Source organism: Agrobacterium sp. 10T429, assembly GCF_056393925.1.
In genome coordinates, this window is sequence record NZ_JBFTGV010000012.1 from 115344 (window position 1) to 173014 (window position 57671).

The 57671-nt window shown below is 57.6% G+C and carries 50 protein-coding genes and 1 pseudogene (2 of these 51 cut by a window edge); 14 read left to right on the plus strand and 37 right to left on the minus strand.

Going from position 1 to position 57671, the window contains the following annotated elements:
• The 10 genes from urtC to AC1DCP_RS22785 form a co-directional block, all read right to left on the minus strand.
• On the minus strand, nucleotides 1-895 hold the 5' portion of the coding sequence (gene urtC / locus AC1DCP_RS22740) for an urea ABC transporter permease subunit UrtC (RefSeq protein WP_476774650.1). Its footprint begins 245 nt before the window's first position; only the first 895 of its 1140 coding nucleotides appear in the window; the start codon lies at nucleotides 893-895; its stop codon lies off the left edge, out of view.
• A 1-nt stretch (nucleotide 896) separates the two neighbouring features.
• Nucleotides 897-1790 carry an urea ABC transporter permease subunit UrtB gene (gene urtB / locus AC1DCP_RS22745; RefSeq protein WP_019565873.1) on the minus strand — a complete coding sequence of 298 codons (894 nt, stop codon included), beginning with the start codon at nucleotides 1788-1790 and terminating at the stop codon, nucleotides 897-899.
• A 156-nt stretch (nucleotides 1791-1946) separates the two neighbouring features.
• Nucleotides 1947-3197 carry a transporter substrate-binding domain-containing protein gene (locus AC1DCP_RS22750; RefSeq protein ID WP_112153450.1) on the minus strand — a complete coding sequence of 417 codons (1251 nt, stop codon included), beginning with the start codon at nucleotides 3195-3197 and terminating at the stop codon, nucleotides 1947-1949.
• A gap of 248 nt (nucleotides 3198-3445) precedes the next feature.
• Complete coding sequence (locus AC1DCP_RS22755; RefSeq protein WP_003516987.1) at nucleotides 3446-4054, minus strand: ANTAR domain-containing response regulator; 609 nt, start codon at nucleotides 4052-4054, stop codon at nucleotides 3446-3448.
• 12 nt (nucleotides 4055-4066) lie between these two features.
• Nucleotides 4067-5218, minus strand: coding sequence for a transporter substrate-binding domain-containing protein (locus AC1DCP_RS22760; protein ID WP_013637554.1), 1152 nt, complete (start codon nucleotides 5216-5218; stop codon nucleotides 4067-4069).
• 370 nt (nucleotides 5219-5588) lie between these two features.
• Nucleotides 5589-6062, minus strand: a complete 474-nt coding sequence (locus AC1DCP_RS22765) for a hypothetical protein (RefSeq protein ID WP_013637555.1) — start codon at nucleotides 6060-6062, stop codon at nucleotides 5589-5591.
• A 43-nt stretch (nucleotides 6063-6105) separates the two neighbouring features.
• Nucleotides 6106-6753 carry a MarC family protein gene (locus AC1DCP_RS22770; RefSeq protein WP_003516981.1) on the minus strand — a complete coding sequence of 216 codons (648 nt, stop codon included), beginning with the start codon at nucleotides 6751-6753 and terminating at the stop codon, nucleotides 6106-6108.
• 65 nt (nucleotides 6754-6818) lie between these two features.
• Nucleotides 6819-7250: a hypothetical protein gene (locus tag AC1DCP_RS22775; RefSeq protein WP_013637556.1), complete on the minus strand. Its 432-nt coding sequence runs from the start codon at nucleotides 7248-7250 to the stop codon at nucleotides 6819-6821.
• Between the two features lie 52 nt (nucleotides 7251-7302).
• Nucleotides 7303-9468, minus strand: coding sequence for a mechanosensitive ion channel family protein (locus AC1DCP_RS22780; protein WP_111802819.1), 2166 nt, complete (start codon nucleotides 9466-9468; stop codon nucleotides 7303-7305).
• Nucleotides 9469-9520: 52 nt separating this feature from the next.
• On the minus strand, nucleotides 9521-10780 hold the full coding sequence (locus tag AC1DCP_RS22785; RefSeq protein ID WP_035201433.1) for an alpha/beta hydrolase: 1260 nt from the start codon (nucleotides 10778-10780) through the stop codon (nucleotides 9521-9523).
• A gap of 426 nt (nucleotides 10781-11206) precedes the next feature.
• Here AC1DCP_RS22785 and AC1DCP_RS22790 point away from each other — a divergent pair, with 426 nt between their 5' ends.
• The 3 genes from AC1DCP_RS22790 to AC1DCP_RS22800 are packed head-to-tail and all read left to right on the plus strand — an operon-like array spanning nucleotide 11207 to nucleotide 13649.
• Nucleotides 11207-11491 (plus strand): hypothetical protein, encoded by a 285-nt coding sequence (locus AC1DCP_RS22790; RefSeq protein ID WP_112153449.1) that lies wholly within the window; start codon nucleotides 11207-11209, stop codon nucleotides 11489-11491.
• Between the two features lie 39 nt (nucleotides 11492-11530).
• On the plus strand, nucleotides 11531-12637 hold the full coding sequence (locus AC1DCP_RS22795) for an HlyD family secretion protein (RefSeq protein ID WP_112153448.1): 1107 nt from the start codon (nucleotides 11531-11533) through the stop codon (nucleotides 12635-12637).
• Nucleotides 12627-13649, plus strand: coding sequence for a DUF2955 domain-containing protein (locus AC1DCP_RS22800; protein ID WP_112153447.1), 1023 nt, complete (start codon nucleotides 12627-12629; stop codon nucleotides 13647-13649). Before AC1DCP_RS22795 ends, AC1DCP_RS22800 begins: the two co-directional genes overlap by 11 nt.
• Before the next feature lie 173 nt (nucleotides 13650-13822).
• On the opposite strand, the gene AC1DCP_RS22805 is transcribed toward AC1DCP_RS22800, so the two are convergent.
• Nucleotides 13823-15628 carry an adenylate cyclase gene (locus AC1DCP_RS22805; protein ID WP_112153446.1) on the minus strand — a complete coding sequence of 602 codons (1806 nt, stop codon included), beginning with the start codon at nucleotides 15626-15628 and terminating at the stop codon, nucleotides 13823-13825.
• Between the two features lie 698 nt (nucleotides 15629-16326).
• A complete protein-coding gene (locus AC1DCP_RS22810; protein ID WP_476774651.1) occupies nucleotides 16327-17241 on the minus strand; it encodes an AraC family transcriptional regulator in 915 nt (304 codons plus the stop codon).
• A gap of 156 nt (nucleotides 17242-17397) precedes the next feature.
• Here AC1DCP_RS22810 and AC1DCP_RS22815 point away from each other — a divergent pair, with 156 nt between their 5' ends.
• Complete coding sequence (locus AC1DCP_RS22815; RefSeq protein WP_025591684.1) at nucleotides 17398-17784, plus strand: limonene-1,2-epoxide hydrolase; 387 nt, start codon at nucleotides 17398-17400, stop codon at nucleotides 17782-17784.
• A 146-nt stretch (nucleotides 17785-17930) separates the two neighbouring features.
• Here the strand turns inward: AC1DCP_RS22815 and eutC are convergent, their stop codons facing one another.
• From eutC to AC1DCP_RS22895, 16 genes are all read right to left on the minus strand, one after another.
• Nucleotides 17931-18737, minus strand: coding sequence for an ethanolamine ammonia-lyase subunit EutC (gene eutC, locus AC1DCP_RS22820; RefSeq protein ID WP_003516961.1), 807 nt, complete (start codon nucleotides 18735-18737; stop codon nucleotides 17931-17933).
• A 1-nt stretch (nucleotide 18738) separates the two neighbouring features.
• Nucleotides 18739-20130 (minus strand): ethanolamine ammonia-lyase subunit EutB, encoded by a 1392-nt coding sequence (locus tag AC1DCP_RS22825; RefSeq protein WP_013637566.1) that lies wholly within the window; start codon nucleotides 20128-20130, stop codon nucleotides 18739-18741.
• A gap of 9 nt (nucleotides 20131-20139) precedes the next feature.
• Nucleotides 20140-20928, minus strand: coding sequence for a histidinol-phosphatase (hisN, locus tag AC1DCP_RS22830; RefSeq protein ID WP_065687655.1), 789 nt, complete (start codon nucleotides 20926-20928; stop codon nucleotides 20140-20142).
• Entirely contained in the window at nucleotides 20928-21863 is a 936-nt protein-coding gene (locus AC1DCP_RS22835; RefSeq protein WP_035200787.1) for a choline/ethanolamine kinase family protein, read from the minus strand. The genes hisN and AC1DCP_RS22835 overlap by 1 nt, the downstream gene beginning before the upstream one ends.
• 47 nt (nucleotides 21864-21910) lie before the next feature.
• Nucleotides 21911-22876: a phosphotransferase gene (locus AC1DCP_RS22840; RefSeq protein ID WP_035200785.1), complete on the minus strand. Its 966-nt coding sequence runs from the start codon at nucleotides 22874-22876 to the stop codon at nucleotides 21911-21913.
• A complete protein-coding gene (locus AC1DCP_RS22845) occupies nucleotides 22873-24162 on the minus strand; it encodes a Zn-dependent hydrolase (protein ID WP_019565881.1) in 1290 nt (429 codons plus the stop codon). The genes AC1DCP_RS22840 and AC1DCP_RS22845 overlap by 4 nt, the downstream gene beginning before the upstream one ends.
• Complete coding sequence (locus AC1DCP_RS22850; protein ID WP_013637571.1) at nucleotides 24155-24916, minus strand: DeoR/GlpR family DNA-binding transcription regulator; 762 nt, start codon at nucleotides 24914-24916, stop codon at nucleotides 24155-24157. The genes AC1DCP_RS22845 and AC1DCP_RS22850 overlap by 8 nt, the downstream gene beginning before the upstream one ends.
• Nucleotides 24917-24974: 58 nt before the next feature.
• Nucleotides 24975-26810: a dipeptide ABC transporter ATP-binding protein gene (locus AC1DCP_RS22855; RefSeq protein WP_111802240.1), complete on the minus strand. Its 1836-nt coding sequence runs from the start codon at nucleotides 26808-26810 to the stop codon at nucleotides 24975-24977.
• Entirely contained in the window at nucleotides 26810-27727 is a 918-nt protein-coding gene (locus tag AC1DCP_RS22860) for an ABC transporter permease (protein WP_035200782.1), read from the minus strand. Before AC1DCP_RS22860 ends, AC1DCP_RS22855 begins: the two co-directional genes overlap by 1 nt.
• Complete coding sequence (locus AC1DCP_RS22865) at nucleotides 27727-28707, minus strand: ABC transporter permease (protein ID WP_035200780.1); 981 nt, start codon at nucleotides 28705-28707, stop codon at nucleotides 27727-27729. The genes AC1DCP_RS22860 and AC1DCP_RS22865 overlap by 1 nt, the downstream gene beginning before the upstream one ends.
• 71 nt (nucleotides 28708-28778) lie before the next feature.
• Nucleotides 28779-30362: an ABC transporter substrate-binding protein gene (locus AC1DCP_RS22870; protein ID WP_025591696.1), complete on the minus strand. Its 1584-nt coding sequence runs from the start codon at nucleotides 30360-30362 to the stop codon at nucleotides 28779-28781.
• Nucleotides 30363-31279: 917 nt separating this feature from the next.
• Entirely contained in the window at nucleotides 31280-32329 is a 1050-nt protein-coding gene (locus AC1DCP_RS22875; protein WP_003516945.1) for an ABC transporter ATP-binding protein, read from the minus strand.
• The gene (locus AC1DCP_RS22880; RefSeq protein WP_035200777.1) at nucleotides 32329-33375 is read right to left on the minus strand and encodes an NAD(P)-dependent alcohol dehydrogenase; all 1047 of its coding nucleotides are present in this window, start codon (nucleotides 33373-33375) and stop codon (nucleotides 32329-32331) included. The genes AC1DCP_RS22875 and AC1DCP_RS22880 overlap by 1 nt, the downstream gene beginning before the upstream one ends.
• A 7-nt stretch (nucleotides 33376-33382) precedes the next feature.
• Nucleotides 33383-34201, minus strand: a complete 819-nt coding sequence (locus AC1DCP_RS22885) for a carbohydrate ABC transporter permease (RefSeq protein WP_003516943.1) — start codon at nucleotides 34199-34201, stop codon at nucleotides 33383-33385.
• Nucleotides 34198-35061 (minus strand): carbohydrate ABC transporter permease, encoded by an 864-nt coding sequence (locus AC1DCP_RS22890; RefSeq protein WP_003516941.1) that lies wholly within the window; start codon nucleotides 35059-35061, stop codon nucleotides 34198-34200. The genes AC1DCP_RS22885 and AC1DCP_RS22890 overlap by 4 nt, the downstream gene beginning before the upstream one ends.
• Nucleotides 35062-35128: 67 nt before the next feature.
• Nucleotides 35129-36379: an ABC transporter substrate-binding protein gene (locus AC1DCP_RS22895; protein ID WP_013637578.1), complete on the minus strand. Its 1251-nt coding sequence runs from the start codon at nucleotides 36377-36379 to the stop codon at nucleotides 35129-35131.
• 135 nt (nucleotides 36380-36514) lie between these two features.
• Between AC1DCP_RS22895 and AC1DCP_RS22900 the strand changes: the two genes are divergently transcribed.
• Nucleotides 36515-37453, plus strand: a complete 939-nt coding sequence (locus tag AC1DCP_RS22900; protein ID WP_013637579.1) for an AraC family transcriptional regulator — start codon at nucleotides 36515-36517, stop codon at nucleotides 37451-37453.
• Between the two features lie 342 nt (nucleotides 37454-37795).
• Nucleotides 37796-39079: a RhtX/FptX family siderophore transporter gene (locus tag AC1DCP_RS22905; RefSeq protein WP_019565888.1), complete on the plus strand. Its 1284-nt coding sequence runs from the start codon at nucleotides 37796-37798 to the stop codon at nucleotides 39077-39079.
• Nucleotides 39080-39133: 54 nt separating this feature from the next.
• Here the strand turns inward: AC1DCP_RS22905 and rhrA are convergent, their stop codons facing one another.
• Nucleotides 39134-40093, minus strand: a complete 960-nt coding sequence (gene rhrA / locus AC1DCP_RS22910; protein ID WP_173998653.1) for a rhizobactin biosynthesis transcriptional regulator RhrA — start codon at nucleotides 40091-40093, stop codon at nucleotides 39134-39136.
• Nucleotides 40094-40254: 161 nt separating this feature from the next.
• Here rhrA and rhtA point away from each other — a divergent pair, with 161 nt between their 5' ends.
• From rhtA to htpG, 3 genes are all read left to right on the plus strand, one after another.
• On the plus strand, nucleotides 40255-42507 hold the full coding sequence (gene rhtA / locus AC1DCP_RS22915) for a TonB-dependent siderophore receptor RhtA (RefSeq protein ID WP_476774652.1): 2253 nt from the start codon (nucleotides 40255-40257) through the stop codon (nucleotides 42505-42507).
• A gap of 390 nt (nucleotides 42508-42897) precedes the next feature.
• The gene (locus tag AC1DCP_RS22920) at nucleotides 42898-43086 is read left to right on the plus strand and encodes a DUF4172 domain-containing protein (RefSeq protein ID WP_421608578.1); all 189 of its coding nucleotides are present in this window, start codon (nucleotides 42898-42900) and stop codon (nucleotides 43084-43086) included.
• Nucleotides 43087-43318: 232 nt separating this feature from the next.
• Entirely contained in the window at nucleotides 43319-45211 is a 1893-nt protein-coding gene (gene htpG, locus AC1DCP_RS22925) for a molecular chaperone HtpG (RefSeq protein ID WP_112153490.1), read from the plus strand.
• Between the two features lie 297 nt (nucleotides 45212-45508).
• Here the strand turns inward: htpG and AC1DCP_RS22930 are convergent, their stop codons facing one another.
• The 3 genes from AC1DCP_RS22930 to AC1DCP_RS22940 all read right to left on the minus strand — a co-directional run bounded on the left by AC1DCP_RS22930 (nucleotide 45509) and on the right by AC1DCP_RS22940 (nucleotide 47950).
• Nucleotides 45509-46228 (minus strand): methyltransferase domain-containing protein, encoded by a 720-nt coding sequence (locus tag AC1DCP_RS22930; protein ID WP_112153442.1) that lies wholly within the window; start codon nucleotides 46226-46228, stop codon nucleotides 45509-45511.
• A 29-nt stretch (nucleotides 46229-46257) separates the two neighbouring features.
• Entirely contained in the window at nucleotides 46258-46968 is a 711-nt protein-coding gene (locus AC1DCP_RS22935) for a YbhB/YbcL family Raf kinase inhibitor-like protein (protein ID WP_112153441.1), read from the minus strand.
• 88 nt (nucleotides 46969-47056) lie between these two features.
• Nucleotides 47057-47950 carry a helix-turn-helix domain-containing protein gene (locus AC1DCP_RS22940; protein ID WP_112153440.1) on the minus strand — a complete coding sequence of 298 codons (894 nt, stop codon included), beginning with the start codon at nucleotides 47948-47950 and terminating at the stop codon, nucleotides 47057-47059.
• Between the two features lie 572 nt (nucleotides 47951-48522).
• Here AC1DCP_RS22940 and AC1DCP_RS22945 point away from each other — a divergent pair.
• The gene (locus tag AC1DCP_RS22945) at nucleotides 48523-50376 is read left to right on the plus strand and encodes an ABC transporter ATP-binding protein (RefSeq protein ID WP_111783841.1); all 1854 of its coding nucleotides are present in this window, start codon (nucleotides 48523-48525) and stop codon (nucleotides 50374-50376) included.
• Nucleotides 50377-51259: 883 nt separating this feature from the next.
• On the opposite strand, the pseudogene AC1DCP_RS22950 reads toward AC1DCP_RS22945, so the two are convergent.
• Nucleotides 51260-51604: pseudogene (locus tag AC1DCP_RS22950) on the minus strand (arginase family protein); the annotation flags it as partial.
• Nucleotides 51605-51724: 120 nt separating this feature from the next.
• Between AC1DCP_RS22950 and xth the strand changes: the two are divergent.
• From xth to AC1DCP_RS22965, 3 genes are all read left to right on the plus strand, one after another.
• On the plus strand, nucleotides 51725-52525 hold the full coding sequence (gene xth, locus AC1DCP_RS22955; RefSeq protein ID WP_112153439.1) for an exodeoxyribonuclease III: 801 nt from the start codon (nucleotides 51725-51727) through the stop codon (nucleotides 52523-52525).
• Nucleotides 52522-52731, plus strand: a complete 210-nt coding sequence (locus tag AC1DCP_RS22960) for a hypothetical protein (protein ID WP_035200757.1) — start codon at nucleotides 52522-52524, stop codon at nucleotides 52729-52731. The genes xth and AC1DCP_RS22960 overlap by 4 nt, the downstream gene beginning before the upstream one ends.
• Nucleotides 52732-52943: 212 nt before the next feature.
• Nucleotides 52944-53954 carry a serine protease family protein gene (locus AC1DCP_RS22965; protein WP_112153438.1) on the plus strand — a complete coding sequence of 337 codons (1011 nt, stop codon included), beginning with the start codon at nucleotides 52944-52946 and terminating at the stop codon, nucleotides 53952-53954.
• Between the two features lie 14 nt (nucleotides 53955-53968).
• Here AC1DCP_RS22965 and AC1DCP_RS22970 read toward each other — a convergent pair whose 3' ends face one another.
• Nucleotides 53969-54232 (minus strand): hypothetical protein, encoded by a 264-nt coding sequence (locus AC1DCP_RS22970; RefSeq protein ID WP_111783992.1) that lies wholly within the window; start codon nucleotides 54230-54232, stop codon nucleotides 53969-53971.
• A gap of 230 nt (nucleotides 54233-54462) precedes the next feature.
• On the opposite strand from AC1DCP_RS22970, the gene AC1DCP_RS22975 reads away from it, so the two are divergent.
• Nucleotides 54463-54642, plus strand: coding sequence for a hypothetical protein (locus AC1DCP_RS22975; RefSeq protein ID WP_111791135.1), 180 nt, complete (start codon nucleotides 54463-54465; stop codon nucleotides 54640-54642).
• Nucleotides 54643-55137: 495 nt separating this feature from the next.
• On the opposite strand, the gene AC1DCP_RS22980 is transcribed toward AC1DCP_RS22975, so the two are convergent.
• The 3 genes from AC1DCP_RS22980 to AC1DCP_RS22990 all read right to left on the minus strand — a co-directional run.
• Nucleotides 55138-56550: an ISNCY family transposase gene (locus AC1DCP_RS22980; RefSeq protein WP_112153437.1), complete on the minus strand. Its 1413-nt coding sequence runs from the start codon at nucleotides 56548-56550 to the stop codon at nucleotides 55138-55140.
• A gap of 257 nt (nucleotides 56551-56807) precedes the next feature.
• A complete protein-coding gene (locus AC1DCP_RS22985; protein WP_060641963.1) occupies nucleotides 56808-57107 on the minus strand; it encodes a hypothetical protein in 300 nt (99 codons plus the stop codon).
• A gap of 231 nt (nucleotides 57108-57338) precedes the next feature.
• On the minus strand, nucleotides 57339-57671 hold the end of the coding sequence (locus tag AC1DCP_RS22990) for an HpcH/HpaI aldolase family protein (protein ID WP_060641962.1). Its footprint extends 372 nt past the window's final position; 333 of the gene's 705 nt are visible here — the last part of the coding sequence; its start codon lies off the right edge, out of view; it ends in the stop codon at nucleotides 57339-57341.

Genomic DNA, 57671 nt, shown 5'->3' on the forward strand with positions numbered 1-57671 from the left:
GGCCGCCGACGGCAGCCCAGACGACCATCGTCACCGAGAAAGACAGGTCCATGAAGGTCGGCGAGGCGAACTCCGCGACGACCACATAGAGCATGCCGGCAACGCCGGCGATGCCTGCAGAAATGACAAAGAAGAATACCTGGTAAAGAGAGACGTCGAAGCCAAGATAGCGGGCGCGAAGCTGATCGTCGCGGATCGCCTGTAGGATCATACCTGCACGGGTCTCCACGATGAGACGCGCGCCGATGAGCGTCAGGGACAGGCATGCGGCGCACAGATAATAGGTTGCCCGGCTGTAGGGGTCGAATTCGATGCCGCCGATCGTCAGCCAGCCAAGATCGGTCAGGCCGTTGAAACCGTTCGTCACCGGTTGCGCATCGACCATGACGAGACGCACAAGCAGAACAAGCGCCAGGGTGATGATCGAGACAAAGACACCGGAAATACGCTTGCGGAAAACCAGCATGCCGAGTGCCCCGGCGATCACGACGGGAAGCACGATGCCAAGCACGAGACCCACGGACTGGCTCTGAAACGGAAGCCAGAGGAAGGAGCCCTTGTTGATACAGCAAAGTTCCGTCGGCGCGCCGGGCTCGGCATTCCACAGCATGAAATCCGGAACCGGCCTGTCGGAGCCCTGTTGCAGACTGGTCAGGCTCGACAGTTTCAGCGACATGGCGAGCATGTAGGCGCCCAGGCCAAAAAACAGCCCTTGGCCGAGATTGAGAATGCCGGCATATCCCCATGTGAGCGCAATGGCGACGCCGAGCATGCCGTAGACCAGATATTTCGAAATGCGGTTCAGCCAGAATTCGTCACCGAAAACCGGCGCTGCAAAAATCACCGCGATGAAAAGCACATAGGCGGCGACCTGGAATTTTCGTTCGATGCTCATGTTAGCGCCCCTTGAACGAGAATAGCCCGCTGGGCTTGACGAGAATGACGAGGATGACGACCCCGAAGACGACGGCGCGCGCCAGAATGTCGTTCGTTCCAATCGCCACCAGCGCATTGATTTCGCCCAGAAGCCCTGACGACAGGGCCGTGCCGAAAAGGCTGCCGACCCCGCCGGTCACCACGACCATGAAACCGTCAACGACCATCGTCGTGCCCATGTCGGGGAAAACGGTCTTGAAGCCGGACATCATTACGCCGGCGACGCCCGCAAGGCCGGAACCGAAGGCGAAAGTCAGGGCATTGATGCGTTTCACATCGATGCCGCAAGCGGCGGCCATTTTTGGATTACGGATGATGGCGCGCACCTGCATGCCCGCTGTCGTCCGGTAGAGAATGAACCATGTCGCCAGCGTCAACGCGGCCGTCACCGCGATGATGAAGGTGCGATACGCGTTGATGTCGGCGCCGGCGAACCTGAAGGTGCCCTGCAGATACGAAGGCACGGCGACGTTTTGCAGTCCGGCTCCCAGGCCCTCGATATGAATGCCGAAAAAGCTGAGGCCGAATTCGAGCCTTACGGCCTGCTGCAAAAGGATGGCAATGCCCCAGGTGGCAAGAAGCGTGTCGAGCAGGCGGCCGTAAAGCCTGCGCACCACCACCCGCTCGATCACCAGGCCGAGCAGGGCGGTCACGACAAAAGCCAGGGGAATTGCGAACAGAAGGCCTGTTTTCAGCCAGATGCCCGAGAGGACGGCGACGTAGGCACCGATCATGACCATTTCGCCGTGGGCCATGTTGATGACGCCCATGGCGCCGTAGGTGATGGCAAGACCGAGTGCCACCAGAAGAAGGATTGAGCCGAGACTGAGGCCGATAAAGAGAATGTCGAGCATAACGCCACCGTTCGTGAGAAGGGCGGATCAGACTTTGTCCTGCTCCTTGCCTGCCCCAAAATCGGGTTGGCACCGAGCAGAGGAAAAAACGCAGATCCGCCTTGCCGAGACATGATCCCGCCAGGCATGGCTGGCGGGAGGACGCGGAAAGAGGGGTCAGCCCTTGAGCTTTGCTGCGTCGAGACCGTTGCTGGTGCAGAAAAGATTGCTTTCCGTCTCGCCATAGGCCGAATAGGGCAGCGGCTTGATCGGTGACGGGTAGGCGTTCACGACCTTGCTTTGTCCATCCGGCTGCCATTGGCCGATACGCGGCGTCAGCCAGCAATGCAGGTTGTCGGGGTCGGTGGTCACCTTGCCGCCGGGCGCGTCATAGGTCTGGCCACGAATGCCGGCCCGGATAGCATCGGCGGACAGATCGCCGGATTTCTCCACTGCCTGCTTCCACAGGAATACCTGGAAATAGGCGGCCTCGAGCGAATGGTATGTCACTGCCTTCGGATCGTTGACGAAGGTCCTGAAGCGTTCGATGAAGCTCTTGTTGGCCGGCGTTTCGATCGACATAAAATATGGAAATGATGTGTAGCTGCCCGCCGCATATTCGGCGCCCATGGCGGCGATCTCGATTTCGGAGGTCACTGTCGCGCAGATCGGGATGACCTCCTGCGAGAGGCCCTGGTTCTTGAACTCGCGGTAGAAGGCGATGATCGAGTCGCCAACCACGTTGGAAAGAACCACGTCGGCGCCCGATTCCTTGATCTTGCTGACCATGACAGCCCATTCGGAGTGTCCAAGTTCCAGATATTCGTCCGCCACCCATTCTGCGCCCGCCGCCTCGATCAGTTTCTTGGAAACCTTGGCCATCTCGCGCGGATAGACATAGTTGGAGCCAACGATGAAGAACTTCTTCTTGCCCAGTTTCTCGACAATCCAGGGAATGTAGTTGGAGAGCTGCTGGTTTGGAACGGCGCCGGAATAGACGACGTTGCGCGAGCACTCAAAGCCCTCATAGTGCGTCTGGTAGAACAGCATCGCGCCGCGCCGTTCGAAGATCGGCAGCACGGCCTTGCGGCTGGCAGAGGTGTGGCAGCCGAAGATGGTGGAAATCTTGTCCTTGAGGATCAGTTTCGATGCTTTTTCGCTGAAGGTCTTCGGATCGGAAGCGCCGTCTTCGACGACGACTTCCACCTGGCGGCCAAGAACGCCGCCGGCTGCGTTGATTTCGGCCACGGCCATCATGACACCGTTGGCGAGAAGCTTCTCGGCGACAGAAAGCCCGCCCGTCTGGGAGTAGAGCGCACCGACCTTTATAGCATCGGCTGCAAAGGCCCGGCCGCCCAGCGTCGGCAAGGCGAGTGCGGCGGAAGCGGTGGCTGCGGTTTTCAGAAAGTCACGTCTGTTGAACACCATCTTGGTTCCCCTTTTTTGATTGGCGCACGCGACGGCACTGCCCGGCTCTACGGCGAGGCTTTCATGCCGAAAAAATACTGGAAGGCCGACTTCACTGTCAGCAGATAACAAAAAACCCGCGAGGCTTTTCACAGCCTGCGGGCACCCTTGCCATCATCGCATCACGGCTGCGCCGCGTGCAACAGCGGCACATGGCTTCGCGAAACGAAGGGATGTGCCGGAGGTGTTCATCTGGAACACATCAAAAACTAATCATGTTTTTGGGAAGGGCGCAAGAGCTGTTCGGCGTTGATAATCGAATTGGCGATTTCATCGATTGGGACCCGCCGAGCCATCGCTTGCTCGCGCATTTCACGATACGCCTCATTCTCGCTCGTGCCGCGATTGGCCATGAGAATGGCCTTTGCCCGGGCAAGCTTCTGGTCTCCCAAGACCTTGCGCTTATATTTACGGGCTTCCTTGACGAGCCTTTGGCGCTCAAGCCAGAGACTGCGCGCTATGGCGAGATTTGTCAGCAGGCCGAACGGTTTGATCGGTCTCTCGACAATGGCAAGCGCGCCGCTTTCCAGAACGATCTGCAATGTGGAGGGATTTTCGTAACCGACGATGGCGAGCATGGTCGGAGCGGGATTAGGGAGGCACTTCAGCAGGCGTTCGATTTCCGGTCGCGCCTCGTCTTCCATGGCAAGAAAGACGACATCCGTGCCGTGTGGCAACTCGGCAGGGACCGGCCAGAGGCAACTGACCGTACAACCGATACGGCGCAGGTGATCAACGAGAAACTCTCCTTCGGATGTCCGGGGATGAATCACCAGAACCTTGAGGTCCCGCAAATCTCTAAGAAGGGCGAAAGACATCGTCGCTCCTTCTCAGACCTGAACACGATGTGGGAACGGCTGCGTCAGATCCGGGCGATATTCTCGCATGAAGGGATCTGGCGCCACGCGCAGCGACGGGTCATGGACTATGTCATAGCTGCCTTGCGCATTTACTTTTGCAACCCTTGGCCACAGATGGGTGTGGTTCGTCAGCCGGTCTATCTTCACAGCGCCCTGCGGAGCGTCGTACTCGACCTCGTAAAGGGCTGGAAGAAGCTGCTCCAGCCCGTCGCCACCGGCCCGCTGCAAAGCTCCCGCATAGAGATAGACCTGGAAATAGGCCGCTTCGGCCGGCGCGGTCGGCAGCATCTGCTGGCCGTATCGCTGTTGGTAAGCCAAGACGAAGGCACGCGCGCGAGGCGTATCCAGGGAGGCGAAAAACGGGGCCGCGGTGATATGCCCCTCGGCCACTTCCGGCCGCATCCGGATCACGTCGGCCTCGCTTGTCGACTGACTGGCGATTGGCATCGTCGCTGAATCAAAACCCGCCTCTTTGAACGCCGTGTAGAAGGGAATGATACCGTCGCCGACGATTGTCGAGTAGATGACATCCGGCCGTGCCGCGCGAATATGCCGGATGATTTTGGCGACATCTTCGGGTTTTAGGTTGAGAGGAACATATATTTCGTCCAGCACCTGACCGCCCAGCTGAAGAAAGAGATCGCTGATCGTCCGGTTGGATTCGTAAGGGTAGACGTAGTTCGAACCCACAAGGAAAACCCGCTTTCCATAATGCTTGGTGAGGAAGTCGACCAGCTGCACGGAGTTTTGGTTGGGTGCGGCCCCGGTGTAGATGCAGTGCCGAGAGTATTCAAACCCCTCATACAGTGTCGGATAGAATAGCAGGGCATCTCGAGCTTCGATGACGGGCAGTACGGCTTTGCGGGTGCTAGACATATGGCAACCGAAAACGACCCGGACCCGATCCTCGTCGCAAAGCTTGACCGCAAGTTCCTTATAGAGATTGGGCGTCGATTTAGGGTCATAGGCGACAGGCTCGATCATCCGGCCAAGGACGCCGCCAGCCGCATTGATTTCGTCAATCGCCAGCAAGGTCGCGAACCTCTGGGTTTTTTCGACGGCTCCGGTCACACCCGTCTCGGAGAACAGCACACCGACCCGCCAGCTTTCTGAATGCATCATCGCCCACCAAAAAATAAAAAAGCTCCCGCCCGTTTCCGGTCGAGAGCTACCCTGCTCATGGAATATCAGCGGCCCGTTGAAGCCTGCAAAACGATGATGTCAGTTTCCTTGTCCGGTGGCAACATAGAGGAGAGCTGAAAACACTCGCAAATCTAAAATCATGGGATCAAAATTCTTCCGCGTGTTCGCCTGAGCATCGAGAATACGCACACACCCTCTTTGCTCCACCGAGCGATGTCTAACTACCCTTCATCCGCGCGGCGCTATTCGGTAGCCTGGATGGAACGCGATATGGACATCGGTTCCACCGCCAAGTCGGCTTCGACAGCGGCGGCCAACACCACATTGCTGAGCTGTAACCGGAGGCAATTTATGTCTCAGCTGGATCTTCGATCGCCTTCGCAAGGCGTTCAAGTTCGACGGAGTAGCAAAAAAAACTGAACAGTACCAACAGGATCAAAGCCCCCTGCAGAACCGTGTGACCAAGCGGAGGCAGCGTGTTGGATTCCGGCAAGTGTCGAAAGAAGATCGTTGAGAACAGGACGCCTCCGAACAGGAAGGCCAGGCGTGCGGCAAACGATAAGAGGTGAGATACGAATATGGAGTGGAACGGTGCGCGGACCTCGACCCAACGCATTCTTGTCCAGTAGCTTGCCTGTAAAAGCAGCGCAACCGCAAGGATTGTGAGCAATGTCGACACGGGCACTTGTTGGCGTTCGCCAAGATGGGTGACGACGGCGTAAAAGATCGGGAAGATAACCCGGAGCAGGAATGCGACCGCCAGGGACTGGAGCACGATGAGTGATCCGTAAGCGAGAGCATTTTTCCTTCGATCAGTCATCATGCGCATTCCCTTCGAGCCGCCTGGAGAGGCTGCGCCCTATGGGTCAATGGCCCACCGCCGGCGCAATGATCCCTAGACGCCCTAGCCCACTGACAATCAGCTGGACTGCGACAGCGGTCAGCAAAATCCCGAACACGACCTCTGAGACGACCATGCTCGCTGGCTTCATGTGTTTGGACAGCTTGTCGGTATTGGTAAAAACGACATAGTCGAAAGCAGCGACAATCAGGATCAGAACAGCGACAACTACCGCGCTGGCGACTGAGACAACTTCGCCAGACGCCAGGATTATGACGGTTATGCCGACGGGGTTGAGCAAATAGGGAACCGCAAGCGGGAACACTGCGAGTTTGTCCGGATCGATCGGATCGGCAAGCTCGTCATGCGGCTTTTCCGTCGGTCCGGATGCCATCTTGATCGCTATGAGCGCAAGGATGATGCCACCTGCCACAGCGACGGCGCCGCCGGTTATGTGGAGAAGTCGCATCAGAAGCGCGCCGGTCGCAAAGAGGATCAGTGCTGTGACGAGTGCTGTCAGTACCATCTGGCGGCCGATGCGCACTTTGGTCGCGGTGTCGAAACTATGGGTTTTCTCAAGAAACGGCACGAGGGCAATTTTTGGACCCATGCCGATCAAAAGCAAAAGAAGAAGCTTTCCGACAAGCGTGGCGTCGATGGTGTTGAAGTCCATGGAAGATCCCCTTCGTTGATGATCTGCGCGTGCGCGAGCAGCATGATTGTCCCAGCCAAGCAGTTTCAGTGCGGGCAAACGTCCCAGAAGCCGGTCGTTTTGGCCGGAGACGTGTAATACCAGCACTGGCCGGGCTGCGGCGGTGTACCAGCCAGTGCGACAGCTGCTGCACCGGTGACGACGCCAATGGCTGCGCCTGCAGCTATCGCGGCGCCCGGCCGCCAGTAGCGGCGGGGAGCAACAACGACAACGCCGCGCCGCGCTGGCCGGTAGGCCGGGGCCGCAGGCCGATGGGCAGGGCGATATGCGGGTGCATGACGACGTCCGGCAGCAGCGCAACCGCGCGGTCCGCACGCCGCCACACCGCAGCCTCGGGGGCCGCAGGCTGCAGCCCCACGACGGGCTTCAGCGGTCGAGGGTAAAAGAACCGGTATGCTGATCAGCATCAGCACGGCGATCAGGCTGAGTAGGTGTGATACGATTTTTGAGGTTTTCATTTCATATCCTCCTTGTGATCTTTGATGGCGTTTCGCCTGGTTCACTTCGTGATCAAGCTGGCCCGGGCACGGTCACGGCGTTGTGTTTTGCCAGCGCCTGTTGGGCAGCGGCAGCAAGACCCTCTTCCTTTCCGCCTGCGACTTGCACGGTCGGAACGGCGATCTTGATGCCTTGGGCGTTGAATGCTTCCCGCAGCATTGCATAAGCTCTGCGACGGATGGCCGATTGCAGTTGGGTAGGTTTCAACGTCATCCCAAAGCTCAATTTTATTCCAATGTCTGTGATCTCTTCGACGCCTTTCATTTTGAGGTTCTCAATAATGAACGGCTGGAATTCGGGGTCATCGTACAGGGCTTTGCCCACGGCTTTGGTGATTGCCTTGACCTGGGCGACGTCGGATTCGTAGGACACGGACAGCAGGAATTTGACCACTGACCAGTCGCGGCTCATGTTCTGGACGGCACCCAGTTCACTGAATGGGACGATGAATATCGGGCCCCTGTGGTGCCTAAGCTTGACCGAGCGGAGACTGAACGCCTCGACGGTTCCTTTGTAACTGCCGCTCTGAATGTATTCACCAATCCGGAATGCATCGTCGAGTAGATAGAACATGCCGCTGATGATGTCCTTGACGACGGTCTGCGCACCAAAGCCAATGGCGACGCCTACGACGCCAGCACCGGCGATCAATGGTCCGATCTCGATTCCGAGTGAAGACAGGGCCATCATGATCGCAATCGCTGCAAAAAGGATCATGACGAAGTTGCGCAGGATCGGTAGAAGAGTTCTCAAACGGGTACGCCGCCGCTCCCGCTCGCTTCCAATCTCAAGCGCGGCTTCCGTGTCTCCCATTTTCCGATCGATCAGCACTTTAACGACATTCCATGCCAGATCGACGACGAGGAGAATGATGCCGGCGCTTAGCACTCCACGTAAGAGCCGTAGCGCGGGTGAATCCTGCATCGTCATCTCGGTCAGTCGAACGTCCATGACATCGGCGAGGAAGAGGATGGCTGCAACGATCAGGGCTGCCCTTATCCCACGCTCGACGACAACCGAAACCACTGTGACACGTTTATGACCATCCTCTTCAGCGCCGGAGCGGCGCAGAATGTTGTTTATAGATGCTTTGGTAAGAACGATCGCGCCTGGCAATGCGGCGCAGACGACCATAATCCAGAAAAGCGTCGTCGCGCCCGCCACCCAGAGCAACCAGATACCGGTTAAATAGGCAGTCCAAAGCCAGTTGCGACCATTCAATCCAATCCGGCTGCCCTGTAACGTGGAGGAATGAGGCGGGCGTCGCCATATGGCCTCGATAGCAATGCCGAGAAGAATGAAACCCAGGAAGTAGGCCGCGAGCTGCCGCGCCGGGATCGATAGGCCAAGCGTACCGAGAAGCCGAATGGTCACCCAGCCAAAGGCGTACCAACCCACGAGATAGCTCAGTCGTTTTGCCCAGTGACCTGCCGTCTCGTCAGAGATCGGAACCACGCGGAAATGGCCTTTCTCGTTCGAGCGTGGCGCCAAAAACACATCCAGTACTGCGCTGGCGAGGCGGTAAATGACGACAGCGAACAGGAAGCCGACGACGATTTCCCTAACGATCGGTGGCCACTCAAAAAGCAGGAAGAAACCGATGCTGCCCAGCCCGAACGACAGCACGTAAAAAGCCGCCCAGAGCAGCCGGGCGGTTATGGCAATAATCCTGTGCCAAACGGTCGTGAACGAGGCTTCCGCCATCCATGACCGCCAGCCAGCACTGATCCACCAAAATACCCATTGAGCGGCAAGTCCTGCGACAACAAACGCGACCACCAGCACGATGGGCCGGGTCCCGCCAATCGTCTTGATGTCCTGCTCAAGTAAAGCGGCGCCACGCATTGCTTCGGACGGAAAAGAATGTGCAGCGTCGACCATTGCGGCGGCATGGGCGCGGAAACGCATTGTCGATGCGGCAAACGAGGGACCCGCCTCTGCGCTGGTCGAAGGCGGCGCTTCAGGATTCGCTCCACGAGCAACGTGCTGCAACCATTTCTGAACATCGGGATCCGACATTAGGGTGATGAAGTGCTGGACATTGGGTGGTTGTTCCGCCGGAGCGGGCGCGCCAGGCATTTGCGCTGCTACGGCTGAGATGCCAACGAAAAGGATGAGCATCGCCGCAATAGACGTGCGAGATATTTTCATCAGCAAAAATTTCAGGCGCATTACCATTGTCTGTCCCTGTTGTGGTACCTCGGCGCCCTTCCGAAGGACGCTCGACCCGCTAGTGATGACATGCTTCAGTCGAAGTGTTCGGTGTGTTGCAGTGCGATGATTTCCGTGTCGTGCCACCTGAACCAAGAAGGGACTGAACGCCCCCGGCATAATTGTCTCTGGTGTCGGCATCGACGACGGCAACCGGAGCGGCAAGGATCAGCCCTGCGGTACTGCCCACTGCCGCTGCCGTGCCGGTTGTTGCTGCAAGGATCGTATCTCCAAGGCCAATCTTGCTGTCCGTCAAAGTCTGTCCATCAGAAATCCGGGCTCCAATCAGCCGGACGATCTCTGGCGACTCCGCGAACTTCCCGTGGTTGAGGCTGTCCCCGGCTTTGATCATGGTGAGGTCGATTACCGAGATCTGGCTTTCGGCCAATTCACTCTTGTAGGGAGGCTGCTCAGGGTCGATAGCGCCAAGCCTCGCGACGTTGCCCCACACTCGGCGGGACACGGCCAATGCCCGATCATCCCGGGAGACAAATAAAGTGAATTTCGGATGCTTTTTGCCCATGTCGGCGATCTGTTGCCGGAAGACGTCGACGTCGACGTCGGGAGATGCGAGCATCACATTCTTGAACTTGGCCGGAAGGCTTCCATTGCGAATGGCCATTTGACGAAGCGCCTCGAGCGCGAGCCAGTTACCCATGGAATGAGCAAGGATCGAAACTTCCTTCACCTGCTTATCCCTGGCCAGATATTGAAAAAGCAACTCCAGGGCATTGCGCGTATAGTTGGTGCTCTCGCGGTCGTAGCCGTACGCAAGCAGGCTTCCGCGCGACGGCCAGGTGACCAGTACGGGAGCGCTCGCTACGCCGGAATCCTGGACGATTTGGGCAAAGCGATAGACCGAGTCTTCAAATCGATTGTTGAAGCCGTGAATGAAGACCAGCACGCTGCCGTCACGGCTCTTTCTGACGGAAGCGCTCAGCCATTTCCGAGCATCGTCGCGGCTGATTTCCTGTGCCTTTAACGTCGCAAAATCAGTGGCTGGATTGGGAGGAATCCTTTTCGGCCAGGCAACATTACCAATCTTGCGGACATTTCCCGGAGGGATGGACACGGTGATCTCCGCGAAGGCCGCATCCCTTGCGCGTTCACCCGTAAACATCTCGCCTTTGTTCGCGGAGCGACTACGCGTTGTTGTGATCAGCATGTCCACCTTGGTGGATGTGGGGGCGCTATCGGCAACAGGGACAAGAACGTTTTTCGCGTGGCCGCCGCAACCAACGAGAGCTGCGAACATCACACAAAAAGGGAGCCTTCCCATTCGATATGGAAAGCGTCCGTTACGGAGGTCCCTTGTATCGTTGCCGTTCACCAGATCGCCCGCCGCCATATGTCACAGCTTTGTCCTCGCCACGTCGGCGCACAAAAAACCTATGCGAATGACGGGCTGTTTTCCCGTAACATCGGGTATGTTACGGGCATCCGGCGGACGATGCCGTCATCTGAATGCGTGAAAGTGTGGAAGTTGCCAGAGACAATCACACGCGGCCCCGTAACCGTCGTCTTTCTCGCCCGCTCGCTAGCGTGTTAAAACATGCGAGACCTTGACGGTGCTGCAATCCAACCTCGGTAAGCTGACCGCACCAGCGTATATTACGGTAACATACTGCACGAGCCGCGCTTCATCAAAGAATATGCCATCGAGACATTCGGCGTCGCCGTGACGCTGTGAGGGTGGGAGAGGACAATGGATGAAGGTGTGGCTGCGGTCAGGCTGCGGTTTCCCACAAGAGTTCAGGCCATCAACGAGCTTTCGTCGCGCGACGTCATATTCTGTGAAATCTGCCAGGATTTTGCCGAAGCCCAGACGGAGTTGGCAAGATGGGAGGCGGCTTCTTCCGATCCGGTCCGAGATGACCGTGTGGCCGAATACAGGGAATTGTTGGCGGCCCTTGGCAGAGAGATTGAAGATGCTCTCGCCCGAGCCACCGTTGTCTCTCTTCATCGCTCACCCGGTCCGCGCCCGGTGTAATTCCGCCGGATGGGCAGTTAACTTCGAAGGAACGAGATCGTGGCTTCCGAGATATCACACGAGCCTGTAGCTACCCCGCCACCCCGCAATCCCCTGCGGAGGATCGCTTTCGCTGTCGTTTGTCTGGCGCTGGTCCTGTTCGTGCTGTCAGTCTTCATGGAGCGGCGGACACCATCAACATCTCAAGCGCAGGTCCAGGCGTATGTCGTTGGCATAGCGCCTGAAGTCACAGGTCGCGTCGTGGAAGTGGGCGTTAACGACAATACGCGGGTGGAGGCCGACCAGATCCTGTTCCGAATTGATCCCCAGCGCTACCAACTCGCCGTGAACGAGGCGGAGGCCGGTCTGGCCAGTGTCGGACAGTCAATCGGCGCATCGACCGCTGCGGTGGATGCCGCCCAAGCAAAGCTTGTCCAGATCCGTGCCGACAGGGACAACCTTCGCGACCAATATGCCAGGGCCTCCGAACTCCTCAAAAACGGCGTGTTTTCAAAAGCCCGTTTCGACGCCGCCAAATCTGCCTTCGATCAGGCAGAGGCCTCGGTTTCCGGTGCGCAGGCTGATCTCACCAAGGCCCGCGAGCAGCTCGGCCCTTCCGGAAACGACAATCCGCAACTGCGCGCAGCTCTTGCTGGATTGGAGAAGGCCAGGCTGGACCTGATGCATACCACAGTGCGGGCGCCTTCGTCCGGGGTCGTGACAAACCTTCAGCTCACCAGTGGCAAGGTCTTGCCAGCCGGCCAACCGGCCATGACCTTTATCGATGTGGGCACCATCTGGATCAATGCCGCGTTCAAGGAGAACAGCCTCGAAAATGTCGTCGTCGGCAACAGGGCGGAAATCCTTTTTGATGCCCTTCCAGGCCGACTGTTCCCTGCCACGGTAGAAAGCGTCGGCTTCGGTGTCTCGCAAGGGAGCACGGATCCGAGCACCGGGTTGCCAACCATGCGCAGTGACAGCGGCTGGGTCAAGGAAGCGCAGCGGTTTCCGGTCCGTCTCAATATCGATGAAGCTCAAAGACCCAAGGGCGGCGTGCGCTACGGTTCGCAGGCGACCGTCATCATCTATACCGGTAACAATCCGGTCGCCAATGCTTGGGGATCACTCTGGATCCGTATCATGTCGGTGCTCACCTATGTCAACTGACAGCACCGCCGCCGAGCAGAAACGAAAAGGATTGCGGGTCACTCTTGCGGTTTCGATCGGCTTTGTGCTGGCGGTGTATTGGGGGGCCTTTGTTCCGTTCCTCGGGCCGCTTTTCGCCGCGCAATTTCTGCTGGGAAGCTCTCGACCGATGCCGCTTGCCAAGACACTTGGCGCGGCGCTCGTCATTCTGGTCGCGGGAATGGCGATGATGATCTTGACCAGCAGCCTCGGCAATCGTCCTGTTCCCTTTCTCCTGCTTCTGGGGCTAACCTATTTCCTGTGTTTTGCCTTACAGACGTCGGGAAAGGGCGGGCCTGCGGTCTTTCTGGTGTTGGTGGTCGCGATCATCGTTCCGCTGCTCGGTATTTTGAACGATGAGTTGGCCAATTCCATCCTCTCGATTCTTGTTGGTGGCGTGTTGTCGGGCACGCTTTTGACGTGGCTCGCCCATGCGATCTTTCCCGAACCGGTAGTTCTGGACGGAAGTGCCGCGCCATCCTTCGACCATCCGCCGGCTCTGCTGAGAGCATTGGCAAATACGCTGATCCTGCTGGCATCTGTCGTGATCTGCCTGACGAGCGACAATCTGACGGCCGCGGCGGTCATTCCGATCACCGTTGCATCCTTACTCGGCCAGCTCGACGTCGCCGCAAGCACGCGGGCAGCTGTTGGGCTTATAATGGTCAATCTATTCGGCGGCGTCCTCGCATCTTTAGCTTATGCGATCCTCACGCTTCGCCCCAACCTGTTCTCGATCTTTCTGATTGTCCTTGTCGTTGCCCTCTTTCTGGGAGGTCGGGCAGCAGCTCCTACCAGGGAGGCGCCGATGTTTGCCGGTGCTCTGACGATTTTCCTTATCCTGTTCGGGCTCGGTGTGTCGCCCCTGCCTGGCAGTGCTGCGGAGAGCTTCGCCACCCGCATTGTCTATATCGCGTTAGCTTTGACCTACACTCTGTTGCTCGCCACCATTCTGTGGCCCAGAAGGCCGCACCTGAGAAGGATAAACCCATGAAAACGCAGCTCGTCTGATTTCTACAGCGGTGCGTGGATCTGGAAGTATCCGCGTAAGATGTGGGCGTTCGAAAAGGCCTGAAGGAAAGAGATATTGGCGTCACCTTTCCTACCTGCCCGTTTGGTACGTCGCAGCGGGCGGCATTTCGGTTTTCAGCGTATTAAGCCTCTGCGCTAGCGCGGCTGCAAATCCGAAGCACTGATGGTTATCGCGGCGGGTTCTTTAATCTTGGGAGGCAGCATTCCGGCTTTGCGAAGTCCCTCTACCAGTCGGTCACGATCACCTGGCTGTACGTTCCGCATCGCCAGTTCTTCAACGACGTTTGGCAGGAAGTCCGGGCGCATTCGAACGAAAATCTCTGCCTCGTGCCGGGCTTGATCCATCATTCCGGCATCTGCGTATATGACCGCCGCAACCGCATGAAACAGCGGAAATTTTTGCATATCAGCCTTGGTGATCTCGCGGACGGCGGTTGAATTGTCGTGGAGCATGTAGGCTGCAAGAGCGCGTGTGCCGTTATAATAGCCGCTGCCGCCTGGGTTGAGTGCGATAGCCTGATCAAGTAGGTTGGCTCCCCGTTGCCACTGGCCGCCAAGGGCTAGTCTGGTGCCGAACTCGCCCATCAACTCGGTGTCGTTGGGGTTGGTAGCGAGGGCCACTTCGCCTACTCGCATCGCCTCGGTAAGCTCCCGGTTGAAAAACAGGGCCATCATCAACGCCTGAAGCCCTCGCGTGTTGCTCGCATCAAGCTGGGTCGACCGCCGCGCCGCGCGAAGCGCCCGCTGCAATGGTGTTTCCGGACCTTGGCCCCTATTGAATTTGAAGCGGTCTTCATCGAGATAGATGATTGATAGCATCGCCCAGGCAGTGGAAAAGGTCGGATACCGCGCAACGGATGTTTCCAGGCATTCGCGAACGTGTGCATGCTCTTCGGGGCTGAGCTCGCTACGATATGCGTAAAAGCGCAGGCTGCATTCGTATGCACCAAGATCCTGCGGTGGAGGATTTGCGGTGTCGGCCTGTGCCATCACACCATATGGCTGCGCAATGGCGGTGGCGACTCTTCTGGCCACGTCCGCCTGTATGGAAAACAGGTCTTTCGATCCGAGATCGTTGTCATAATCCCGGGACCAGACTATTTCGCCATCGTCGGTGTCCAGAAGACGGGCTGTCACGCGCAGGCTGTTTCCAGCAGTTCGCACACCCCCTGTCAGAAGATAACGGGCGCCCAGCTCCTCCCTAACTTTGGATACATCGACGTCCGACGGCAGCGCTTTGGACGTCTCGCGACCAAAGACCTTGATCTCCTTGAAGCGGGGCAGGGCAGTCAGAAGCTCCTCCGTAAGCCCGAGGCTGTATAACTGGGCGTTTGGTCCATCGCCCAAATTGGCGAAAGGAGCCACAATTAGGGCGGGTCTGTCGGGAGCCGTGCTTTCGGCTAACTCTTCTGTTGGCGCCAATCTTGAGTGACTTGAGAATTGATAGGCAGACGCAGCCGTAAGCAGGGCGAGGCAAGCAAGCGAAAGCCGCCTCACGCTCCACCATCGGACCATCGGCGATAGCTGTGAGGTCGGAACGGACCCATTATCGACCTTCTTGGAAACGACCGCAGTATTCAATGAGAACACCGGGGCATATCCGCCCTTCGGTATGTCGATCCTGACCGGGTCCTTGTGACCTTCCACCAGATAATAACGTTCTAGCGAACGCCTTAGACGCGCGGCCTCGATCCGCACGACCGGATCGTCCTGCGTGAAGCTTTCATTGCGGCCGAATACCTCAATTGCGATGGAGTAACCCTTGATGCGGGCGGCCCGCCCGGCGATGGCTTCTTCGACAACATATCGCAGAAATGCGGCACTTCGCCCCAAGCCGGGAAACTCCGCGCTCGCGACGATGCGTTCGAGTTGCGACCGGATTTCCTCTATTCCCGGAGGGTCTCGTGCTGCAGTTGAAGCCGTGGACACCGTCGTCTGCATAGCCGCCTCCCGTCCCCCTCGAGATTCATCGCATGCGTGTAGTGTGTTGTGAGCTTACACCCGAGATATGGGCGCGTCCATTGTTCCGTCGAGCCGTCGCCTGTGAAAGCCCGCTGTTTTTGTCTTTATATGCACATAAGGCTAACGCCTTGAGCAAACGTTTCGTTAGTTGCGGTGCCCGACGATTGCACCCGATCAGGCATTTAAGATCGAGAGCGAGCTGGTTGCCATGTTCTTGGCGTCCCAACAGCATGTCCCCGGTGGTGCTACATTTCCATCATCTATGCCGACTGATACGTCCGCTTTCCGTGGACGGCAACGCCGTAGTTTCGACTGCAACAGAGTTGACTCTGGCAACTGGGCAAAGCGCCTGCATTCCAGTCGTGAATTGCGAGGCGCTATGGCCGGCTGCTAGTCTGGCCTCCTGCAATCTGAGATGCTTGTGGTACTGACTAGGACTGAACGCTGTTATCGCCAGAAAATGGCGATGCAGGCTTGCGCGGCTCATGCCGCTGGCATCGCGATCTTCGAGATGGTCGATGCGGTGTTCGTGCCTCTTTTCCGGTACTTCGGTTTCATCGACCCAGCCATAACGCAGACGATATCTCAGGGTCTCCCGCGCGTCACGCGATGGCGCGAGGCTTTGGCTCTACGAGCGAGTGTCGTCGCAGCGGTCAGTCAGGACTACGGTCAGCGGTTCAAGCAACCTCTGGCCGCGCACCGGGTGCTTTTGGCGGATTGATGCCCCCCAGGCCAGCCTTTGCTCGCTTGGTGTCTTGACCCGGGGGCGCTCCGAAGAGGCGCTTGTACTCACGGCTGAACTGCGAGGCGCTCTCATAGCCGACGGCGAACGCAACTTCGGCTGCACCTGCCTGGTTCGCGATCATGCGTCGGCGGGCCTCGTGGAGCCGGATATATTTCTGATACTGAAGCGGACTGACGGCGGCGACGGCTTTGAAGCGATCGTAAAAGACGGATACACTCATGCCGGCAAGTGCCGCGACCGCCTTGAAATCGAGACGCTCGGCGTAGTGGTCGCGTATCCAGGCCATGGCCTTTCGGATGTGCATCAGCCGCGAGTCGGCCCCGGCAATCTGACGCAGCAGGCCGCCATGCGGCCCCATCAGCAGCCGAAACATCAGCTCATGCTCCAGAGACTGAGCCATGACCGGGATTTCGGATGGGCGATCGAGCAGTTCTACCAATCTCCCCCAAGCACCGAGAAGCGACGCACTCGCGGTGCTGACGCCGTATCCCGATTCCATCGGCAACTCCGGCATCGCCGCCATCTCAAGGACGAGGTCGGACAGCATAGGCGGGTCTAGATATAAACCGATTGCGACAAACGGTCTGTCTGGCGACGCTTCGCAAACTTGGCCCAAGGCGGCAATCTCGGCTGCGACGATCATGCTTTGGCCGGGTCCGTATTCAAACATCTTATCGCCGATAAACATGCGCTGCGTACCCTGGATCACCAGGGACGCCGCAGGATCGTAGATCAGCGGATCCACCTCGGTCGTATGGTCGAGAGTATACGCGAACAGTCGCGGCAATTTAAGACTGGGACGGCCAGCATGGCGCATGGCGATGGCGCGTATTTTGAGTTCGCTCATGGAGTCACCCTAAGTCGATTGCCCAGTTCTATCAAGTATTCCGGAAGATCAGGCAAGAGTGACGGAAGTTTCGGCATCGTGGCATTGGGGTCGAAATCCTACTATCGCGGCAAGACAGAGGCCAACGGGGCTTCTGATGGCCCAGGAGAAACTGCCATGCCCACCCCAATCGAAACCGTTTCGGCTTTTTGCGCCACGTTCGTTGAAGACGGCGGAAGGCCAGCCGTGCGCCGCTGGTTCACACCCGCCACGCGCTGGGTCAATGAGGGCGTGTCGGTCACGACGGGCGCCGACGAGGCCATTGCGATGATCGACGGACTGGAGACATCGCTGGGAATCTCGACAGTCCATATCGATATGCTCGCGATTGCCGCCGATGGATCCCGCGTTCTCACCGAAAGGCTTGACCGGTTCGAGCGCGCCGACGGCAGTGAAATCGGGCGCGTGATGATCATGGGAATTTTCGAGCTTGAAGGCGACAAGATTGTCGAATGGCGGGACTATTTCGACGTAACCGCCGTCCAGAAGTTCTCTGCCGGCTAGCACGGCAGCTTGCGAACGATGATGTTGAGTGCAGGGACTATTGTCTCCGCACTCAACACAAGGCAGTCGACTGGACTTTCGACGACAGGCCGCAATCCTTCCAAAGCAGATGGGCCACGTCCCGAAGGCTTCGCACCGCGAAGACTTCAAATTGTCAGTAGGTCTTTAGCTGGAAGCGAATTGTCATGTCTTTCGAGAAACTCCACCATGGCAGCCTTGAGCGCCACGCCACTGACGCGGGTCCTCATCATATCCCTGGTCAGCGTCGCAATGATCTCGGCAGCTTCGCAGACCGGCAGACCACCATCCCTGATATTGGAGACACAATTTCGGCTGGAATCCAGGTTTCCCGACTTGGGACCGTAAGTGATGTAAGCACCGAGGCTGTCGGCAGCTGAAAGTCCCGGACGTTCGCCGACAAGCACGATCGTCAGTTTTGCACCTAATGCCTCACCGGCAGGATCGCCGAGCGCGACGCGCGCCTGGCTCGCCAGCACAATTGGTGCAGCGGTCAGGTTCAGGATAGCGAGCTTCGGAACAAGCGCCTCGATCAACGGCACGGCATTGAGATCGATCGCGTGGGACGACAGGCCGTCCGCGACGATAATTGCGACATCATAGCCATTGATCGTTCTCTCATGTTTCAGCCGTTTTTCGGATTCCGCCGCAAGCCGCCGGCCAAGATCCGGCCGCCGCACATAGGTGCTGCGGTCACTTGCCATGCTATCGACATTGACAGCCGGAAGGCCGAGACGATCGAGCCTGTCTGCCAGCGAGGGCCGGTCGACGCTCGTCCAGACCGCTTCGCGTGCCCGCGCGTGGTCGAGAAGGAAGGCAAGTTGAGCGCGTGTCGGAAGACCCGCGCCATGACGGCCGAGCGAAACACGCGCATCGGTCATATCCTTGATAGTGAGGTTTTTTCCGGCAGCAGTGGGTTCTCGCACCTCTTCCATGTCAGGCTCCGATCAATGCGCTGTTGCGGACATAATTGGAAAGCGCGACAGGCTCGCCGACCAGCGCGCCATCTGGATCGGTCAGGCCGATTTCGAAAAGCCATTTCTCGAACTCTGGTGCGGGTGGCCGTTTCAGCGTCTCGCGGCAATAGACGGCATCGTGATGCGATAACGACTGGTAGTTCAGCATGATATCGTCGGCGCCGGGAACGGTGATGACGAAATTGACATTGGCTGCGCAGAGGAGCGTCAACAGCGTATCCATGTCTTCCTGATCAGCATCGGCATGGTTGGTGTAGCAGACGTCGACGCCCATCGGCAGGCCAAGGAGCTTGCCGCAGAAATGATCCTCGATGCCGGCACGGATGATCTGCTTGCCGTTGAACAAGTATTCCGGCCCGATGAAACCGACGACCGTATTGACGAGCAGCGGATCGAACTCGCGCGCCACGGCATAGGCACGTGCCTCCATCGTCTGCTGGTCGACGCCGAAATGCGCATCGGCCGAAAGCGCCGCGCCCTGCCCAGTCTCGAAATACATGACGTTTGCGCCCGGCATGCCACGACCAAGCGACCGCCCCGCCTCATGTGCCTCCTTCAGAAGCGCCAGATCGATGCCGAAGCCGCGATTGGCCTTTTCCGATCCCGCCACCGACTGGAAGACGAGATCGACCGGCGCACCCCGTTCGATTGCCTGGATCGCCGTCGTTACATGGCCAAGGCAACAGGTCTGTGTCGGGATCGCAAGCTTTTCCCGCAATTCGTCGAGCAAGGAAACGATGCGGATATAGTCATCCGTCGCATCGGTCGCGGGATTGACGCCAATCACGGCATCTCCCGACCCCATCAGCAGCCCGTCGATGGCAGACGCTATGATACCGCGGCTGTCATCGGTCGGGTGGTTGGGCTGGTTGCGGGTGGAAAGCCGCCCGGCGAGCCCGATCGTGTTGCGGAATCGCGTCACGACACGTCGCTTGGCAGAAACAGCTATCATGTCCTGAAGGCGCATGATCTTCGAAACGGCCGCGACCATTTCCGGCGTCAGTCCGAAGGTCACCGCCTCCAGCCGCTCATGCGACGTCTCGGGCTTGAGCAGCCATTCGCGCAATTCACCGACAGTAAGCGAGGAAACTGCGGAAAAGGCTGCCGGATCGTGCCGTTGCGCGATCAGTCGGGAAACCTCGTCATCCTCCGACGAAATGAGCTCCTCGCGGAGAAATGCTTTCAAGGGGAGATCGGCCAGCGCCATCTGGGCTGCCAAGCGCTCGACCGGGCCTTGCGCCGCAATGCCGGCCAGCTGGTCGCCGGAGCGCTCCGGGGTTGCTTTCGCCAGCAGCATTTTCAGGTCATCAAAGCGGAAGACAGTCTGCTCGATTGTCGTTGTATAGGGCATTTGTTCACGTCACCGGTTGAGGAGGGCCAGGGCTTCGTCATGAAGTCTCGGGGTGGCCGACGCCAGAACCCGTCCGTCGGAATGGATCGAAAGCGCATTTCCCCGCCAGTCCGTAATGCATCCGCCGGCACCCGTCACAACGGGCACGAGAGCCATGTAGTCGTAAGGTTGAAGTCCCGTCTCGAGAGCGATGTCGCAATGGCCGGAAGCGATCAGACCATAGATGTAGCAGTCTCCACCGAAACGCCGCAGCCTGGCTTTGCGGGAGAGACGCTCGAAGCTTTCAGCTTCGCTGTCCACGAACATATCCGGCGAAGTCGTATAAAAACGGGCGCTTGAGATGTTCTCGCAGCCGCTGGCGTGGGCCGGCTTGCCAGCAAAGAGTGTCTCTCCCGGCCGGCCCTGCCAGCGTTCGCCGGTGGCCGGAATATCGATCAGACCACAGAATGGCTTTTCCTGAAATGTCAGTGAGACAAGCGTACCAAACAGCGGGAAACCGGTGATGAAGCTCTTGGTGCCGTCGATCGGGTCCAGCACCCATGTAAAGGCGTTACCTGCCTTTACGCCAAACTCCTCACCATGGATGCCGTGATCGGGAAAACGCGCCTCGATCATCTCGCGGAGATGTTTTTCGATCGTCCGGTCGGCGATTGTCACCGGGCTATCGTCGAGTTTTGAGATAACGTCGAGCGGGGTTCGGAAATAGGAGAGCGCCAGCGGACGCGCGGCGTCGGCAAGTTCCGCGGCGAAGGTGATATAGGTCGCAGCTTCTTGCGGGCTGATATCGGTGACTGGCATCAAAGGGCTTTCAGGAACAGGGGCCAACGGGGGTCGTGGATGATCGAGCGGGCGCGCATATGCTTCCAGATTCCGTACTTGTAAAAGTCGAAATCGAGGGTCGATATCCGGTTTTGTACCATCGCCCAGGTGCTCCACTTGATGTCGGCGAGTGCCTTGTGGACGATGAAGCGAGCGTGATGCGCCTTGTCGTAACGACCGAAATACTCCTCGATTATCTCGCAGTCGGTCGCCTCGGAATAGAACATCTCGCCACTCCAGATCGCGAGATCGTAGAGCCTCTCATTGTTCGACGCATATTCGAAATCGATCAGCTTGATCGACTTGTCGTCACCGATCAGGAAATTGCCCGGCATCGGGTCGTTGAAACAGGGAACCAGATCGAGCCCGGATGCCTCAAGCGCGGCGCGCGCCTGTCTGTAGTTGCGCAAGAGCCAGTCGTGGTCGAGCGGCCAGTGGCCGTCAAGCTGGCGCACTTGGTCGAAATGTTCCTCGATCATGTCGAAGACGGTTTTTGTCAGCGGCAGGGCAGGAGCATCGTGAAACTGCCGGTAGACGCGCACCGCTTCGTTGCGGATCGCCGGGTCTGCAAAATCCCTATGTGTCGAGGCGCGGCGACCGTCGATGAACTCGGCGATTTCGATGTCGAGGTGATCGAGATAGTCGAATGTCTTCGGGCCGATTCCGATCACTTCCGCCTGCTTGCTGGCGGCAGCGGCGGCCTTGCGATCGATGAACATCTCGGTGCCGCGGCCGGGAATCTTTAGAAAATAGCCACGCTCTTCACCTTCGACCTCGATGCGGAAATTGGTGTTGCTGATTCCGCCGGAAACCGGACTGTAGCGCAGCCGCCGTCCTTCCCAAGGTGGTACCTGGATGATTGCAGCCTCAACTGCCCGTTCGGCATCGGATCGTGCCATTCCCAGTTCATTCATAGGCTTGTTCCCGTTATTGTTTCTAGCCCGTTATCGTTCTCGTATGCCTAGAGCGCTCTCAGCCTGGCCTCGAAATCCGGCTGGCCGAGCAGCATTCGGCAACGCAGGAACCGCCAGCCGGCATATTTCAGGAATTCGACACCCCGCGGCGGCGAACGAAGCTCCAGTACGAGGCTGCGCAACGCCCAGTAGAGGTCGTCTGCCGCCGCATAGACACGGCAGCGGTTGAAGTTTCTTTCGCTGAAACCTCCATCGTGCATTTCCAACAACGGCCTCATCTGGCTTTCGAACTGGTAGAGTTCGTTCATCTGAACGCCGAGCTGGTAGTATGGGTCGATGTCGGCAGCCATGTCGAAGTCCACGAGCTGCATTTTCCCGTCTGGGCCCAGCATGACATTCGAAGCCTGCGGATCACCATGGGCCGGTTTCAGGTCCACGCCGGCCGCTGAAACTGCCTCGCGGATCGGCGTCATCCAGGAGAGCATCCATTCGACATCGCCGGGCAGGCTGGTGGCATCGGCACTCACGATCGCCCAGAGCTGATCGATGCCGTCGAAGACTGACCATGTTCGGCCAGTGGAAACACTCCCTGCGATCGTCGTCTGCATCTCGATCAGGCGGGCAACAGTTTGCGGCTTCATCAGATCGTCGATCCTTGCCGCTCGCCAGCCGTCGCCAAGTCGGGCAAACAGCATGCTGGCCGTCCCGGCATCGTAACCAATCGGCTCTGGCGAAAGACCAAGGCTGTGAAAACGGTGTGCCGCAGCATTTGCGGTCTCGGCATCCACGAGATCGGTTACCTCATCGGCACCGAGACGCAGGAAATAACGTGCCTCCCCGTCTGTCGGCGCGACCACGAAACCGCAGGATTCGACGGCATGATAGGACGGCGATGCGACAGCTGCCGTCGCCGGCGCATAGGAAGGGGTGTCGCCAATCACTGCGGAAAAGACTGAAAGCGCCTTCTCCGCGCGGGCTTCCATCGGTGATTGAGGAGAGCCCGATCTCTTCATTCGGCAGCCTCGCTGAGTTCGACAACTTTCAAACCTTCGCAGGCGATCTTGTAAAGCATGTCCGCCACTATCTGCGTGCCAAGGGCCTGGTCTTCAGGCGAGGTATACTCGGTCGGGTGGTGGATGACGCCGTCACGGCTCTGAACCGCCAGAACCACCGCCGGGCAGACATCGGAAACGGCAACGGCATCATGGCCGCCGATCGTATCGAGGTGACGGGCGCTCTGGCCGAGATGCGCCGCAGCACTTTGCGCAAGCGTCACCAGGCCCGGTGCGAACCTTCCCGCCTTGCGGCGGTCGATGGAGCGGACCTCCGAGGTGACGCCGGCTTTCATCGCCGCTTCCTCGATCTTGATCTTCATCTTGCGTTCCGCCTCCGTCAGGACGTCTGGCGATCCCGAGCGCAGCTCGATGAACAGCACGGCTTCGGCCGGCACGACATTGGGTGAATTGGGGAAGACTTCCAGGCGGCCAACCGACGTATGCAGGTCCAGTCCGTGTTCGGTCGATATCTGCTTGAGATCGGCGATCAGATAGGCAGCAGCAAGCAGCGCATCCTTGCGATCTGCCATCGGGGTTGCGCCGGTATGTGCCTGGCGTCCATGGAAGGCGAGGCGATATTTTGTCGCGCCCCAGAACCGCGTGAAGATACCGAACCGCTCCCCGGCGCGGCTGAGCGTCGTGTCACCTTCTATATGCAGCTCGATCAATGCGTCGGGAATTTCCACCTTTTCCTTGCCAGCATAACCGATCTCGTCCAGCGACTGGCGCACCGTAATGCCATCACCGTCGGCCCGTTCGAGCGCCCATTCCAGGTCAATGGCGCCGGTAAACACGCTGCTGCCGAGCAGGCTCGGCTGGAAACGGGCGCCTTCCTCATTGGTCCAGTTGACGATCTGGAAGTTGCAGGCGGACAACCTGCCTTCCGCCTTGAGACGTTCGCTGACGGACAAAACCGCCTCGCAGGCGGCGATGACACCAAGCGCTCCGTCGAACCGGCCGCCGTTCGGCTGGCTGTCGATATGGGAGCCGACCATGACGACGGGCGCATTTGCGCCCGCCAAGGTCATCTTGCCGAACTGGTTGCCGATCGAGTCCACGGCCTGCTCGAAGCCGTTTTCGGCAAACCAGTGCCCCAGCCAGTCGCGCGCCATTCCGTCTTCCCTGGAAAGCGTCAGGCGGGTCATCGAGCCATCGGGGCCGCCGCCAAAAGTGGAGAGGGTCTCCATCAGCATCTGGAGCCGCTCGGCATTGATCGGGACAGGGGAGGAGGAGACGTCAGGCATGTATGATTTCCACTTTGGATTGATTGAATTGATCTGAAAATTCCCGCGCGATGACGCCGCTGGTCACCACCGCGTCGATTTCGCTGAGGCCGAATGTGTGGATGGAGCCGAGGCGCCCAAACTTGGAACTGTCGGCAACAATGATCGAACGTTTTGCCTGGGCCTTGGCGACGCGGCGCAGGATCGCCTCGTCCTCGCCGAAATCCATGAACCCGCGTTCGGCGTGAATGGCGCTGATGGCGATGATCGCGAGATCGAAGAAATGCTCCTTCAGCGCGGCCACGGTCTCATGGCCGTATGTCGCCTGATAATCTGGGCGCATGCGACCGCCAAGAACCCGCACACTTGCCTGCGGCAGATTGAAGAAGTGGGCTGCGACCGCCAGCGAATTGCTGACAACGGTCAAGTCCTTGCGCGTCTCGATATGTTTTAGGCAGGCAATCGTTGTGGTGCCGGTATCGATGAACACCTTCATGCCGTCCTCAACCAGCGACGCTGCGGCCTCGCCGATCTTGGCTTTCTCGCGTGAGCTGACACGCAGTCGGTCGGTAAACGGCTGATCGCTTTCCTGCTGGTCAAGGACCGCGCCGCCATAGACGCGGCGGGCATAACCGCGCATCTCAAGTTCCTTGAGGTCGCGCCGGATCGACTCCTGGCTGACCTGCAGATAATCGGCAAGCTCCCTCACATTGACGCGCTGGGTTTGCTTCAGCATGTCGAGGATAAGCTTGAGGCGATGTTCGGTGAAACTCATGAATGCACCCTGGATTCTAGTGATCGTTGCGGCCCCGTCTGTGGCGCCGCAACCATGGTCAGGCTAAAGCCATTTGACGGGTTGCGTCATCGAGAGCCAATGGCTGGATGAGATGACAGGCGGCGAAATCCTGGCTGCCACGCGCGGTAAGCGCGGGCTGCAGGCTGCCGCATCTCTCCATCGCACGCGGACAGCGCGACTTGAAGCTGCAACCTGGAGGAATATCGATCGGGCTTGGCGGTTCACCTTCCAGAAGGCAGTCTTCCGCCTTGTAGCGGCGTTCTTCAAGTGTCGGCATCGCGCTGAGCAACGCCATTGTATAAGGATGTCCGGGATCGAAGAACAACCGCTCGTTATCAGCCAGTTCGAAGACCTCGCCGAGATACATTACCGCCACACGGTTGCAGACCTTGCGGACCATCGCAAGGTCGTGGGAGATGAAGATGTAAGTGAGGTCGTATTCCTTCTGCAGCTTCTGGAAAAGATCGAGAAGCTTGAACTGTTCTGTCTGGTCCAGGGCAGAAAGCGTTTCGTCCATGATCAGTATTTCAGGCTCCAAAACCAGCGCACGGGCAACATTGATGCGCTGGCGCTGGCCGGCACTCAGGCCGATCGGCAATTCCTCGTAGAGATCGGCGGAGAGGCCGACTTCGCCCATGACCTTGAGCACCCGCTCACGAATTTTGGCACTGTCCTTCCATCCGTGCGTGCGAAGCGGGCCCTCCAGCATCTTCCCGACCGATGTGCGTGGCGGCAGGGAGCCGAACGGATCCTGCAGTACCATTTGCAGCTTCTTGCGGAAGGTCAGAAGGTCTTTGCCACCGAGCATGGCGATATCGTCGGCACCGCATAGAACCTGGCCGGAGCTCGGCAGTTCCAGCCTGCTCAGAAGCCGCATCAGCGTCGACTTGCCACAACCGGATTCACCGACGATCGCGAAACTGTCGCCGCGCCGGACATCGAAGGTGACGTTGCGAACCGCACGCACATGGTTGAAGCCACCGAAGCCGGTCTTCTTCTTTACCCTGTAGACCTGTGAGGCATCGCGCAGGCTCAAGACAACGTCGCGTTTGTCGTTGAGACGCGGCATCTCGGTCTTTTCGATCCAGATCTTCGGCGTCTGTTCGACAAGCTCCTTCGTATAGGCATATGCAGGGGCGGCGATCAGCCTTTCGGTTTCCTGTTCCTCGACGATGCGACCTTTCTCCATCACCAAAATCCGGTTGCAGGCTTCGCGGGCAACGGGAAGGGAGGAGGAGACGAACAGCACAGCGGTATTGAAACCATCTGTCAGTTCCTTCATCAGACGGATGACCTGGGCTGCGACGGTAACGTCGAGCGGCTGGGTGACGTTATCTGCAATCAGCAGCGCCGGGTTCGTTACCAACGCATCAACGATCAGTGCGCGCTGCATCATGCCGCCGGAAAACTGCGAAGGGTAGTCGCTGAAACGGCTGCGGGCCGAGGGAATGCGGACGGCCTCCAGAAGCTCGATCGTGCGCTTTTCCGCCTCTTTCCGCGAGGTTCCTGGAACGACCGCACGCAGCTTCTCGACGATCTGGACGCCGACCGGCAGTGTCGGATCGAGTGCACCCATCGGATTGGCGCCGACATAGGCGACCCGGCGGCGCAGGGTACGCATCTCGTTCTCGGAGATGCCGTAAATATCCTTGCCTTCGAAGAGGACGCTGCCGGAACGCACGGAAAGCGGCGGTTCCAGCCAGTTGACGACTGCCTTGGACAGCACCGTCTTGCCGGCTCCGCTGGCCCCGACCACACCGACGATCTCTCGCGGCGCGAGGCTGAAGGAGATATTGTCCAGAATAATCTTCGCCTTGTCCGAGCGACCGGCATTAACGGTGAGGTTTTGCAGCTCAAGAAGCGGCTTGATCATCACTCGGACCCTCCGTGAATGGTGTTGCGGGCCCGTTCCAGCGAAGCGCCTATGAGATTGATGCTGGTTAAAGTGAGGCCGAGGAAAATGCCGGGCATGGTTGCGATCCACCAGGCGTTCAGAAGATACTTTCGGCCATCGGCAATGATATTGCCGAAGGTCGGGGTCGGCGGCTGGACACCCAGGCCGAGGAAGCCGAGTGTCGATTCAAAGATCATCATGCGCGCCACATCAAGCACCGAGGTGAAGATCACCGGCGGCAGGAGCAGCGGCAGAAGCAGGCTGACGATAATGCGGAAATCGGTCGAGCCCCCAAGTTTGGCAGCGCGCACATATTCCCGTTGCCTTTCCGTCATCACAATGCTGCGCATGATGCGCGCATAGACCGGCCAGCTTGAGAGACCAAGCACCAGGACGATGGCCGGAATTGTCGGGCGCGACACGCCAAGAACGGCGATCGCCAGAATGATCATCGGAATAGATAGCTGCGCATCGGTCAGACGCATGATCAGCGTGTCGATACGACCGCCGAAGTAACCGGCAATCGTGCCGAGGGCACAGCCGATGATGAGTGTCACTGCAACCGATGCAATCCCGATCAGGAAGGAATAACGCAGGCCGACAAGCGACCTCACCAGCATGTCGCGGCCAATCTGATCGGTGCCAAGCGGGTGGCCCCAGCTCCAGTTGTCGCCGAAGAAAAGTGGCGGCAGAAGGCGGGCCTTCACATCCATCTTTGTCGGGTCGACGCCACTGATTTCCGGATAAAGTGCGGCGGCAATCGCAAGCAGCAGGAAGATCGCAAGACCAATGCGAAAACCGGGCGTCGATGCGGCGCGATCGAATATGCGGCGCGCAATCGAGCGGCTTGCCATTTTAGAAATGATCGGGGTGTCGAGTGCGGATGTGATGGACATCAGTATTCAAGCCTCGGATCGATGGTTGTTGCGACGAGATCGACGACAATGTTGATCAGTACAAAAATGGCGCTCGTGACGATCGCGATACCCTGGATCAACGGAAAGTCGCGCTGCAGCACGGCGTTGATGGTCAGAAGGCCGAGCCCGGGATAATCGAAGATATATTCGACGATGATGACCCCGCCGAGCAGGCTGGAGAATTGCACACCGAGCAGGTTGAGAAGCGGCACCGAGGCGTTGCGCAGGGCATGGTTGGAGATGATCCGCGAACGGCTCAGGCCACGTACGCGTCCGACTGCCACATAGGGCTCCATCATCTGGCTGGATACGGAACTGACCAGCGTGCGGATCAGCACCGGAGACAATTCGACCGCCAGCACGATTGCCGGCAGGATTGTGTAGGCAAAACCCTGATAGCCAATGGCAGGAAGCCATCCGAGCTTCACCGAGAAAAGCAATGCCAGAACGATGCCGAGCCAGAAATTCGGCAGCGAGATGAATATCGATGAAATGTAGAAGGCAAGCTTGTCTGGCCATCTGCCGATCGAAAGCCCGCCCGCAATGCCGATGATTGCCGAGAAGATCAGTGCAATCACCAGTGTCACGGCCGCCAGTTGAAGCGTCATTGGAAGTGCATCGAAAATCAGGTCGAAGACCTTTGCTCGTTCGCCGCGAGTTGAGTCGTTGAATGTCGCGCCACCGGTCGAGGCGCCGTTTGCCGGGCGCACGAAGGACTGGCCAAGATCGCCACGAACCACACCGCCCATGTAGCCACCGAATTGCACCAGTATGGGATCGCGAAGGCCCATGTCGGTTGCGATCTTTTCGATCAGTGCTTCGGGCGCCATGCCGCCCGCCATAAGGCGTACCGGGTCACCCGGCACCACCCGCAAGAGGGTAAAGATCAGCAAGGACACAAGGAATATGATGATGGCGCCCTGCATGAGGCGTCGCATCAGGAAGTTCACGGCAAACATTCAGTCACTCCGCTCGAAAAGTCACGGGCAAGTCCACACGCCGCCTGATCGCGGCGTGTGGCTGATCACGGTCAGGCAGCAGGTTTGGCCGCGTCGATCGACCCGTCGGGATAGATGTACATGCCCTCAAAGTCCTTCTGCATTGCGTGGATCATCACGGATGTGAACAGCGAGAGTGCCGGCATCTTGGCGGTGATGAGAGGCATGGTCTCTTCCTGAAGGATCTTCTTGCGCTCTTCCAGCGTCGGTGCCGAACGTTCCTTATCGAGGCTGGCATCGATCTCCTTGTCCTCAATGCCGCAGATGCGGTGCGAGGTGGAATGGAAATGGGTGCGCAGGACCAGATCCGGTTCCGGAGACGCTGTCGACCAGCCGCAATCGACCATATGGCCCGGGCCGCCGCCGGGGCGATGGTACAGTTGCTCGTTCCAGGCCGCAGGTTCAAGCACGGTCAGGCTGACGTTAAATCCCTGCTCCTGCAGCATGGCGGTCAGCATCTCGCCATATTCCTTGGTCTTCGGATAGAAGCCGACGGACGTGATGTATTCAAGTGGCGGCAGGCCCTTGCCGTTTGGGAAACCGGCTTCGGCGAGCAGGGCCTGGGCCTTCTCGGGGTCGAATTTCGGGTAGTTCGCCAGATCGACATAGCCGAATTTGACCGGCGAGACGAAATTCGACGAGGCATGGCCGGCCGAGCCCATCAGTTCCATGATCATGTCGCGATCGATCGAATGGCAGGCGGCAAGACGGATACGCGGATCGTCGAAAGGCGGTTTCGAGCAGCGGAACCACAGATACTTGTTCTCGACCGAAACGACCTTGTTGATGAAAATCGCCGGATTGTCCTTGATCGTGTCAACCTGTTCAGGCTCCAGACGTTCAACGATCGAAGCCTGGCCGTTCATCAGCGACAACATACGGGTGGTGGAGTCGCCTGTGAAAGTGAAGTTGATGCCGGGAATGGCTGGCTTGCCCTTGAAGTAGCCGTCATAGGCTTGCATCACGGTGTCGTTGCCGCGCTGTTCGACGAATTTGAAAGGACCGGTGCCGTTGAGCCGCTGGGAGAGCGGGCCGCCGGGGCCGCCGGCGACATCCTTGGCCGACATGATCGGCAGGAAGGATGCAAGAAAGATGAAGAGATGGGCCGGATAGCCGCCCTTGGATGTGTCGACGATGACGGTGTAATCGTCCGGTGTTTCGATCGTCAGCGTCTCGGTCGGGCCGGGATACCACTGCGCCGGACGATCTGCCCTGGAGCCGTATTCGAAGGTTGCCTTGACGTCTTCCGCCTTGAACGGCTTGCCGTCATGGAAGACGATACCTTCGCGCAGCTTGATCTGTAGCCGGTGCGGGTCAAGCAGCTTGATGTCGGTGGCCAGTTCGTAGACGACCGCGCCGGGATCATCGAGTTTCATCGGCGTGCGGGTAAGAAAGCCCATGACGAAACCTTCGATATTCTTCTGAGAAAGTGTCGTATGAGCGGTCGGGTCCCAGTTGCCGGTAATGTTTTCGGCCGACAGGAACGTCATGGTCTTGCCGGCCTGTGCGAAGGCCGGCGAGATGAAGAAGTCAGGATTGATCTGCATGTAGCCAGCGACGGCGGCTGCGCCCGCGGATCCTTGCAGGAAGCGACGACGACTGAATTCTGAACCCATCGAGTTCCCCTTTTCTATTTTGAATAAACCGTCAAATCAGTCAAAACGGTCAAATCAGTCACAAGCAAACAGCGTGCCAATCTCGATTTCTTGCAAGAATCGCGCTTTTGGTTCGATGCAATTTGTGGGATTTGACCATTTATTGGTCGAATGAGAAAGATTTAAGCGACCAGCCGGATCGCTAAAATTACGGGGTTACTTCTGCCGTTGAATCGGGGGATGCTGAGCCGTTGTCAGGATGTGTCCGAAACGGACAGCGACGATGATTTCAAGCGCCGCCGGATTGAAACTCTCACGAGAGTTCAACTGAATATTTCGTTTGCTCTTTTGATGGCGTGAATACATCAACAGCGGGCAGTACATCCGCCGATCCATTTCGTGTATGCCCGCCCGCATTTTTGCTGCGGCCTCATCTCTCTGCCGCCTCAGTTGATCACTTGATCCTTCATAGTGATTAATGCTGTACGATGGGTGATCGCGGTTATAGTGACGTCGCCGGCACGGGCTGTCGGTTCCGTCGTTTCACGCTGGGCTGGCCTCAGTAAGGAAAATAAGAGCAGGACCAGAAGAAGGTTCTTGCCATGGCAATTGGCCGTCTTTCACCGCCCGAGAAATTTAGGTCATGCTTGCCGACGTCACGGGTAAGGCCGCTCGGTATGGCAACCGTTCGGTCATAAATCGCAGCCTGCATATTGCGTGTTTACGGCTGATATCAGCCGCTATACTGCTCTTTCAATATCCCAATGAATTGCTCGTCCGCGAATGCTTGGCGCTGCCCGTCTCTTCAGGGTAACCGACCCTACCAGGATTAAAGGACGTTTTGCGGCCCCGGTCACAGGCCATCCGCAAAAGGCCAGGCGGATTGTAGGCGTCCAGTTGCCCTGCGCGACGTGATTGAAGGTCCCACCTGAGTGGGTTTAAATCAACCTCAGTCCCGTGCCGGGATCAAACACGTGTAGGTCGGACGATGCCACTTCAACACCAAGCACCTCGCCGATGGCGGGTCTTATGTCCGCAGGAACAGAAATATTGATCTCGTGGCGGTCGTTTTTCAGGCAGATCAGACGTGTCTCACCGTGGAACTCGTTCCGCTCGACGGTGCCGCGAAAGGCTTGAGCATCCTGGTTTATGCGAAATGATCCGGGCCGAATTCCAACGGTAACCTCACCGGAACGGAGGCCTGCCGGAGCTGTAAACCTGACAAGATTGTCGCCCAGCCACTCCTGCGTCATCTGCAACTGAAGAAAATTCATGTTCGGTGTGCCTATGAAGCCGGCAGCAAACACTGTCCGAGGCGCCTGATAAATTTCTTCGGGCGTGCCCATCTGCTCAATACGGCCGTCCTTCATCAGGACAATACGGTCGGCAAGCGTCATGGCTTCGAGTTGGTCGTGAGTGACATATATGCTTGTCGTTTTCAGGTCGCGGTGGAGGCGCGCGATCTCGACCCGCAGGCTGCCGCGCAGCTTGGCATCAAGGTTTGAAAGCGGTTCGTCAAACAGGAAGACCTCCGGGGTCTTGATCATGGCGCGGGCGATGGCCACTCGCTGCTGCTGTCCGCCGGACAGTTCCGTCGGCTTGCGCGCAAGATAGACGCCAAGACCGAGCGCGTCGACCACAGGCGCCAGGCGCTGATCGATCGCGGCTTTTCCTATTCCGGCCCTCTCGAGACCGAAAGTGATATTGTCCCGCACGCTCATATGGGGGTAAAGCGCGTAGTTCTGGAACACCATCGCGATGCCCCGGTCACCCGGATCGCGATCGTTCATCCGCTCGCCACCGATGAGCAGATCCCCGCCTGAAATCTCTTCAAGCCCGGCAATCATCCGCAGCATGGTGGATTTTCCGCAGCCTGACGGGCCGAGAAAGACGACGAATTCGTGGTTGTCGATCTTCAGGTCAAAATCCCGCATGACCTCAAGCGAACCATAGACTTTCCTGATCCCCCGGCACTCAACAGTGGCCATCACTTCGTCTCCCCGTCCACGACGATCTGCAGCTTTACGTCCTCTGGCCGGCCTTCGGCCGCCCTTTCGAAGGCCTTGATCGATTGATCAAAGGCATAGGTGCCGGAAACCAATGGCTTCAGGTCGACCTTGCCTGCGGCGATCAGCGCCAGTGCACGGTCAAACACGTTGGCGTAGCGGAAAACCGTTTCAATACGGCATTCGCGGAAGCAGGCCGCCGCAAGGTCTACCGCGACGGGTTCGGGCGGCAGACCGACGATAACGACTGTTCCGCCCGGGCGCACGACCTTGAAGAGATCACGGACCGCGGCCGGTGCGCCGGAGCATTCAAAGACGATATCGGCTCCCCAGCCTTCTGTCGCCTCGTTGACGGTCTCAATGACATCGACCTCCTTGAGGTTGATACCAGTGATGCCGCCATAACTTTCGGCCAGTTTAAGTTTTGTTGCGGAAATGTCCGAGATCAGCACTCGCGAGCAGCCGCCGGCAAGGGCAGCCAGTGCCACCATGATGCCGATGGTTCCGCAGCCTGTAACAACCGCCGTATCGCCGGGCGTGATCTTCGCCCGGGCGGCCGCCTGCATGCCCACGGCAAATGGTTCAACCATCGCGCCTTCGGCGAAGGAGACATTGTCAGGCAGCTTGTATGTGAAGCTTGCCGGATGGACTGTCTCCGGGCACAAGACGCCGTGCACCGGCGGCGTTGCCCAGAATGTCACGGCAGGATCAACATTGTAGAGGCCGAGCCGCGACGCACGCGATTTCGGATCGGGGATGCCCGGTTCCATGCAGACGCGGTCGCCGGGCTTCAGATGGGTGACGTTGGCGCCGGTCTCGGTGACGGTTCCTGCTGCCTCGTGGCCGAGAACCATGGGCGCGTTCACGACGAAGTCACCGATGCGACCATGGGTGTAATAGTGTACGTCGCTGCCGCAGACGCCAACAGTATGGATACGAATGCGAACGTCATCCGGCCCCAACTCTTGAGGAATTTCGATATCGCGCAGGGAAAGTTCGCCGACATGTTCGAGGACAAGTGCTTTCATGGGTCAGTCAACCTTGGTCAGTTTTCTTGGAAAATGCGGCGTTGAGGCCACCGGCAAGCACTCCGAGCAGGATCAGCGGTGGCAGCGACAACAGGACGACGGCGGCGTTCAGAATTCCCCAGGGCACATTCATGCCGAGCTGCGACATCTCGGACGCGATGATCGGCAGGGTCTTTGCCTTCGAGGTCGTGAGCATCATGGCAAGCAGGAACTCGTTCCAGACAAGGACGAAGGAGAAGGCAATGGCGCCGAAGACCTGGAAACGGGCAATCGGCAGGGCGATGCGGAAGAAGGTCGCATATGGGCCAAGCCCATCCACCCGGGCAGCTTCTTCAACGTGAAGGCTGACACGCTCGAAAGCCGGCACGGAAAGCCAGATGGTGATCGAGGCTGTCACAATGAGATAGGTCACGATCAGCGACAGCCGGGTGTCATAGAGATCAAGACCGAGCCAGATGACCAGCATGGGAATAGCGATCGCGACGGGCGGCAGAAAGCGCAGCGACAGAACGAAGAACTGCGCCTCCGCCGTGATCCTGTTCTTGAACCGGGCGATCACATAGGCCGCCGGTACACCGAGTACGGCGCCAAGCACGACCGCACTCGAGCAGATGATCAACGAATTGGTAAGTGCGCGCGCCACCGAGCGGCGATTGAGCACATAACTCATATTGTCGAAGACAGGCTGGAAGATAAGCTTTGGCGTTGACACCAGCAGATCGGCATTGGTCTTGAAGGCGTTTAGCAGGGTCCATAGGAGTGGCAGCACGACAAGTGCAGCGGCAAGAACCAACAAAAGCCTGAGCAGAAAGGTGGATATCTTCATCGGTTCAGCCTCTTCCAGGTAAAGGTAAAGGTGACGATGGTCAGGACCATCATGATGACGGCCATGGAGGACGCATAGGAGATCTTGCCGGCTTCTATGAAGCCTTGGGAATAGGCATACATGTCAAGCGTCTCGGTTGAGATGCCGGGACCGCCGCGCGTCATGACGTAAACGAGGTCGAAGGAGCGAAGACTCTCGATCGCCTTGACCAGCAGCAGACTGATCAAGGGTGCTTTCAGCATCGGCAGGGTCACGAAACGATGGATTTCGAAGCGGGTCGCCCGATCTATGCGTGCGGCTTCCAGCGGCTGAGGCGGCAGGGATTCGAGAAGCTTCAAGATGATCACTGAAAAGAACAAGCCCCATTGCCAGACATCGACGAAAGCAACAGCAAGGAGGGCGCCGAGCGGCGTCGACAGAATGTCGGGCGTGATGCCGGTGAGCTCCCTGACCGGCCAGGTCAGCGCGCCGTAGAGCGGATGAAAGGCGAACTTCCACACAAAAGCGGCGCACACGCGTGGCAGGAGAACGGGAATGATGAAGAGCACGCAGAGGACGTTGCGCATACGGGGGCTCGCTGCCTCGAACATGGCAATCCCGAGCGCAACCCCCGTCACCATGGTCAACGAGACGCTGATGACCTCCCACTTGAAAGATACCCAGAGCGCGTTCAGGAAACGGGCATCCGAAAACAGCGCCAGATAATTGGCTAACCAGACATAGTCTGCATCGGGTGCCGAAAGGGTCCGGTTCTGCAGGGATATATTGATAGCGTAGATCGTCGGCACGAGCGCCAGAATGATCAGGATACCCAAACTGGGCCCAAGAAAGACGTAAGGCAGCGAGCGGCCTCGGCGCATGGCAGATCCTCGGATTGGCAAAAGGGGGCGCGTCATCAGACGCGCCCGTCAGACGGCTTGGGAGGCGTCAGAGTTTGGCTGCGAAGGCTTCGAGGTCGTTCAGCGTCGCCTTGATGTCAGTGCGGCTACCGGTGATCAGCTCTTCCAGCATGATGCCCCACTGGTTGCCCAATTCCTGCCAGCGCGGATCCTGCCAGAAGGTGACGGTGGTCTTTTGACCGGTCGCCGCCATGGCGTCGGCAAGGTTCTGGCCAAAGGTCTTGGCGTATTCCGGGCTCTGATAGGTGCTTGTGCGCGTCAACTCGCCCGGCTGGCCGGCGGCGAGGCGGCGGGCTTCCTGTTCCTTGGATGTTGCCCAGGCAACAAAGAGACCAGCGCAGGCCTTTTCCTCATCTGTCTTGTTGGCCTTGGACGCGATTGCAAAACCATGGGCGTAACCGGCCCCCGGCAGCGGCGACGGCGGAACGGAGAACGCAACCTTGTCTGCAACCTGGCTCTGTGCCTTGTCGACGGACATGCCGCCAAGGGGTGCGGATTCGATGATGATCGCCACCTTGCCGGAGCGGAAGGCGCCGGTGGACTCGTCCCAAGAGCCGGTCTGCGTGCCCGGCGCCGAATATTTGAAGAGTTCGAGATAGGTTTCGGTCGCCTTTACCGCGGCATCCGAATTGAAGGCCGGCTTGCCGTCCTTGAACCACTCGCCGCCGTTTGCTTTGAAGAACGGCATCCAGCGCCAGACGTTGGCGCCTGAACCGCGCTGTCCGCGAAGCGCAGTGCCGTAGACGCCGTTGGCCGGATCATGCAGCTTCTGCACGGCTGCAAAATATTCGTCCCAGGTCTTCGGCGGCGCGATGCCTGCCTTTTCCAGGAGGTCGGTACGGTAGACCATCAGGTCGCCACCGCCCTGCACAGGCGCAAACCACTCTTTGCCGTCATAGGTCGCAGCTGCGCGCATACCGGCGTCGAAGTCTTTGTAGTCGTATTCGGATGGATAAAAGCCATCAAGCGGGACGATCCAGCCAGACGAGGCAAAAAGCGCCAGATTGGCTTCGTCAACATAATACACGTTGAAGCTTCCGACCGTCGAGGCGTCGGCCTGCGACTTCGCGCGGCGATCGTTCTCGTTGAGATAACTGATCTCGAAGCCTGCGCCGGAGAGCTCTTCGAACTCATCGACATATTTTTCGAGAAGGGTCAGTCCATCGCGCGGCTGCGCCAGGACACGCACGTCGCTGGTGCATTGTGCGGCGGCAAAAGCGCTGGATGCTGCAAATATGGCGATAACCGCGCAACCGGCGCGGAGAGCGTTGAGTGTCATGATGTCCTCCCTGAATGGCAACTCCCTTGCCATCGACCAGCCCACATTTACGCAAGCGACGGGCGCGTACTAGTTTGCCTCCGTCACAGAACTAGTATTATATTGACATTTGTGCGCTGTAACATGAGCAATTGAATGCCTATTGCATCAGACTTTCCTCAAACAGTCTCTGAGACTTTCACCGCCACGCGCGAGCAGATCGTCTTACCCGGAGGCGCTTCCTATCTGATCCGGAGGGACGACTATCCCAATCCGATCTGCATCTGGAACTATCATCCCGAATGGGAGATTCACTTCATCCCTGACGCTTCAGGATTTGCTTATGTGGGGGACTATATCGGCCCGTTTCGGCCCGGGCATCTGGTGCTCACCGGGACAAATCTGCCGCACAACTGGATCACACCCGGTGCACCGGCTTTGCCAGGCCGAGACATGGTCCTGCAATTCGACGCGGATGCCCTGATCGGTATTCGCGCAGTATGCCCTGAGTTCGAAGTGCTCCACCGGCTGAAGCCTCTGGCCCAACGGGGGATCGAGGTTCTGGGCGCCGACGCGCTCTTGATTGGAGCGAAGATTCTCGAGCTTCACGCGGTGGGACACCGTGGTGGGCTCGGGCTGTTTTTAGAGATACTGGAGGCAATCGAAGCGGCCACCGAAAAGAGGTTGCTCGCCAGCGAACACTTCATAGCGGTCTATAACCAGGTGTCGGACCGCAGACACCGCCGGATCGACCAGGCAATCCAGATCCTGCAATCGGATCCTGGTGCGCAGATGCATGAAGTGGCTGCGATGGTTGGTTTCGAGCCGTCCGCCTTCTCGCGTGCCTTTCGGCGTCTAACCGGCATGAACTTTTCTGACTACAGCCGATCCGTCCGCGTCTGGCGAGCAAGAACCCTTCTCGCGGAGACCGAAATATCGATCACCGATATCTGTTTCGAGGCGGGCTTCAACAACCTGTCGAACTTCAATCGCTATTTCCGGATGGAGATGGGGCTCACGCCCCGGGCCTACCGAAAGGCCGCGCGCATAAGAGCCAAGTCTGTCATTGGAGGAGTGCCGGTTAAGTCCATTTAATGGTGGTCGCGCCGAGATATCATCGATCCCTGGGGCTGCAATCGGTTTTTATCGTATCACCGCCGCTTCGATATGTCGGCCTCTTCGCTCACAACAAAACTGGCATCTCCATGTCCCTGAACCAGTCTTGCGAGGGGGGTGGCAGCCGGCCGCTGCATTTGTTGCTTCAGCTCTGTCGCATCGAGCGGCTGTTCGCAATTGTCCTATTCGGGTTCGCCCATATCCAAGCATTTGCTTGCCGGTGAGATAAAGACGATTAAAAAATACTCCTGTTTACGCTCCGGGACAGACCGGCGTTTGAAGCGCTGAAAACCTTACCTGGGTCTGTGGTGTTCCGGGCTCATGAATTCGGTTCTTGCAATGGCCCAAATCGACGACGCGATTCCTGGCGACACCGTTTCGACTTCGACTTCGACGTTCGAGCGGCGGTTGATGTATGTGCTGGGCGGTCTTTACCTCGCTCAGGGGATACCGACGTATCTGCTTTTGGTGGCCCTGCCGCCGATCATGCGTGAGAGTGGGGCATCGCGCACGTCTATCGGGCTATTCTCGCTGCTGATGCTGCCGCTCATCCTGAAATTTGCGGTCGCACCGTTGGTGGATCGATGGTCTCCGTTACCCAAGCTTGGCCATCGCCGCGGCTGGGTTGTGCCGACCCAGCTTCTCGTCAGCGCCGGTATCGCTTCCATGACGCTGGTGGATCCGAGCGATGCCACGGTCCTTTTTGCAATCTGCATATCGATCACGCTTGTCTCCTCAATCCAGGATATTGCAACCGACGGCTACGCCGTAAGATGCCTGACCGACAAGACGCGCTCGCTGGGGAATGCCGTGCAGGCGGGTGCCGTAGCGCTGGGCGTAATCGTTGGCGGGACGGCGGCACTGGTGGTGTTTCATGTCGCTGGATGGCGCACGATGATACTGCTGGTAGCCGCGCTGTCGTTGCTGCCCCTTCTTGCAGCCCTGGCGATGCAGCCGGAAGCGCCCACGGTTGGCAAAGAAAAAAAGCGCGCAAGCCTTGCTGGTTTCTTCCGCCGTCCGAGTGCCTGGCTGATCCTCGGATTTGCGCTGACATACCGGGCGAGCGAAGGTCTCGTGCGCGGGATGGAAGGCACCTATCTGGTTGACAGCAAGGTCCCGGCTGACTGGATCGGTTACCTCTCTGGCGGAGCGGCGGCAACTGCGGGCCTGATCGGCGTGGGTATCGCTGCCTCCATTATCCGCAAGGTTGGCCTGACGACAACGCTCATCCTGCTGGGTGGCCTCAGAAGCTTGTGCTTCCTCGCCTTCACGCTGAATGCGTCCGGCGTCTGGCCCGGCATGTGGGTGGCGATGTCGGCCTCGGCATTCCAGACGCTGATCCGCTACATGGAGCTGGTAGCCATCTATTCATTCTTCATGAAGAACTCTTCGGACGATCAGCCAGGAACGGATTTTACCATTCTCACCTGTGCCGAACTGGTCGTCTACATGGTTGGTGCATCCGCAGCCGGCCTGGTTGCCGACCGGATGGGTTATTCCGCGCTGTTTTCGACGGCAACAGTTCTTTCGCTTGTCGGAATGGGACTTTCCGTCTGGTTCCTTGGAAGGATCGGACGCGGTTCAGGCGCGTCGTTACGGCGATGATGACAAGCGGCCGGAGTGACGCTTTCCAGCGGTGTCACGAGACGCCTTAATTCCTCACAGGTTTTTTGCCTCGTCAGGCGCCGTCATGCGGCGCAGGTCTGTAGGGCGTATTCCGTAGCGACTGCGGAAGGTGCGATTGAAATATGACAGGTCGTTGAAACCGACGCTGTAAACGATCTGGCTGATCGGAGTTGCGGTGTTCTCGGCAAGAATCAGGCTCTTGGCGAGCACCAGCCGCCGCTCCAGCACGTAGCGCGAAAAGGTCGTGCCTGTCCGACTGAAAAGTTTCTGGATCGCGCGCGGTGTGATGCCTTCGGTGCGCGCCACATCAGCGATCGAAAACGCACCGTCGGCAAGATTTTCCTCAACCATCGCCTTGATCGCTTCAATGCGGTTTTGCGGAACTGCCGAAGGCGCAACCTCGTTCCCATATCGGGCGAGAACGGGAAGCAGGGAGTAGAAGTGCGCCACCATCATGGTGGCATGCTCTTTGTCCTGATGGTCCTGTTGAAGAAGATATCCTGCATAGTGGGTCAACAACTGCAATGGCAGGCATTCTGCTGAAAAGGGCCGCAACAAGATCCGGTCGATCGACTTTCGTGCAAGGGTGAGGGCGGCATGGGGAAGATGGGCGCAGTCGAGGCGCCCGCCTTCTGGCAAAATAATTTCCGATGCCATATCCGTGGGAAGGATGATGACATCACGGGGTTCCAGTTCGAAAGTGTGCTTGCGATGATGGACGATTAAGGTTCCGTCAGTTGCACGCAACATCGCGATATCAGGCCTGCCGATCCCATGAGCTGTCAGTCGCAAGGGTGTTTTGGGCAGGTAAACGGTTGCGAGAGAAAGGTTTTCGTGTTTCCAGACAAGGCCGGTAACACCCGCCAGATCACCGTCTTCAACGGTGATCGTTGCTTCTCCCAACATGTCCAGAAGGATTGTGCGGCAGACCAGTCTGCTTTCTGGATCAGGTAGCGAGAGGGTTCCAAGTTTCAGGGGGCGGACTACTTCCATGAAAAATCAAACCTGTCTTTGCTGTTGATGTTCGCATCTATCCAAATCGGGTTCGTTCCCATCCAAGCCCGGCGGTTTCATAGCGCATAAAACATGATCAAAACAGTCTTGTATTTTCCGAGGGACGACTTGGAAGATATTTTTTGCGCATTGGGGGCGACATGATCGGAAAGTGGAATGTCGGCGTTAGTCTTGTGGCTATCGTCGTCGCAATCGGGGGCGGCAACAACGCCGTTCAGGCGCAGGATACGTCTCAGAACGCGCAATCAGACAATGGTTCTACGGTGCTGGAGCCGATCGTTGTAAGTGGCAACCGTATACCCCAGCAAATCTCGCGGACGGCGCGAACGATTTATGTCGTTGATGCACAGGCCATCGAGGCCGAAGCCCGTTCGGGCAAGTCGCTTCAGCAGATTCTTGCTGAGAGAGTTCCAAGTTTCGACCCCGCCAGCGAAGGTGCGCGCACAGCCTATGGCCAGAACCTGCGGGGACGCACGGCCCTCATTCTCATCGATGGTGTTTCGATGAACTCGGCGCGCTCCCTGAGCCGCCAATTCGATTCAATCGATCCGTTCAATGTCGAGCGTGTCGAGGTTCTGTCTGGCGCGACGGCAATCTACGGCGGCAATGCAACAGGTGGTGTCATCAACATCATCACGAAGAAGGGGAAAGATGCGCCGGACGGTTTGCGCGGTGAAGTGACGGCGGGCCTTGGCAGTGGCTTTGGCCGTACCCGTGACCTTGACCGCAACGGTGCAGGTGCCGTGACCTATAACAGCGAAAACTGGGATGCGCGTTTCTCCATCGCCGGCAACCAGACGGGAGGCTTTTACGACGGCTCCGGCACGATGCTCACCCCCGATATTACCCAGACTTCCACAGCATTCAACAAGCGCATCGATTTCATGGGTAGTGTCGGTTTGCAGATCGATGACGACAGGCGCCTTGAGGTGTCCGGCCAGTTTTATGACAGCGCCCAGGATTCGCCGTTCGGGCTTTATCTTGGCGCAGGCCTTGCCGGGATCCGCAATTCCAACCTGGTTGAAACGCGGGACGGATACCGATCGGATTTCGACCCGCGCACGCGCCGTACCATGGTAAACGCGACTTACACCGACAATGATTTCCTGGGGCAGGAACTGCTTCTGCAGGGCAGTTTCCGGCGGGAAGAAATCCGGTTCCACCCGTTTCCCGGTAGTGCGATTTTCTCCCCCTTCGTCTATTTCGGCGGCAGCTCGCAGGATACCGATTACTATAGCCTGAAGGCAGCGATGATCTCGGAGCCGCTGGACGGGCTTAAGGTGACATATGGCATCGACGCCGACCGGGATTCGCTGAGTTCCAAACAGAACGTCTTCGATTTCCCGACAGTCGCGACGACCGGTGCGATGGACTTCAGGACACGCGGCATTACCGGGCTTTATCCCGACATCGATGTCTCGACCCTGGCCGGTTTCATCCAGGGATCTTATGAGGCGACGGACCGGCTGACGGTCAACGGTGGTGTGCGTTATCAATATGTCACCACCGACGTATCGAGCTTCGCCGGCGCGGCACAGCAGGTCGCCGTTCTCAACCGGGTCGGCTCCTCTGTGGATCCCATTCCCGGCGGGGAAGTCAGCTACGATGCGGCTCTGTTTAACGCCGGCGCGACCTATGAGCTGACCGATACGCAGCAAATCTATGCCAATTTCGGCCAGGGTTTCGAGCTTCCTGACCCGGCAAAATACTACGGGATCGGTAGCTATAGGCTTGTCGGGGGCCGCTACGTCCTCCTGGACAGCGTCAATGTTGCCGACTCCGCACTCCAGGCGATCAAGACCAACTCTTTTGAAGTCGGTTATCGTTTCAATGACGATAGCTTCAGCTTCCAGACCGCGGCATATTACTCGCTCTCCAACCGATCCATCGAGTTGAACCGCACGACCCTGGCTGTTGATGTCGTTGATCGTGAGCGACGTGTCTATGGTCTGGAGGCCAGCGCCAGCGCGACACTGGATTACGGGTTTGATGTTGGCGCATCCGGTCACTGGGTGAAGTCGGAAATCAAGTCTGACGGTAACTGGGAGAAGGAAAGCATCGGTACCGCCAGTGTTTCCAAGCTCGGCAGTTATATTGGCTGGACGAAAGACAACTTCAACATCAAGCTGGCTGGGCAACATGCCTTCAATCTCAGCGACGACGACAGCCGGAAGATTGATGGTTACACCCTGTTCGATCTAACGGGTGCCTATCGCTTCGAAGCGCAGGACACAACGCTTCGCTTCGGCGTGATGAACCTGTTCGACAAGGATTACACAACCATATGGGGCGCGCGCGCCAACGCGCTTTATGGGGCTTTGGCCAATGAAGCCGTGTTCGACTACAAGGGACGCGGACGCACATTCGCCGTTTCATTGACGAAAGTTTTCTGATGGATCATCAGGGCGGCATGTGGCGGGGATATTTACTCCCGCCACGCGCCGCCAGGTCAGCGCAATGACCGGTCTGACCTGCTATGGTGCCTTCAATCTCCCATGGCTGCGGAACAGCGGGCTTATCGGGAGGGCGCGCGTTCTGGGCGCGGGCGCTGAAGGAGCAGCGGCAATTTCGATATTTCTAAGGCTCGCAGTGGTGGAAAGATCGCGGTTGCTGACATGTCGGCAATGCGTCAGGCATCGAGTGTCTGGAAGCCGCCCTGTTTGAATGTCTGTCTTCCATATCTCCCGCGCTTCGATTTCTGACGCTGTCGGACAATGGCCGGGCAGGGCTTCAAGACGAATTTGCGGCCCAACTTTACCGCATCTGCAATGTGGACCGATAGGATGGGGCAGACGCCCGTTCTCAGGAACGGCGAGGTTATCGGTGCTGTTCGCCATTTCAACGAGGACAACAGCAAACAACGTTGTATCGAGTTGCTGGGCGATGAAACGGTCAAGACTTCACAAGTTGAGGGGGAATTTATGGACCGCGTGAGTGTCCAGTCATCATTGCGCCGGAGTTTCGTTAGGTAACGGTTGTATCTCCGCTGATTTACCGGGAAAAACCTACCGAATGTCATCTTTTTTCGCAGCACTATTTGCGCGGAGGTTGTTGGCGCAATCTCAAAGGCTCACTGAAACTGAAAATCGGAAACAATCTAGTCGAAAGACGATCCAGGAACGCTGGCGCAAGCGCTGGATAGCGCTTGAAATATGACTCCGGAAAAACCATTTGACCGGCGATTTATGTGCAATGGAGGTATCAATGACGACCGTACAAGAGCGCCAGCCCGAGCAACACGTATTCGAAGCCGATGTCAGCCGACTTCTGCACATGATGGTGCATTCGGTCTACTCGGACAAAGATGTATTCCTGCGCGAATTGATCTCGAACGCGGCGGATGCCTGCGAAAAGCTGCGGTATGAGTCGATTTCCCAGCCGCAACTCTCGGCCGATGGGATCCAGCCGGGAATTCTCGTGACGCTCAATGAAGAGGCGCAGACACTCGTTGTCGAAGACAGCGGCATCGGCATGGACCGCGACGAGATGATCGACGCGCTCGGTACGATCGCGCGCTCGGGGACAAAAGCATTCATGGATCGGCTTGAGGCGGCCAAAGCTGGAGAGAAGGCGCAACTGATCGGCCAGTTCGGCGTCGGCTTCTATTCATCGTTCATGGTCGCTCACCGGGTCGAAGTAATCTCGCGCCGCGCCGGCAAGGACGAGGCCTGGAAATGGTCATCCGACGGCAAAGGAAGCTATGACATTGCTGCGGTCGATCCGGGACAAGCACCGACACGCGGTACTCGCGTCGTGTTACATCTCTTGGAAGATGCAAAGAAATATACGAGCAAATGGACGGTGGAGGAGATCATTCGAAACCAGTCCGGCCACGTCCCCGTACCTATCCGTCTGGTCGAGAAGGAGGGTGCCGAGCCCTCACAGGTATCCGATGGTGCAGCGCTCTGGATCAAGCAGAAGAACGAAATATCCAAGCAGGATTATGTCGATTTCTATCGGAGCGTTTCAGGCCAGTACGACGAGCCGCTGAGTAACGTCCATTTCCGCGCTGAGGGCCGACACGAATATACGACTCTTGCCTTTATACCCGGTTCTCAGCCATTCGATGTGTTTGATCCGGACCGACATGGTCGGATGAAGCTCTATGTGAAGCGCGTCTTCATAACCGATGATGCCGAACTGCTACCGCGCTATCTGCGCTTCGTCCGTGGCATCGTTGATACTTCGGATCTGCCGCTCAACATCTCCCGCGAGATGATCCAGGAAAGTCCGGTCCTCGCGGCCATCAAAAAGGGCGTGACGAGCCGGATCCTTTCCGCGCTGGAGAAGATGGCCGAGCACGACGGCGAGACGTTTGCCAAGTTCTGGGATATGTTCGGGGCTATTCTCAAGGAAGGCATCTACGAGGACTTCGAACGGCGCTCACAGTTGCTGAAGCTGGCACGCTTCCGCAGCACCGCATCGGGCGAGGCGACACGCAGCCTGGCTGACTACCTGGCCACGATGAAGGAAGGACAATCGGCGATCTACTATATTAGCGGCTCCACTTTGGACCAGCTGAAATCGTCGCCGCACCTTGAGGGTTTCCGGGCCAAAGGGATCGAAGTCCTCCTGCTTACAGATGGTGTCGATAACTTTTGGCCGACCAATGTGCCAGATTTTGAAGGCAAGCCATTTAAATCTGTCACCCAAGGTCTTGCCGATCTGAACACTGTTACCGGGGAGGGGGGCGCTGATGAGGCTGGCCGCCAAGCTTCTCCCGAGGTCGGAGCCTTCATCGATTTCGCGCGAAGCGCCCTCGGTGAGGAGGTTGCGGACGTGCGTATTTCTGATCGGTTGACCGAAAGTGCGGTCTGCCTTGTCGCGTCGGATTATGGCCCCGACCGCCAACTCGAAAAACTCCTGAAAGGCGCCGGGCGGTTGCAAACAACGTCGAAGCCGATCCTGGAGATCAATGGGCAGAGCGAACTTGTGAAAAACATTGCTTCAATAGACGATCAAGCGTTTCGCGAGGATGCTGCGTGGCTTTTGCTTGACGAAGCCCGCATCCTTGACGGGGACAAACCAGCCAACCCGCGCGCGTTCGCCGACCGGCAGGCCAGGTTATTTGCCCTTGCGATGAGATCCGGTAATTGACAAGCCTCGGCGAGGCGGCCTTTGGCTGCCTTGCCAACACTCGGCCGAAGAGGACGATTGGTGGTTGCCGATGTTGCGCAGGTTATCAATGAGTGTGACGGCGTTGTCTCAAATGATGCATCATGACAGCGCCAATTGCGCTCGGCACAGCCCCTTCAGTGCCGCTTTCTACCCTCTGGACGATGCAACTGCACTACAGAACCCACCATGAGTCATCACTGGAACTGTAAACTGCCGAGCCCGTTATAGAACCCCTGCAGATTTCATAAACCGCTGATGCCAGGTCTTGCTGCTATCTCAAAAGTTCGTAGTGGCTTGCGGCTCGCCCTGACGCCGACCACTGAGCACCGCGAAACGCCATGCTTTGAAGCTGCAGTCCACCTCGGAAAATCCCGTATCGTGCATCCATTGCAACTGGTTCTCGATAGGGGAGCAACGATCGTGGGACATCCGCTCGAGCGCTTTGGTGATTTCCTCTTCTGGTACGCCCAGCCTCCTGACCTGTTGCAGCCAGATTCGGGCGTAACGGGCCTCTACCTCGCAATCATGGCCGAGGACCTGCTCGGCGTTGACGAACAGGCCACCCTCCGACAAGGCGCTCCGAATTTCACCGAAGAAATGTTTTTTCGCTGCGTCTTCCAGATGATGGATCGCCAGCGCTGAGATGATGAGATCCCACGGACCGCCGAGTTCGGTATCTGACATGTCGGCCACGGCATAGCTAATGGCCGGATTGCCATCGAAGCGTTGCCGGGCCTGCTCGAGCATCTTTTCGGAGGCATCGACGAGGTGGATCTGGGCATCGGGGTGGCGGGCCAGCAGCATTGCCGTGAAAAGGCCAGTGCCAGCGCCAAGATCGAGCACACGCAGTTTCTCGGCGTCCCGCCAGTCGTCGATCAAGTCGAGCGCTGTCCCGTAAAACGTATCGAAACAGGGAATAAGGCCGCGCCGAATTGCGTCGTAGCCGGATGCATCCCGATTGAACACGGGTAAGGACGAAACATTTATCGGTGCCATGGTGTGTCTGAACCTTTCGGGATTGTGATCTACTTCGCCGTGGCGGCGGGGATCAGGCTCGGGTTCAATGAATATGTCGCTGTCGCCTCGCCGCTTGCAAGGATGTGGCCAGCCATGGCTTTTTCCACGTCTTCGCCAGTGAACGGCCCGGCAAGGCCCAGTGTCGCAACGTCAAGCGCGACCACCTCAAGGATGTAGCGGTGAACGCGCTGATCGTTTATGGGCGGGCAGGGGCCGTCGTAACCGCCATAGGTGCCTGCCATGCCATCAGTTTTGGCCAGAAAACTCGTATAGACATTGGCGCCGCGCAGTCCGTGTGGTGTCAGTCCGACCGGCTTGCCGCCCACCACTAGACCCTCGCTTTCCGTACCTTCGCCGATGGACATGATGCCGGCGGGAATATCGGCCAAAACCCAGTGGAAAACGTTGATCCGCGGCGCGTCGTCTGGAATCGTGGTACCAGGTTTATTGATGAGGCTAAAATCGAGTGGTACGTCCGGATCGGTCATCAGTAACACATAAGATCTGGTGCCCTCTGGGCCTGCCGACCATGAGACCCCCGGGCTCACGTCCTTCGCCCCTTTTCCGGGCGGGCAGAAGGCGGCGGAATCTGAAAACCGGCCAGAACCGTCAAGCCCTTCGATCTTTACGGACAGCGTGGAGTCCGCGGCCATGGGCGCTGTCGCCGAAAATGCGGCGGCCACAATGGCGGCGCATATGCTTCTTTTATTCCTGTTCATCTCGTCTCGCCTGGTTGATTTCAGTCGAGCATAGGGAACGATGCCAGTGCGGGTGGGCCCGATCTGATCAGCAATGAGCCTGAAGCGGTCAGGCTAATGGTTTTTTACGTGCCCTGCGAACGGTCGAAGGAGCCTGTCCGAAGGCATCCTGGAAGTGCCGCGAGAAGTGTGAACGCGATGCGTAGCCGGTAGCGGCTATTGCGTCGGCGACATCGGCATCCCGATCCGAGAGTATGAGGTAAGCGGCATGCATTCTTTCGGTGAGCAGCAGCGCGCGTAGTGAGTGGTTTTCGTCCCGTAGTCGCCGCCGCAGGGTGGCTTCTGACATCGACAGGGACGCAGCGACCGCGGCGGTTGACCACGCGTGATCGAGCCGGTGGCGGATCAGGAGGCGCACTGCTTCTGTGACTGAGCGGTCGACATATTTGGGCATCAATGGCAGCGCACCTTGTTCGGCCAGGATAAGCAGAACCTCGAGAACACGGTGATCTACGACGCGCCGGGAAAGGTCGAGCGCACCCGCCAGCGCCTCGCCACTATGGATGATTGCCGAGCAGAGCGTCGGACTGATCGTGATGGGCGAGCCGAGGGGTATGTCGCGCTTGGTGAGTTGCGGCCAAAGGCGTGCCGCCTCAATGACCAGGGTGCGAGAGAAGCGGACGAAGAGGGCGCGATAGACGCCAGTATCGGCATCTGGTTCATTGACAACATCAACCTCCGCACCGGCCGGCAGCACGAAGGCGTCGCCGGCGTGGTAGATATTGCGTTCCGCGCCCCACAGCACTTCTTTGCGGCCTTCGATGACAATGACGAGGCCGGCTGCGGGCATGCTGAGCTCGGAAATGGTTTCCCTGTGACGGGCGACGAAGGCCGAGATGGACGGTGGATCTTCGTTTTCGAGCATCAAGCGCGTGTCGCGCTCGGCCAGCGGGCGAAGGGCATCGACGAGACGCCGCCGTAGTGTTTTGTCGCTGTCACGCATTGAACAAGCTATCTCGAAATTGGATCAGGCGTCATTGCTATGTTGAAATCAAGTCGCTGTCGATACGCAGCCGAAGGGCGCTGAAAACGGAAAAGGTAACGTCTGCCATTGGCGATCCTTTGGAGGGCTACAACGTCTGAGATGGTCGGATATTGCAAGCCGGCAAAGCGCCGTTATCTTGGTCGTGGAGGTTGTCATCGCGCGCCTGAACGCAGAGTGCTGGACGCCTTAACGGTTGGAATTACGTTCAGAAGCAGTCAAAGTGTTCACTGCGTTTGACGGCAGCTATTTCACTCTCGCCGCCATAAATCAGACAGTCCGGTCCCGGCCCAAGGCGAAAATAACTTTCGTTTTGGACCGTCGGGTCGCCCATTCGTTCCGGCAGAGGTGCATCCCAAAGCGGTCACTTATGTTTCGGAATGATGGAGATGCTGGTCGAGAAGTGTTGGATTCGTGGCGTTGGCTCGTGCCGGACGTCGGCTTAGGGAACGAGGTCATAATTGATGCCGTCGCAGAAATGCTAAAATATGCCGAGACCCTCTGATCTTTCCTCAATTGGAGTTCGAGCCCTGATGTCGATTTCCGATACGATCTATCGACCCTTTGAAACGCTGATCCAACCCCTCGACATCCCCTATCAGCCGTTGCCCGCGAAAGGCCCGGTGGCTGTTCTCCTGCACTTCATCCGGATGTTCCGCGGCATCTTGCTCGTGCTCGCCCTTTCCACAATGGCAATCGAGGCCATGAATCTGACGATTATTTGGGGACTATCGGTCATCGTTGATGGCGTGACGCAACAGGGCGCAAGCGCCTTCCTGCACAATGAATGGTTGCTTCTGACCTTGCTTGGCCTGATGCTGTTTCCCGCAATCCCGCTTGGTTCCTTTCTCGTCAACACGCTGAACTCGCATACGCTTGGCATTGGTATGCCTGCCGCCATTCAGTGGCAGGGCCACAAGGCGGTGGAGCGGCAGGATCTGGCCTTTTTCCATGATCTCTATGCTGGTCAGGTCGCCTCACGTCTGCAGCAGGTGGCCTCTGCCGTGCAGCAGCAGATCATATCGGCCTTCCAGTCCATCCCGCGCTTCGTGATGCAAATGGCTGGGTCGGTCATTCTCTTGAGCGCTCTCTCCTGGCAGCTCGCCTTGCCGACCATCGTCTGGATCACGCTTAACGTTCTGCTCGCTATCAGGCTGGCACCTGTATTTACCGAGCGCTCGCGCCGTTCCGCCAAGCGGCGCAGCCTGATTTCTGGCGCGATCACCGATCTCTACGGCAATATGCAGATGGTGAAGCAGTTTGCCGCCGAAGACAGCGAGGCGGGCGCTATCCGCGGCATTATTGCCAAGGCCATCAGTGCCCAACAAAGTGAACAGCGGATCTACCGCACCTCGGAGGTCATAGTCGTTGTCCTCAACATGATGCACTGGCTGGCGATACTCTCGATCGGATTTACCGGGCTTGTCGATGGTTTCGTCACGATCGGCGAATTCACGGCTGCCGTTTACGTCCTCAGCCGGCTGTCTGCTCACACCTTCACGTTCCTACAGATGGGCCAACAGATCTTCCAGGCAGTCGGTACGATCAAGGACGCCATGCCCGTCATGACGACACCGCCCACCATCACCGATCGTCCAGACGCAGCGGATCTTACCATTCGCCATGGCGAAATCCGTTTCGAGAACGTCCGTTTCGCCTACAAGACTGGCAAGCCGGTTATCGATGATCTCTCGCTGACGATCCGTCCCGGTGAAAAGGTTGGACTCGTCGGGCTATCGGGGGCTGGCAAGACCACACTCGCCAACCTCCTGCTGCGCTTCTACGATATCCAGGACGGCGCGATCCTGATCGACGACAAGGATATTCGCTCGGTCACCCAATCAAGTCTGCGCCGCGTGATTGGCGTTATAGCCCAGGATGTGTCGCTGCTGCATCGTTCGGTCGGCGATAATATCCGCTATGGGCGACCGGAGGCGAGCGCGCAGGAGGTGGAAGATGTCGCCAGAATGGCTGCTGCCGACACCTTCATAACAGAACTCTCCGATAGCGATGGCCGCAAGGGCTACGACGCCTACGTCGGTGACCGCGGCATCAAACTGTCCGGCGGCCAACGCCAGCGTGTCGCGATCGCCCGCGTTCTCCTGAAAAACGCTCCGATCCTGATCCTGGATGAAGCAACTTCGGCCCTCGACAGTGAATCCGAAGCCGCGATTCAGGAGAAACTTGATCTTTTGATGCAAGGCAAGACGGTTATCGCCATTGCCCACCGCCTATCGACCATCTCCAGCATGGACCGCATCGTCGTGCTCGAAAACGGCCGCATAATAGAGGAAGGCCCGCCGGGGGAGTTAATTGAAACCAATGGTCTTTTCGCGCGGCTGTGGCAGCGGCAGACGGGTGGATTTATTCCTGACGACATCAACTGAACTCGCCTTTGCGGTAAAACCCCAGTTACTCGCGACGCATTCCGGAATTGTTTGCTGAACAGATGGTCTGCTTCACGGTGAATAGTGTTCCTTGTCCAAAGGGCAGCGGACAGTGCCAGAGTCGTCGTCGGCTCCCTGTTTAACCTGAGCGTCGCGCGTTCTTCCTCCGGCCAATCGCGGCCGAAGGAGAACTCAAATCGATATCGCAAGTATGATCCTGCTGGATTGGGGCGACCAGCACCGCATAAAGCTCTCACTGGGCGGGATTGGCCCCGCCGAATTCCGCCGGAATCTCGGAATTGCAGCATAAGCCGTCCAAGAATTTGTCCGCACCTCCAAGGGGTCGATGTTCCTTGCTGATTTACAGGCGCTGTGTCTTCCTAAGGTCCTGCGACTGATATGGGTCAATGGCGGGTAGCTGATATTTCTCTTTATTAATGGACGCGCTGCACMGAGATGAAAATGTAGAAACGGAGAAATTCTTTTGGACTCTGGAGTTGCTCTTCTGCATGGAGGATTTCGAGCAGGTATACCCGCATGACACTATGAGGTGCGACCTATTCACCGCCACGCCTGGCCGATTAAAGCTATTTTCCGGCACGCGTCATGCTAGCAGCCTGATGAGGTCACTATCTGCATCCTGGCCACGTACGTCGAAACGGGAGAGCCCGCGCTCACGCAAGCGGGCTCTGTATTTTTGAACTTCGCGTCTGTGAGCTGGCCACCGTACGCTCCTAGCTATTCCCAGTGATACACACGGGAATATCTTGTCCTGCAAGGCTTGCTCCTCGTGTCGCGTTGTGGCTCCGATAATGTCCAGGTCGACGGTTCAAGGCGTTTAAGCTTTCTCAGGCGTTGGTTGGCAGACCGCCTAGGTGCAGTTTCATTTGCCTGAGGCAATCGCCGGGCTGAGGCGGATCAAACTAAGGATCTCAAAGAGCATTTGGGCGCCGATATGGGCGGTATTGGTGGTTGTGTCATATTGTGGAGCGACCTCAACGACATCGCCACCGACGAAATCCACGCCCTTCAGTCCGTGAAGAATGTCGAGCGCCTGCCGGCTGGTGGGCCCCCCGATTTCTGGCGGCCCAGTGCCCGGCGCGAAGGCCGGATCGAGGCTATCGATATCGAAGGACAAATAGGTCGGGCCATCGCCAACCACTGCGCGCGCCTTTTCGATGATGGCGTCAATGCCCATCCTGCCAAGATCTTCAGCATGGATCAGTGAATGCAACCTCTAGGGGGTAGTCATTTCAGGAAGTTTAATCTCCCTGTCCGCTGACAAGCGCCACGAGGCCAAGCACGACGCAAAGCCGGGCGAGGGCGATAAAGGCGACCAAAAGCGCAAGTGAAGGTCGCCACGTTTAATGTCAACGGCGTGAACGGTCTGCTCGAGGTGCTGCTTCGCTGGCTAGCCGAGGCGGCTCCGGATGCTGTCGTGCTCCAGGAACTGAAGGCGCCTGATGCCAGGTTTCCGGTTAAGGAGATCGAGAAATCCGGATACGGGGCTGTGTGGCACGGCCAAAAGTCCTGGAACGGCGTCGCGATACTCGCCCGCGGTCAGGATCCTCTGCTTACGAGGAAAGGGCTTCCGGGTGATCCGGAAGACGATCAGAGCCGATACATCGAGGCAGTCGTCGACGGCATCGTGTTAGGCGGCCTTTACCTGCCGAACGGCAATCCTTATCCCGGCCCGAAATTCGACTACAAGCTTCGCTGGTTCAAGCGCCTGCACGATTATGCAACCGAATTGCTAGAGCTAGAAGTGCCTGTCATCCTGGCGGGGGACTACAATGTCATCCCGACGGAGCTTGATGTCTACAAGCCGGAGCGGTGGAGGGATGATGGGCTCTTCCGCATCGAGGTGCGTGAAGCTTTTCGCGAGCTGGTAGAGCAGGGCTGGACCGACGCTCTCCGGCAGCTCCATCCGGGAGAACGCATCTACACGTTCTGGGACTATTTCCGAAACGCCTATGGCCGCGATGCCGGATTGTGTTTGGATCACTTCCTTCTAAGTCCTGATCTTACGAAGCGTCTATCCAAGGCTGAGGTCGACCGACATGTGCGTGGGTGGGAGCACACCAGCGACCACGCGCCAGTCTGGATCGAACTTTCCGACAAGCCAATCAAACGGAGGAATAAGAGATGAACAGCGAATGGCGAGCCGATCTTCGGTTGGAACTTGAGGGCCTTATCGACAGGTTTGTCGTCCAAGGCGTTGACCATGAGGACGTTCTCAAGGTCGCTCGTGAGCGGATCGTTGAGCTCGAGAAATCTCGCCACGTGGATCCCGATCCCGCAGAGGATGAAGCCGTAGTCGATGAACCCGCGAACGATTGGCCTGCTGCCACCTGATCGTTCGCATTTTATTAAGGGCCGTCGTCTCTGCAAACACTCCAACTGTCACAGATCAGAAAAGGAAATCCCGATATGGATGGTATGTCTGTAATGGAGCGGGTTGGGCTGGTGTGGGCGTACCGCCACTGATTTTCCCGCTGGAAAACACAATCGAGGTGTATCAATATATGGAAGTTTCTGCACGATAGTACTTGAAGGATAAGCTTTCGATGAAGGTTGTCGTTATACTTGCTCTGTTATGCGCCACGCCGGCTTATGCAGAAGTGAAATGGGAAGGCTTCAAGGACGTTAACGGAAATCCGCAGATCGTTGATCAAAAGCTCGCTGACTCAGTCGTGCGGGTCTTCAGTGTCGGATCGGTGCACAAGAGTACTGATAAGCCGGTAAAAACAGTCGACGTTAGTAAGGTTCGCAAATTTAGCGCCGAAGATTTGGATGCTTCAACCGAAGATTTATTTGCTAAAAATTTAGAAAATATTCAAATTGAGAGTTGCCGCAAGCAAGACCTAAGGAAATGTCCCATTATGTCGGTATATACCAGTTTTTCGGGGCATTTTGACAAGGGTCGCATACTTAAGACTTGCCGCCACCCTTTCCACAATTGGTTGATCTGGGCCTCCAAAGCCAACAATCGCAAAATTGGAACGTTTTCTCCGCCGATGGCTATAACTGACAGGCATGCGAAAGCCGTTTACAACTCGGCCGTGGTCTCGTTTGAAGATATGCTGCAATTTACGATGATAAACACCTCGGCGAAGCTAAATTTTATTTTAGGAGATCGTATAGAAGATCTGTCAAAAGCAGATAAAAATGCGTATTTGTCGACCGACTATGCGGAACTCGAATCTAGAAACGCATTGATGCCTTCAATTACTCAGGATTACGATGCAGACGTAGGCGACTTAGATTTGGACGAAGACATATATTTGATTGGATACTCCGGCAAAACGGAAATGTTCAGCAACCAGTCTTCCAATGCCGTTGGCGGAAAATTGGTGGCAACAAGCGGACGTATCAAAATAAATTTTGAAAAAGAAAATTCAGTTGGGGCATCAAATGTTACTTTCGGCGGAATGAGCGGCGGCGTACTCGTCCACTCTTGGGGAACGATTATAGGGACAAGCTGTGGGTGGGTTAACTATAAAGGCAAAGAGAAGTTAGCGGTGTCTATGTTTAACGACCATGCTGCGATCAACGAGATGTGGTCGAAACTACCGTAGTTTTATCGAGTCGTTTAACGTCTTGTGAATTTGTTGACCGCGAAACCGACCGCCGCGCCGATGGCAGTTACGATAAGCATATGGTCGATGAGTTCGGTCTTTACGACTGCGAAGTCCTGAACCACAGGCTGCCACAGAAATTCAATTGGCGCTTTTTCTCCGATAAGCGGAAGCTTGGGGCGCGTCAGAAAACCTACCGAAAAGCCCGCGAGACTGCCAATTGATGTAGCGCAAATCGGGTAAATTCTCGGCCGGAGACCAAGCTTTGAATGGGCCATTTAGTATTTCTCCTTTGTCGACCCTCTAACTGCTTGCTGAGGACTGATAGTAGTGGAGCGCGATGCGCGTAAGCTACCTGACGGAGAAAGCTGAATGCAACTGGCATATACTCTGTATCCGGTCGGTCAACCAGTCGTCGGTAGATGGGCAGCTCCATGACTTGGGAGGAAGCGCTCGTGAAGCTCTGCGGGGAAACTCTCACTCGATCGACGTCGAAGTGGCGGTGAAGATGCCGTCGAGTAGTCCGAGCGTAATCCGTGGCATCGTGCAGCCTTTCGATTGGACCGTCCTTGCCAAGGTACCGATCTCGGCCAACTTTCTGTCAGCGACCGTTCAGGTTCAGACGAATCTTGGTGAAACCGTCGCAGCCAAGTTCATCCGTGTGCGTGCTTTGCCGCTGGCAGCGTAACATACGCGGCCCCGGCAATGGGCCGCGTATGAGGTTAGGTGGTACTGCCACGTTGGCATTCAATCAGTCAGTGATACGCTCTAGTCGTCTTTGCCAGCTTCACATTGGAGCCCCTAAACCTCGTTATGGCTTCACTGCCTCGAAATACTGGCCCGACGTTTCTCCCCAAATGAGAAAAATGCAATTGATCGAAACTTGGCGGGGCATCGTCCAGAAGGCCGCGACGAGAGTGGAGAAGCACGCATATCCATCACATGGTAATGGGCGAGCTTGCACCCCGTTCAAGGCTGCCGCTGAAACGTCTCATCAGGACATCCGCATTCACACGGATTGCAGACTCATTGCGCACTAGCCGCTCTGTCGTGGCGAACAGCATCCCGATCCGCACGTGCGCCCTCTCCAGGAATGGCTTCCTGGCTAATCTGTTGAAAACTACCTGCCGGACGCTGGAGAAGCTAACCCAAGTGCACCATACCCGCGCTTTAGGGTAGGGGATCACCTTCCTTCTTGCAAATGAGCCATGAACACCTCGGCCGGCGTCCTGTATCCAAGGCATTTGCGCGGTTGATCGTTGATATGACGCGTGAGGTGGAGAAGGTCGCGCTGTGACACGACTGCCAGGTCTGTGCTGCCTGGCAGGAAGCGTCGAATTCGCTTGTTGGTATTCTCGACGGTCCCTTTTTGCCAAGGCGCGCTTGGGTCGCAAAACCAGCTGCACGCACCGAGCCGCTTGTTCTCGGTGATCGCCGCATGCGTGACCCGCTGATCCTTGTCGAATACCGTATAGGGCAGGGAGTACCCTCTCCAGCGCACGTCCAGTCGATCATCCGCATAGGCATAGGTCTCAACATATTTACCAACAAGGCCGCGCGTGACGTCGGTCTCCTCCAGCATGATGCGTTTGCGTTCATAGGAGAATGTCAGCTGTGATCCAACATAACGCTGTTCACGCTTGCAAAGGACATCGGATAACCGATCCGGTGCGAGGTTCACCGGTCGGTGCAGGTCATCAGATCGGGCAGGGACGACCGCAAATCGTGCGTTATAATCCTCCATGAAGTCAGGCAAAAATGCATTACCGGCGTCCATCGTGTCGATGCCAGCCAATCGCAAGTCCTTGACCAGCCGATCCTGCAATGTTCGGTTCATCCGTTCCACACGGCCCTTCGCCTGGCTTGAATTTGCACAGAGAATCTCGATATTTAACTCACACAGCGCCCGCCCGAACTGGGTCATTCCCTGGCCACCTTTGGCGTCCTTCTTTGCCACCCGGAACACCGAATGCTTGTCGGAATAGAAGGCAATCGGCGCGCCGTGACGCTTGAGATAAAGCGCCAGCGCCTCGAAGTAGGTGAAGGCGCTCTCGGAACGCACAAAACGCAACTGCATCAACCTGCCGGTCGCGTCGTCGACGAACACCAGCAACGAACACGCTGGCCCGCGATCCTCAAACCAACGGTGCTCAGAACCATCAATCTGCACCAGCTCGCCATAGGCCTCACGTCGAAGTCGCGGCTGGTGAAACGTCCGCCGCTGCTTGCGCGACAACCAAAGTCCAGCATCGACCATCCAGTTGCGAACCGTCTCACGCGAGACCTGCAGGCCATCACGCTCGGCAAGCTTCTCGGTCGCCAGGGTCGGTCCGAAATCCGCATAACTCTCCCGAACGAGCGCCACAGCGTAGTCGCGAATACCATCATTGATCCGGTTGTTCGACGGTCGACCAATGGCCTTGTGCCGGATCGAGGCTGCACCGTCAGTGCGCATTCGGTCCAGGAGGCGGCGGACCTGGCGCTCGCTCAGATCGAGAACATGTGCCGCTGATACCATCGTCATTCGGCCGGCCATGACTTTCGACAAAACCTCGATCCGCTGCAGATCGCGCTCGCTCATCGTAATCAATCCCATCTGCAATCTCCCAGACGTCAATCAGACCCGGGGAGTGTGACATTCCAACTTTGCAGAAACAGGACACTTTAACTTTGCGGCTACAACTGATAATCGCATAAGATATATTATGGAACAGAATTTCGAATAGGCGATGCTCTTTCAATTCTGATGGGAATATAGCGATACGCGCAGGTGCGAACGGTCAGTGGTTCTATAAGTCGTCACCTTGGGCATTCTCCCGGTCCAGACCATCGAAGCGCTTTCAGGACGAGCAGTTATGAAAGGTTCTCTCCGTAAAAAAGCATCATTACAGTGAAGACGAGAACACCAAAGCCTGCCAGGCCGAAAGCGCGAAAAGAGGAAGCTCGGCCTTTCTGAAGCAGTGCTACCACAAAAGCGCAGACAGACCAGAGCGCTGTGAAAATTATCAATAACCAGGAATACACAAACGGACCAAGGTCGTAGCCTCCCCCGCCAATTGATGGTGCAGTATCTGTATCGACTTGAGCTGCTATCAGAACCGACACAGGGACAGCTAGCATCAGCAGCCAAATATAGAGCGACTTGTTTTCCATAGGGTTTAAAATCGCCTTATTTTGGAGGTCGATCCGCCAGTTCTGGCGTATATGTTTGACCCGATGTGGCTCGTCAATATCGTGATAGTTGCTCTACTAGACTGCGCGACGAACGCCAAGAGAGCTTTCGATCGCCCGCAAAAACCGAATGTCACATCCTTAATCGATCCCTTAGACGACCGCGTTATGAGCGCACGAGAGCCCGAACAGCTGGAAGCTCATCCGATACTGCTAGCGCGCTATGGTTTGCTTGATGCTCGCGATACCTCGCCTCAGAAATGGATCCGTGTGGATATAGAAATACTGGGCGCCTTTATCGAGCCAGTGCGGCAGTTCGTTTGCCGTGGCCAGCGTGCCGGCTATCTTTCCGGCCTTGCGGATTTTCTCAATCGCGACCCCGACTTTTTCCATGACAGCGGCCGGACGCGGTTCGCCGAGTGGTGGAGCGGGCGGATAACCCATGTCCTGGGAGAGATCACCAGGACCAATGAAGAAGACGTCGACGCCCTCGACCTTGACCATCTCGTCGAGATGGTTGTCGATCGCGTTCTGCGTTTCGATCAT

Excerpts from the sequence above, each read along its gene's own strand:
- urtB (WP_019565873.1), bottom strand. The coding sequence starts at position 1,790 with ATGCTCGACATTCTCTTTATCGGCCTCAGTCTCGGCTCAATCCTTCTT.
- AC1DCP_RS22750 (WP_112153450.1), bottom strand. The coding sequence starts at position 3,197 with ATGGTGTTCAACAGACGTGACTTTCTGAAAACCGCAGCCACCGCTTCC.
- AC1DCP_RS22755 (WP_003516987.1), bottom strand. The coding sequence starts at position 4,054 with ATGTCTTTCGCCCTTCTTAGAGATTTGCGGGACCTCAAGGTTCTGGTG.
- AC1DCP_RS22760 (WP_013637554.1), bottom strand. The coding sequence starts at position 5,218 with ATGATGCATTCAGAAAGCTGGCGGGTCGGTGTGCTGTTCTCCGAGACG.
- AC1DCP_RS22765 (WP_013637555.1), bottom strand. The coding sequence starts at position 6,062 with ATGATGACTGATCGAAGGAAAAATGCTCTCGCTTACGGATCACTCATC.
- AC1DCP_RS22770 (WP_003516981.1), bottom strand. The coding sequence starts at position 6,753 with ATGGACTTCAACACCATCGACGCCACGCTTGTCGGAAAGCTTCTTCTT.
- AC1DCP_RS22775 (WP_013637556.1), bottom strand. The coding sequence starts at position 7,250 with ATGAAAACCTCAAAAATCGTATCACACCTACTCAGCCTGATCGCCGTG.
- AC1DCP_RS22780 (WP_111802819.1), bottom strand. The coding sequence starts at position 9,468 with ATGGTAATGCGCCTGAAATTTTTGCTGATGAAAATATCTCGCACGTCT.
- AC1DCP_RS22785 (WP_035201433.1), bottom strand. The coding sequence starts at position 10,780 with ATGGGAAGGCTCCCTTTTTGTGTGATGTTCGCAGCTCTCGTTGGTTGC.
- AC1DCP_RS22790 (WP_112153449.1), top strand. The coding sequence starts at position 11,207 with ATGGATGAAGGTGTGGCTGCGGTCAGGCTGCGGTTTCCCACAAGAGTT.
- AC1DCP_RS22800 (WP_112153447.1), top strand. The coding sequence starts at position 12,627 with ATGTCAACTGACAGCACCGCCGCCGAGCAGAAACGAAAAGGATTGCGG.
- AC1DCP_RS22805 (WP_112153446.1), bottom strand. The coding sequence starts at position 15,628 with ATGCAGACGACGGTGTCCACGGCTTCAACTGCAGCACGAGACCCTCCG.
- AC1DCP_RS22810 (WP_476774651.1), bottom strand. The coding sequence starts at position 17,241 with ATGAGCGAACTCAAAATACGCGCCATCGCCATGCGCCATGCTGGCCGT.
- AC1DCP_RS22815 (WP_025591684.1), top strand. The coding sequence starts at position 17,398 with ATGCCCACCCCAATCGAAACCGTTTCGGCTTTTTGCGCCACGTTCGTT.
- eutC (WP_003516961.1), bottom strand. The coding sequence starts at position 18,737 with ATGGAAGAGGTGCGAGAACCCACTGCTGCCGGAAAAAACCTCACTATC.
- AC1DCP_RS22825 (WP_013637566.1), bottom strand. The coding sequence starts at position 20,130 with ATGCCCTATACAACGACAATCGAGCAGACTGTCTTCCGCTTTGATGAC.
- hisN (WP_065687655.1), bottom strand. The coding sequence starts at position 20,928 with ATGCCAGTCACCGATATCAGCCCGCAAGAAGCTGCGACCTATATCACC.
- AC1DCP_RS22835 (WP_035200787.1), bottom strand. The coding sequence starts at position 21,863 with ATGAATGAACTGGGAATGGCACGATCCGATGCCGAACGGGCAGTTGAG.
- AC1DCP_RS22840 (WP_035200785.1), bottom strand. The coding sequence starts at position 22,876 with ATGAAGAGATCGGGCTCTCCTCAATCACCGATGGAAGCCCGCGCGGAG.
- AC1DCP_RS22845 (WP_019565881.1), bottom strand. The coding sequence starts at position 24,162 with ATGCCTGACGTCTCCTCCTCCCCTGTCCCGATCAATGCCGAGCGGCTC.
- AC1DCP_RS22850 (WP_013637571.1), bottom strand. The coding sequence starts at position 24,916 with ATGAGTTTCACCGAACATCGCCTCAAGCTTATCCTCGACATGCTGAAG.
- AC1DCP_RS22855 (WP_111802240.1), bottom strand. The coding sequence starts at position 26,810 with ATGATCAAGCCGCTTCTTGAGCTGCAAAACCTCACCGTTAATGCCGGT.
- AC1DCP_RS22860 (WP_035200782.1), bottom strand. The coding sequence starts at position 27,727 with ATGTCCATCACATCCGCACTCGACACCCCGATCATTTCTAAAATGGCA.
- AC1DCP_RS22865 (WP_035200780.1), bottom strand. The coding sequence starts at position 28,707 with ATGTTTGCCGTGAACTTCCTGATGCGACGCCTCATGCAGGGCGCCATC.
- AC1DCP_RS22870 (WP_025591696.1), bottom strand. The coding sequence starts at position 30,362 with ATGGGTTCAGAATTCAGTCGTCGTCGCTTCCTGCAAGGATCCGCGGGC.
- AC1DCP_RS22875 (WP_003516945.1), bottom strand. The coding sequence starts at position 32,329 with ATGGCCACTGTTGAGTGCCGGGGGATCAGGAAAGTCTATGGTTCGCTT.
- AC1DCP_RS22880 (WP_035200777.1), bottom strand. The coding sequence starts at position 33,375 with ATGAAAGCACTTGTCCTCGAACATGTCGGCGAACTTTCCCTGCGCGAT.
- AC1DCP_RS22885 (WP_003516943.1), bottom strand. The coding sequence starts at position 34,201 with ATGAAGATATCCACCTTTCTGCTCAGGCTTTTGTTGGTTCTTGCCGCT.
- AC1DCP_RS22890 (WP_003516941.1), bottom strand. The coding sequence starts at position 35,061 with ATGCGCCGAGGCCGCTCGCTGCCTTACGTCTTTCTTGGGCCCAGTTTG.
- AC1DCP_RS22895 (WP_013637578.1), bottom strand. The coding sequence starts at position 36,379 with ATGACACTCAACGCTCTCCGCGCCGGTTGCGCGGTTATCGCCATATTT.
- AC1DCP_RS22900 (WP_013637579.1), top strand. The coding sequence starts at position 36,515 with ATGCCTATTGCATCAGACTTTCCTCAAACAGTCTCTGAGACTTTCACC.
- AC1DCP_RS22905 (WP_019565888.1), top strand. The coding sequence starts at position 37,796 with ATGAATTCGGTTCTTGCAATGGCCCAAATCGACGACGCGATTCCTGGC.
- rhrA (WP_173998653.1), bottom strand. The coding sequence starts at position 40,093 with ATGGAAGTAGTCCGCCCCCTGAAACTTGGAACCCTCTCGCTACCTGAT.
- rhtA (WP_476774652.1), top strand. The coding sequence starts at position 40,255 with ATGATCGGAAAGTGGAATGTCGGCGTTAGTCTTGTGGCTATCGTCGTC.
- AC1DCP_RS22920 (WP_421608578.1), top strand. The coding sequence starts at position 42,898 with ATGGGGCAGACGCCCGTTCTCAGGAACGGCGAGGTTATCGGTGCTGTT.
- htpG (WP_112153490.1), top strand. The coding sequence starts at position 43,319 with ATGACGACCGTACAAGAGCGCCAGCCCGAGCAACACGTATTCGAAGCC.
- AC1DCP_RS22930 (WP_112153442.1), bottom strand. The coding sequence starts at position 46,228 with ATGGCACCGATAAATGTTTCGTCCTTACCCGTGTTCAATCGGGATGCA.
- AC1DCP_RS22935 (WP_112153441.1), bottom strand. The coding sequence starts at position 46,968 with ATGAACAGGAATAAAAGAAGCATATGCGCCGCCATTGTGGCCGCCGCA.
- AC1DCP_RS22940 (WP_112153440.1), bottom strand. The coding sequence starts at position 47,950 with ATGCGTGACAGCGACAAAACACTACGGCGGCGTCTCGTCGATGCCCTT.
- AC1DCP_RS22945 (WP_111783841.1), top strand. The coding sequence starts at position 48,523 with ATGTCGATTTCCGATACGATCTATCGACCCTTTGAAACGCTGATCCAA.
- AC1DCP_RS22960 (WP_035200757.1), top strand. The coding sequence starts at position 52,522 with ATGAACAGCGAATGGCGAGCCGATCTTCGGTTGGAACTTGAGGGCCTT.
- AC1DCP_RS22965 (WP_112153438.1), top strand. The coding sequence starts at position 52,944 with ATGAAGGTTGTCGTTATACTTGCTCTGTTATGCGCCACGCCGGCTTAT.
- AC1DCP_RS22970 (WP_111783992.1), bottom strand. The coding sequence starts at position 54,232 with ATGGCCCATTCAAAGCTTGGTCTCCGGCCGAGAATTTACCCGATTTGC.
- AC1DCP_RS22975 (WP_111791135.1), top strand. The coding sequence starts at position 54,463 with ATGCCGTCGAGTAGTCCGAGCGTAATCCGTGGCATCGTGCAGCCTTTC.
- AC1DCP_RS22980 (WP_112153437.1), bottom strand. The coding sequence starts at position 56,550 with ATGGGATTGATTACGATGAGCGAGCGCGATCTGCAGCGGATCGAGGTT.
- AC1DCP_RS22985 (WP_060641963.1), bottom strand. The coding sequence starts at position 57,107 with ATGGAAAACAAGTCGCTCTATATTTGGCTGCTGATGCTAGCTGTCCCT.